Consider the following 57,268-nt stretch of genomic DNA (forward strand, 5'->3'; position numbering starts at 1 on the left):
GTCCAGGCCAGGCTCGGCAGCCGCGCCGAGGCCGCGCCGGGATCGCGGGCCAGTTGCGGGTCGTCGCCGGTGGGCGCCATGGCCGGGGTACGCGCGCGCACCACCGCCCGGTCGGCCGTCACCTCGCGCGCCCAGCCGGTCTCCACCAGCAACTGCGCCTCCGCGGTACGCGCGTAACCGCCGACCAGCGCGGCGGCCTCACCGAGCCGCGCCCGGGTGAGCAGCACGTCCCGGGCGTGCGGGTAGGGCGCGCGGGGCTCGGCGTGCAGGTCGTCGCCGTCGTCCCAGATCGCCACCAGGCCGAGCCGCCGCACCGGGGCGAACATCGCCGCCCGGGTGCCGATCACCACGTCGGCCTCGCCCGCGCGGGCGGCGAGGAAGGCCCGGTAGCGGCGGGCCGGGCCGTCGGCGGCGGTGAGGCGTACGTGCCGTCCCGCGCCGAGCACGGCGGTCAGGGCGGCGTCGAGGCGGTCCAGGTCGCGGGCGTCGGCCACCACGACCACCGCGCCCCGGCCGCCGGCCACAGTGGCCGCGACCGCGTCGGCGTACCGGTCGGCCCAGTCCTCCCCCGGCAACGCGGACCAGACCGCGCGGGCGGGCCGGCCGTCGGTGAGCGCGCGCAGCAGCGCCGTCCCGGCCGGGTAGTCCCGCCAGCCGCGCGGGTCCACCTCCGCCCGGGCGGACGCGGTGCTCTCGGCGGGCGCTTGACCGCCGTCGGGTGCGGGCCCGTCGGTGGACGGCGCGGCGGCGTCCGTGACTGCCTTCTCGGCGCGGGCGTGCCGGGGCGGCACCGCGAGCCGGAGCACGTCGGCCAGGCTGCCGGCGTACCTGTCGGCGACCGCGCGGGCCAGCCGGGCCACCTCCGGGGAGAGCACCGGCACCGGGGAGACGACCTTCTCCAGGTACGCGAGCTTCGGGTGCTCGGACGACTCGGCGCGCTCCAGCAGCCAGCCGTCGACGAGTTGCCCGGCGAACCGCACCTTCACCCGCACCCCGGCCCGGGCGTCGGCGTCGAGCGCCTCGGGCACCAGGTAGTCGAACGGGCGGTCGAGGTGCGGCAGCGGGACGTCCACGCAGACGCGCGCGACCGGCGACCCCGGTGCGGGTCGCCGGTCGCGGCGCGTGGTGGCGGTCAGGCTCCCGCGGCCGACTTGAGGTCGGCGGCCCGGTCGGTGCCCTCCCAGGTCAGCTCCGGCAGCTCCCGGCCGAAGTGGCCGTACGCGGCGGTCTGCTGGTAGATCGGGCGCAGCAGGTGCAGGTCCCGGATGATGGCGGCCGGACGCAGGTCGAACACCTCGGCCACGGCCTTCTCGATCGAGGCGACCGGCACGGTCTCGGTGCCGAACGTCTCGATGAACAGGCTCACCGGGTGCGCCTTGCCGATCGCGTACGCGACCTGCGCCTCGCACCGCTCGGCCAGCCCGGCGGCGACCACGTTCTTGGCCACCCAGCGCATCGCGTACGCGGCCGACCGGTCGACCTTCGACGGGTCCTTGCCGGAGAACGCGCCGCCGCCGTGCCGGGCGTATCCGCCGTACGTGTCCACGATGATCTTCCGGCCGGTCAGGCCGGCGTCGCCCATCGGGCCGCCGATCTCGAACCGCCCGGTCGGGTTCACCAGCAGCCGGTAGCCCTCGGTGTCCAGGCCGAGGCCCTCCAGCTCGGGGGCGATGACGTGGTCCCGGATGTCCGGGGTGAGCAGCGACTCCAGCGAGATGTCCGCCGCGTGCTGGCTGGACACGACCACGGTGTCGAGCCGGACCGGGCGCAGCCCGTCGTACTCGATCGTCACCTGGGTCTTGCCGTCCGGCCGCAGGTAGGGAACCGTGCCGTCCTTGCGCACCGCGGCGAGCCGGCGGGACAGCCGGTGCGCCAGCGCGATCGGCAGCGGCATCAGCTCGGGCGTCTCCGAGCAGGCGAAGCCGAACATCATGCCCTGGTCGCCGGCGCCCTGCGCGTCCAGCGCGCTCTCCGACCCGCCGGTACGCAGCTCGAAGGCGTTGTCGACGCCCTGGGCGATGTCCGGCGACTGGGCGCCGATGGACACGCTGACGCCGCAGGACGCGCCGTCGAAGCCCTTCTTCGACGAGTCGTAGCCGATGCCGAGGATGGTCTCGCGGACGATGGTCGGGATGTCGGCGTACGCCTTCGTGGTCACCTCGCCCGCCACGTGCACCTGGCCGGTGGTGATCAACGTCTCCACCGCGACCCGGCTGTGCGGGTCCTGGGCGAGCAGGGCGTCGAGAATGCCGTCACTGATCTGGTCGGCGATCTTGTCCGGGTGGCCCTCCGTGACCGATTCGGACGTGAAGAGACGTGTCACGGCACTCCTAAGCATGTGAAGACTTCTAAAGGTCGCTCGGCGGCAGTTTAACCGTCCTCGTTACGCCGTGACCCTCTTAAAACGTGCTGACCAACCGTCAGGAAGGCAACGGCAATCGCTGGCGGACGAGGTCCCAGACCGCGTCGGCGACGGCCTCCTTGGGCTGCTCGGCCAGCCGGTGCACGGCGCCGTCGGCGCCGATCACGGTAACCGCGTTGGTGTCGGCGCCGAAGACCTTGTCCACGCCGACCTCGTTGACGACGATCAGGTCGGCCCTCTTGCGGGCCAGCTTGGCCCGGCCGTTGGCCTCCGCGTCGTCGGTCTCGGCGGCGAAGATCACAAGCACCTGCCCGGGCCGGCGGACGCGCCCCAGCTCGGCGGCGATGTCGGGATTGGTGACCAGCTCGATGGTCGGCGCGACGCCGTCGTCTGACTTCTTGATCTTCCCGCTGGCATAGGTGGCGGGCCGGAAGTCCGCCGGCGCGGCGGCCATCACCACGGCGTCCGCGTCGGCGGCCGCCGCGATCGTGGCGGCGCGCAGCTCCTCGGTGGTGCCCACCCGCACCACGTCCGCCCCGGCCGGGTCGGGCAGCGCCACGTTGGCCGCGACGAGCGTGACCCGGGCGCCCCGGGCCACGGCCGCGCGGGCGAACGCGTACCCCTGCTTGCCGGACGACCGGTTGCCCAGGAACCGGACCGGGTCCAGCGGCTCGCGGGTGCCTCCGGCGGTGACCACGACGTGCCGGCCGGCCAGGTCGGCCTCGGCGCCGCGGGCCAGCGCCCGGCGGGCCACCGCGAAGATCTCCGCCGGGTCGGGCAGCCGGCCCTTGCCGGTGTCCCGCCCGGTGAGCCGGCCCACCGCGGGCTCGATCACGCGGACGCCGCGCGAGCGCAGCGTGGCCACGTTCGCCACGGTGGCCGGGTGCTCCCACATCTCGGTGTGCATGGCCGGGGCCAGCAGCACCGGGCAGCGCGCGGTCAGCAGCGTGTTGGTGAGCAGGTCGTCGGCGAGGCCGTGAGCGGCCTTGGCGATCAGGTCGGCGGTGGCAGGGGCGACCACGACCAGGTCGGCGTGCTGCCCGAGCCGCACGTGCGGCACCTCGTGCACGTCGGACCAGACGTCGTCGGCGACCGGCCGGCCGGACAGGGCCGCCCAGGTCGGCGCCCCGACGAAGCGGAGCGCCGAGGCGGTCGGCACCACCCGGACCCGGTGACCCGACTCGGTGAAGAGCCGGAGCAGCTCACACGCCTTGTAGGCGGCGATGCCGCCGCCGACCCCGAGGACGATCTCGGCGGGCATCGGCGCGGGCGTGGTTACGGCTGGTCGGTCGGCTCGGCGGTGAGCAGGCCCGCGTTGATCTCGCGCATGGCGATGGAGAGCGGCTTCTCCTGCGGGGTGGTCTCCACCAGCGGGCCGACGTACTCCAGCAGGCCCTCACCGAGCTGGCTGTAGTAGGCGTTCACCTGACGGGCACGCTTGGCGGCGAAGATGACGAGCGCGTACTTCGAGGTGGTCTTCTCGAGCAGCTCGTCGATCGGCGGGTTGGTGATGCCCTCGGGGTTGGTGGCGATGGATCCCACGAATTAAACCTCTGCGTCTCGTGCGCCGCCCGCGGGCGGTCGGGCCGGAGCCAGGAAGGACGAACCGAGCAATCCTACCAGCTCCGCCGCGGCGCGCTCGGTGTGGTCGTGTGAGACCTCGTGGGCGAGGAGGGCCGCGACGTCCGGGGCGGCCCGGTACGCCGGCGGCGCGAGCAGCACCAACCGGGCGCCGGGCGCCGCCGCCCGTACCGCCAGCGCGCCGGCCGGGTCGAGCGGCAGCAGCACCGGCCGCCCCTCGGCCAGCCGCGCGCGCACCTGGGCCCGGGGCACCCCCCGGCGGTACGGCCCGATCCGGCACCACTCCAGCAGCTCCCCGGCGGCGATCAGGCGGTCGAAGCCGGGCGCGTCGAGGAAGACGCGGTCCACGCCGTCGCGCTCGTCCGGGCGCGGTGGCCGGGTGGTGGCGACCACCGGGACCCAGACAGACGCAAGGCGCGCCCGGACGGCCTCGACGACACTGCTCCGGCCGGACCCGGAGGGACCGGTCAGGACAGTGAGCCGAGCCACCGAGCGCGCCTCGTCATCCGTGCTCACCGCTTGTTTCTACACGGCGGGCCGTTCAGTTCGCGGCGAACTCTCCGAGCAGAGCCTTGCGCTGCTGCTCGCCGAGGCCGCGCAGGCGACGGCTGTCCGCGATCTTGAGCTTCTCCATGATCTGGGTGGCCCGGATCTTGCCGATGCCCGGCATCGCCTGGAGCACGGCCGAAACCTTCAGCTTGCCCACGACGTCGTCGGACTCGGCCCGCTCGAGGACGGTGGCGAGGGTGGTCTTGCCCTGCTTGAGCTGCTCCTTCAGCTCAGCGCGGGCCTTGCGGATCTCCGCGGCCTTCTCCAGCGCGGCAGCGCGCTGCTCGGGGGTCAGTGACGGGAGCGGCACCAGTTCTCCTCAGGTCCCTAGTACGGCGGGCTGAGCGCCCCACCGCATCTGTGAAACGTGGTGTCGCTGGAAACCAAAGGGGTCCGTGGTTCCCAGCGCGGGGAAAACTAGCGGTCAACGGAGATTTCGGCAACGTGGACGCGCGATGATCAACACAAAGTGACCGAGCCGTCAGTCAGTCGGCGACGCCCAGGGCGGCCCGGCAGTCGGCAAGCACCCGCTCCGTCGCGGCCCGTAGGCGCTCCGGGTCGGGGCCCGCGCCGAGCACCTCCCGGGAGTACGAGGGAAGCACCGACGGCAGCGCGGCGCCGAACACGGTACGCAGCCCGGCCGGCGTCCCGCCCTGCGCGCCCATCCCCGGGGCGAGCAGCGGACCGTTGAACGATTCCAGATCGTGACCTGTCTCACCGACCGTCGCGCCGACCACCAGACCGAAGCTGCCGAGCGGCTCCGCATCCCGGTTGAGCTGGGAAATCTCGTCGATCACGGTCTGCGCCACGGTGCGCCCGTCGGCACCCACGGCGCGCTGCACGGAGGCCCCCTCCGGGTTGGAGGTGAGCGCCAGCACGAAGACCCCACCACCGTGCGCGGTGGCGGTGGAGAACATCGGGGCGAGCGAACCTACTCCCAGGTAGGGGCTAGCGGTGACCGCGTCGACATACAGAGGGCTGGATGGATCTAGGTACGCCGAGGCGTACGCGGCGACTGTCGAGCCGATGTCGCCGCGCTTGACGTCAAGCAGAGTTAACGTTCCCAAATCTCGCAACTGTCGGATAGTTGACTCAAGCACACCGACGCCACGCGCGCCGAAACGCTCGAAGAACGCCGACTGCGGCTTCACCACGGCGACCCGGTCACCGATCGCCTCCACCACGGTGCGGCAGAACCGCTCCAGGCCCGTCACGTCGTCGGACAGGCCCCAGGCGGTCAGCAACCCCGGGTGCGGGTCGATCCCCACGCAGAGCGGCCCTCGTTCCGCCACGGCCCGGTGCAGGCGGGCGCCGAACGTCTCCATCGTGTCTCTCCCTCTCCCGACGGCCCCGGGGCCGCCTGGCGTGTCCGGCGACGGCCTCCCGTCGCGCCCTGTCGAAATCGGCCGGACTCAGCCGGCCTTGACCGCGGCGGCCACTCCGGCCGCGATCCGCGCCACGTCCGCGTCGTCGCAGACGTACGGCGGCATCGTGTAGACGAGATCCCGGAACGGGCGCAGCCACACCCCCTCGGCGACCGCCGCGGCGGTCGCCCGGGGCAGGTCCACCTCGTGGTCGAGCTGCACCACGCCGATCGCGCCGAGCACGCGTACGTCGGCCACGCCGGGCGCGTCCCGCAACGGTTCCAGGCCGGCCCGCAGGCCGGCTTCGACGCCCGCCACCCGTCCCGCCCAGTCCCCGCCCCGCAGCAGGTCCAGGGAGGCGTTCGCGACCGCGCAGGCGAGCGGATTGCCCATGAACGTCGGCCCGTGCGCCAGCACCCCGTCGGCGGAGATCGCCCGCGCCACCTCCGGCGTGCACAGCGCCGCGGCCAGCGTCAGGTACCCGCCGGTGAGCGCCTTGCCGACACAGAGCACGTCCGGGGCGACTCCGGCGTGCTCGGCGGCGAACATCCGGCCGGTCCGGCCGAAGCCGGTGGCGATCTCGTCGAAGACCAGCAGGATGCCGTGCCCGCGGGTCACCTCGCGCAGCACGCGCAGGTAGTGCGGATGGTGGAACCGCATGCCCCCGGCGCCCTGGACCACCGGCTCGACGATCACCGCGGCCAGCTCGTCGGCGTGCCGCTCGACCGCCTCCACCAGCGCCGCCTCGTACGCCGGATCCGGTGGCGCGTCGAAGCCGGGCGGGGGCACCGGCGCGAACACCTGCCGGGGCAGCACGTCGCCCCAGAGGTGGTGCATGCCGCCCTCCGGGTCGCACACGCTCATCGGGTGGAACGTGTCACCGTGGTAGCCGCCGCGCCAGGTGCCCAGCCGGCGGCGTTGCGGGCGGCCCAGCGCCCGCTGGTACTGCAGGCACATCTTCACCGCGACCTCGACGCTCACCGAGCCGGAGTCGGCCAGGAAGACGTGTTCCAGGCCGTCCGGGGTCAGCTCGACGAGCGTGCGCGCCAGGCGTACGGCGGGCTCGTGGGTGAGCCCGCCGAACATGACGTGGCTCATCCGCCCGAGCTGGTCGGTCACCGCGGCATCCAGCACCGGGTGCCGGTAGCCGTGGATCGCCGCCCACCACGACGACATCCCGTCGACCAGCTCCCGCCCGTCGGCGAGCCGCAGCCGCACCCCTTCGGCGCTGTCCACCACGTACGGCGCGTTAACGCCGGGCATCGCCGCGTACGGGTGCCACACGTGCCGCCGGTCCGCCTCCAGGATCTCCTCAGGCGTCATGACTCCTCCTCGTTCCCCCTCCCGCCCCCGCCCTCTCCCTCCCCCGCGATCTTGCGGTTGCTGCCCCGGCCGCGCCCGGAATGAGGCGGTGTGCCGGGGCCGGAAGTGCAAGATCGCGAGGGTCGGGGGGCGGGGCGGGGGGGTCAGGGGGTGGCTCGGGTTATGGCTCGGGTGAGGGCGGGGCCGCGGTAGATGAAGCCGGTGTAGAGCTGGAGCAGGGCGGCGCCGGCGTCGAACATGCGGGTGGCGTCGTCGGGATGCAGGATGCCGCCGACGCCGATCACCGGCAGCCGGCCGCCGGTCTCCCGGTGCACGAACGCGACCATGTCGCGGGCCCGGGCGGTGAGCGGCCGGCCGGACAGCCCGCCGGCCTCGGCGGCGCGCTCCCGGTCGGCCGGGGCGAGCCCGTCGCGGGCGAGCGTGGTGTTCGTGGCGATGACCCCGGCCGCGCCCCGGTCGAGGCACACCTCCAGCAGTTCGGCCACGGCCGGCTCGGTGAGGTCCGGGGCGATCTTCACCAGCACCGGCTTCTCCCCCACCAGCGCGGCGAGCAACGCGTCCAGATGTGATCGGTCCTGAAGCGACCGCAGGCCGGGAGTGTTCGGTGAGGACACGTTTACGGCGAAGTAGTCGCCGTGGTCCTTGAGCGCCCGGTAGGACGCGAGGTAGTCCTCGACCGCCTCGTCCAGCGGGGTCACCTTGGACTTGCCGAGCGAGATGCCCAGCGGCACGCCGAGCGGGCGCGGCAACGCGGCCAGCCGGTCCGCGAGCGCCGCGGCGCCGGCGTTGTTGAAGCCCATCCGGTTGATCACGGCTTCGCTGTCGCGCAGCCGGAACAGCCGGGGCCGGGGGTTGCCCGGCTGGGCGTGCGCGGTCACGGTGCCGACCTCGACGAAGCCGAAGCCGAGCGCCGGCCACGCCGGCAACGCGAGTCCGTTCTTGTCCATGCCGGCGGCCAGCCCGACCGGGTTGGGGAAGCGCACCCCGAACACGGTGCGCGGCGCCGGCCGGAAGTACGCCGCGCGCAGCGCCGCGAGAACGGCCGGCCGCCGCGACACCGCAGCCAGCCGCTCCAGCGTCCACTCGTGCGCGCCTTCGGCGTCCCCGCCCGCGAGCGAGAACAGCCGGGGCCGCACCACCTTCTCGAAGATCACGCCCCGGCCCCCCGCCCGGTCTCCCCGTCGATCATGAGGTTGGCGGCGGATTTGGAGATCCACATCGCCGCCAACCTCATGATCGGCGCGTGAAGGCGCGCTGTCACTCGCCCGCCCGCAGGGCGGCGTGCAGGTCCTGCAGCGGGCGGACCTTCAGGTCACCCCGGATGCGGGCCTCGATGCCCATGACGGCGGCGGCGGCGCCGGGCACCGTGGTGACGCACGGGATGTCCACGCTCACCGCCGCGCTGCGGATCTCGTACCCGTCGGAACGGGCGCTCGCGCCGGAGCCCTGCGGCGTGTTCACCACCAGCGCCACGTCGCCGCCGAGGATCAGCGAGACCGCGTCCGCGCCCTCACCCGACTCGTAGTGCTTGCGGATCTGCTCGCAGGCGATGCCGTGCCGGCGCAGCACCTCGGCCGTGCCGGTGGTGGCCACGATCTCGAAGCCCAGGTCGGCCAGGCGCTTGATCGGGAAGATCATGCCGCGCTTGTCCCGGTTGGCGACCGAGACGAAGATCTTCCCGGCGGTCGGCAGCGACCCGTACGCGGCGGCCTGCGACTTGGCGAACGCCTGCCCGAAGCCGGTGTCGATGCCCATCACCTCGCCGGTGGACTTCATCTCCGGGCCGAGCAGCACGTCGATGCCCTTGCCGGACGGGGTGCGGAACCGCTTGAACGGCAGCACCGCCTCCTTGACCGCGATCGGCGCGTCGGCCGGCATGGTGCCGCCGTCGCCGGCCGGCGGCAGCATCCCCTCGGCGCGCAGCTGCGCGATGGTGGCGCCGAGCGCGATCCGGGCCGCCGCCTTCGCCAGCGGCACCGCGGTGGCCTTCGAGACGAACGGTACGGTCCGGGAGGCGCGCGGGTTGGCCTCCAGCACGTAGAGCATGTCGCCCTGCAACGCGTACTGGACGTTGAGCAGGCCGCGCACCCCGACGCCGCGGGCGATCTGCTCGGTGTAGTGCCGCACCTGGGCCAGGTGCGAACCGGCCAGGGTGATCGGCGGCAGCGCGCAGGACGAGTCGCCGGAGTGGATGCCGGCCTCCTCGATGTGCTCCATCACGCCGCCCAGGTAGACGTCGCCGTCGGCGTCCACGAGCGCGTCCACGTCGATCTCGATGGCGTCGTCCAGGAACCGGTCCACCAGCACCGGGCGGTCCGGCGAGATCGCTGTGGCCCGGCCGATGTAGTCACGCAGCGTGGCGTCGTCGTACACGATCTCCATGCCGCGCCCGCCGAGCACGTACGAGGGGCGGACCAGCACCGGGTACCCGATCTCGTCGGCGATCGCCTTCGCCTCGTCGTACGAGGTGGCCATGCCGTGCGCGGGCGCGCGCAGGCCGGCCCGGGCCAGCACCGCGCCGAACGCGCCGCGCTCCTCGGCCAGGTGGATCGACTCCGGCGAGGTGCCGACGATCGGCACCCCGGCGTTCTTGAGCCGCTGGGCCAGGCCGAGCGGGGTCTGACCGCCGAGCTGCACGATCACCCCGATGACGCCGGGCCCGCCCGCCTCCTTGCCGGAGGAGTCCTCGGCGTGCCAGACCTCCAGCACGTCCTCGAACGTCAGCGGCTCGAAGTAGAGCCGGTCGGCGGTGTCGTAGTCGGTGGAGACGGTCTCCGGGTTGCAGTTGACCATGACGGTCTCGTAGTCCACGTCCCGGAGCGCTTGTACCGCGTGCACGCACGAGTAGTCGAACTCGATGCCCTGCCCGATCCGGTTCGGCCCGGAGCCCAGGATGAGCACCTTGGGCCGGGCCGAGGGCGCCACCTCGGTCTCCGAGTCGTACGTCGAGTAGTGGTACGGCGTGGTCGCCTCGAACTCGGCCGCGCAGGTGTCCACCGTCTTGTAGACCGGCCGGACGCCGAGCCGGTGCCGCAGCGTGCGGACGCCGTCCTCGGCGGCCAGCTCCGGACGCAGCGCGGCGAGCTGCCGGTCGGACAGCCCGGCCCGCTTGGCCCGGCGCAGCAGCGCGGCGTCGAGCACCGGCGCGTCCACGATCTCGGCGCGCAGCTCGACCAGCGAGGCGATCTGGTCCAGGAACCACGGGTCCATGCCGCCGGACGCCTCGGACACCTCGGCGATCGACGCGCCGAGACGCAGCGCCCGCTCGACCGTGTAGAGCCGGCCGTCGTGCGGCACGCGCAGCGCGGCGAGGGTGTTCTCCTTCGTCGCGCCCTCCGGATCCGGAGTGGTCCAGAAACCGGACGCCTTGGTTTCCATCGAGCGCATCGCCTTGTTCAGCGCCTCGGTGAAGTTGCGGCCCAGGCTCATCGCCTCGCCCACCGACTTCATCGTGGTGGTCAGCTCCGGGTCCGCGCCGGGGAACTTCTCGAACGCGAACCGGGGGATCTTCACCACCACGTAGTCGAGCGTCGGCTCGAACGCGGCGGGCGTCTTGAGCGTGATGTCGTTGGGGATCTCGTCCAGCGTGTAGCCGATGGCGAGCTTCGCGGCGATCTTCGCGATCGGGAAGCCGGTGGCCTTCGACGCCAGCGCCGAGGAGCGCGACACGCGCGGGTTCATCTCGATCACGACGATCCGGCCGTCGGCCGGGTTCACCGCGAACTGGATGTTGCAGCCGCCGGTGTCCACACCGACCTCGCGCAGCACCGCGATGCCGAGGTCACGCAGCCGCTGGTACTCCCGGTCGGTGAGCGTCATCGACGGCGCGACGGTGACGCTGTCACCGGTGTGCACACCCATCGGGTCGACGTTCTCGATCGAGCAGACCACCACCACGTTGTCGTGGCGGTCGCGCATCAGTTCGAGCTCGTACTCCTTCCAGCCGAGCACGCTCTCCTCGATGAGCACCTCGTGCACCGGGCTGGCCGCCAGGCCGGAACCGGCGATGCGCTCCAGGTCCTCGTCGGTGTGCGCCATGCCGGAACCGAGGCCGCCCATGGTGAACGACGGCCGGATGACCACCGGCAGGCCCAGGTCGGCGACCGTCTCGCGGACCTCGTCCATCGAGTGGCAGACCCGCGAACGCGGCACCAGCGCCGACGGGTCCTCCAGGCCCAGCCGTACGCCGGCCTTCGCGACGATCTCCTTGAACAGCTGCCGGTCCTCGCCCCGGTTGATCGCCTCGATGTTCGCGCCGATCAGCTCGACGCCGTACTTCTCCAGCACGCCCGCCTCGTGCAGGGCGACGGCGGTGTTCAGCGCGGTCTGCCCGCCCAGCGTCGGCAGCAGCGCGTCGGGGCGCTCCTTGGCGATGACCAGCTCGACGAACTCACGCGTGATCGGCTCGACGTACGTGGCGTCGGCGAACTCCGGGTCGGTCATGATCGTCGCCGGGTTCGAGTTGACCAGGCTGACCCGGATCCCCTCGCTGCGCAGCACCCGGCAGGCCTGGGTGCCGGAGTAGTCGAACTCGCAGGCCTGTCCGATCACGATCGGCCCGGAGCCGATCACCAGGACGTGCTTGAGGTCGGTCCGCTTAGGCATTCTTGCCGCCTTCACTGTGGTTCCGGTCGAAGCCACGGCCTTCGATCAACTCGGCGAAACGGTCGAAGAGGTAGTCCGCGTCGTGCGGGCCGGCCGCCGCCTCCGGGTGGTACTGGACGGTGAAGGCGGGCACGTCCACGGCCCGCAGCCCCTCGACCACGTTGTCATTGAGGCAGACGTGTGACACCTGGACACCGCCGAACTCGGTCTGGATCACCTGATCCGGCACCACGGCGCCGTCCCCGGCACCCGGCACCTGCACCGCGAAGCCGTGGTTGTGGCTCGTCACCTCGACCTTGCCGGTGGCCCGGTCGAGCACCGGCTGGTTGATGCCACGGTGGCCGTACCCCAGCTTGTAGGTGCCGAAGCCGAGCGCCCGGCCGAGGATCTGGCTGCCGAAGCAGATGCCGAACAGCGGGATCCGCCGGGCCAGCACCTCCCGGGCCAGCGCCACCGGGCCGTCGGCGGTCGCCGGGTCGCCCGGGCCGGGCGAGAAGAAGACCGCGTCCGCGCCGGTGGCGAGCAGGTCCTCGATCGTCGACCCGGCGGGCAGCACGTGGGTGGTGACGCCGCGGGCGGCGAGCCGGCGGGGCACGTTGCGCTTGATGCCCAGGTCGACGGCGGCCACCGTGAACCGGTGCTCGCCCTGCGCCTGCACCACGTACGGCTTGGCGGTGGTCACCTCGTCGGACAGGTTCGCGCCGACCATCTGCGGCGAACGGCGTACCCGCTCCAGCAGGGCGGCCGGGTCGTCCTCGACGCTGGAGATGCCGACCCGCATCGCGCCGCGCTCACGCAGGTGCCGGGTCAGCGCCCGGGTGTCCACCCCGCTGATGCCGACCACGCCCTCGGCGGCGAGCCGGTCCTCCAGGCCGCCGGTGGCCCGCCAGTTCGAGCTGATCCGGGCCGGGTCGCGCACCACGTACCCGGCCACCCAGATCCGGTCGGACTCGTCGTCGGAGCCGTTGACGCCGGTGTTGCCGATGTGCGGCGCGGTCTGCACCACCACCTGCCGGTGGTAGGAGGGGTCGGTGAGCGTCTCCTGGTAACCGGTCATGCCGGTGTTGAAGACCGCCTCGCCGAAGGTCTCCCCGACGCTGCCGTACGCCTCGCCGTGGAACGTGCGCCCGTCCTCCAGGACGAGGATCGCAGGACGTCTCTTCACTTAACAGCCTTTCCGTCCAGGACCGTCGCCTCGCCGCGCAGGAAGGTCGCCACGATGCGACCCGGCAGCGTCATGCGGGCGTACGGGGTGTTGCGACTGCGACTGGCCAGCTCCGCCGGTTCGATGACGCGCCGGGCGGCCGGGTCGACGAGGGTCAGGTTGGCCGGTACGCCGGGCGCCGGGTCGAGGCCGTGCCCGGTCAGCCCGGCGATCCGGGCCGGTGTGCGGGACATCCGCTCGGCGATCAGGTCCCAGCGGGGACCGAACACGTCGAGCGCGATGGACAGCGCCGTCTCCAGGCCGACCATGCCCGGCCGGGCGTACGCCCACTCGCACTCCTTGTCCTCCACGGCGTGCGGCGCGTGGTCGGTGGCGATGATGTCGATCACGCCCTCGGCCAGCGCGTCGCGCAGCGCGGCGATGTCGGCGGCGGTACGCAGCGGCGGGTTGACCTTGAAGACCGGGTCGTAGCTCTCCGCCTTGGCGTCCGTGAGCAGCAGGTGGTGCGGCGTCACCTCGGCGGTGACGCGTACCCCGCGCGCCTTGGCCTGGCGCAGCACCTCGACGCTGCCGGCGGTGGAGACGTGGCAGACGTGCAGGCGGCTGCCGACGTGCTCGGCCAGCAGCACGTCCCGGGCGATGATCGCCTCCTCGGCGACGGCCGGCCAGCCGGTCAGGCCGAGGCGGGTGGACACCTCGCCCTCGTGCATCTGCGCGCCCTCGGTCAGCCGGGGCTCCTCGGCGTGCTGGGCGATCACGCCGTCGAACGCCTTGACGTACTCCAACGCGCGGCGCATCAGCCGCGGGTCGGACACGCAGTGCCCGTCGTCGGAGAAGATCCGCACCCCGGCGGCGGAGTCGGCCATCGCGCCCAGCTCGGCCAGGCGCTCGCCGGCCAGCCCGACGGTGACCGCGCCGATCGGCTGCACGTCGACCAGGCCGGCCTCCCGGCCGAGCCGCCAGACCTGCTCCACCACGCCCGCGGTGTCGGCGACCGGCGAGGTGTTCGCCATCGCGCACACCGCCGTGTAGCCGCCGAGCGCCGCCGCCCGGGAGCCGGACTCGACAGTCTCGGCGTCCTCCCGGCCGGGCTCGCGCAGGTGGGTGTGCAGGTCGACCAGGCCGGGCAGCGCGACCAGGCCGGTCGCGTCGATGACCGTGGCGTCGTCGGTGGTGGGTGCGTCGCCGACGGCGGCCACCACGCCGTCGCGGATGAGCAGGTCGGTCGGCTCGCCGCCGACGATGCTGACGCCTGTGATGAGGTACGCGGTCACCGGTTGTTCCCTCCGAGCAGCAGGTAGAGCACGGCCATCCGCACGGAGACCCCGTTGGCGACCTGTTCGACGATGGTGGAGCGGGGCGAGTCGGCCACCTCGGGCGTGATCTCCATGCCCCGGTTCATCGGGCCGGGGTGCATGACGATCGCGTGCCCGGGCAGCCGGCGCATGCGCGGCCCGTCGAGCCCGTAGCGGCGGGCGTACTCGCGGGCCGACGGGAAGTAGGAGTCACCCATCCGCTCACGCTGCACCCGCAGCATCATCACCACGTCCACATCTGGGAGAACGGCGTCGAGGTCGTAACAGACGTCGGTACCGGGGGCCAGGGCGGCGGCGATGTCGACCGGGATGAGCGTGGGCGGGCCGACCAGGGTGACCTTCGCGCCGAGCGTGGACAGCAGCAGCACGTTGGAGCGGGCCACCCGGGAGTGCAGCACGTCGCCGACGATCGCCACGTGCAGGCCGTCGAGCCTGCCCAGCCGGGACCGCATCGTGTACGCGTCGAGCAGCGCCTGCGTGGGGTGCTCGTGGGTGCCGTCACCGGCGTTTACCACCGAGCCGTCGACCCACTCGGCGAGCCGGTGCGGGGCGCCGGAGGCGGGGTGCCGGACGACCACCGCGTCCGCGCCCATCGCCTGGAGCGTGAGCGCGGTGTCCTTCAGGCTCTCCCCCTTGGCCACGCTGGAGCCCTTGGCGGAGAAGTTGATCACGTCGGCGCTGAGCCGCTTGGCCGCCGCCTCGAACGAGATCCGGGTCCGGGTGGAGTCCTCGTAGAAGAGGTTGACCACGGTGCGCCCGCGCAGCGCGGGCAGCTTCTTGACCTCACGCCCGGCCACCGTCGCCATCTCCGCGGCGGTGTCCAGGACCAGAGTGGCGGTGCCGGCGTCCAGGTCGGCGCCGGAGAGCAGGTGCCGGATCATGCGCAGAGCCGCCTTTCGTTCGCGACTGCGGGGCTCCGCTTCGCTGCACTCCTCGCGCTCACAGTGACCCCCCGTACAACTTGACCTCGTCCGTGCCGTCGGTCTCGGCGAGGGTGACCTTGACGTTCTCGGCCAGCGCGGTGGGGATGTTCTTGCCGACGTAGTCGGCGCGGATCGGCAGCTGGCGGTGGCCGCGGTCGACCAGGACCGCGAGCTGCACTGACGCCGGGCGGCCCACGTCGCTGAGCGCGTCCAGCGCGGCCCGCACGGTGCGGCCGGAGAACAGCACGTCGTCGACGAGGATCACCCGCTTGCCGTCGATCCCGCCGGGCGGCAGGTCGGTCGGGCCGACCGCGCGGGTGGCGTGCCGGCGCAGGTCGTCGCGGTAGAGCGTGATGTCGAGCACGCCGACCGGGACTGTGACGTCCTCGAAGGTGCTGATCCGGGCCGCGAGGCGGTGGGCCAGCGGCACGCCCCGGGTGGGGATGCCGAGCAGCACGGTGTCGGCGGCGCCCTGGGTCTTCTCCAGGATCTGGTGGGCGATGCGGTCGACCACCCGCGAAACGTCCGCTGCGGCGAGGATCACCTTCACCGAGGGTTGTCGCGGCGGCGACGAGTGGGCAGCCGGTGGGTAGGCCACGGCGGACCTCCTTCCCCGCCTCACGGGACGGGTCGTTAAAGGACGTCTGGTCGGCTCCGGCCGGCCCGCGCGGGCCCGGACCGGGGCTTCACGCCACGTTACCAGCGGTCACCGGGCTGCCCGCCGCCGGTACTGACCTGCTGGTCAGCCCGGAGAAATGGGGACAAGCCACACAGGGGTGCGGGACCCGGTGGACGGCAACACTTGACCACTTGTCGCAATCCCCGTACCGTCACGCTCCGTAGCGATAGCTCGGAGAACCCGAACAGCACTGGGAGTGTCCGAATGCCCTCTGAATACGCCAAGTCGCTGGGCGCCCGCCTGCGCTCCATCCGCCAGCAGCAGGGTCTGTCCCTGCAGGGGGTGGAGGAGAAGTCGAACGGGCGGTGGAAGGCCGTGGTGGTCGGCTCGTACGAGCGCGGCGACCGCGCCGTCACCGTGTCCCGCCTGGCGGAGCTGGCCGACTTCTACCGCGTTCCCGTCTCGGAGCTGCTGCCCGACGGCAGCGGGGTGCGTCACGAGCCCACCAGCAAGATCGTGCTGGACCTGGAGCGGCTCTACGACGAGGCCTCCGAGGACCTCGCGTACGTGGCCCGGTACGCGCGTGCCATCCAGCAGCAGCGCGGTGACTACAACGGCCGCGTGCTCTCGATCCGCGCCGACGACCTGCGCGCCCTCGCGATCGTCTACGACGCCTCGCCGTCGGGCCTGATCGAGCGGCTGACCGAGCACGGCGTGCTGGTCGCCGACCCCCGGGCGTTCTTCGCCTCCTGACACCCCCGTACGACGAGAAGGGCCCGTGCCGCCTGGCACGGGCCCTTCGTCGATCCGGCACGCGTCAGCGCGTGGCGTACTCGGCGATCCGGCCGAGGATGCCGTTGAGAAAGCGGGGCGAGTCGTCTGTCGACATCTGCCGGGCCAGCTCCACGGCCTCGCTGATCGCCACCGCGTCGTCGATCTCGTCGACGTAGAGCAGCTCGTACACGGCGATCCGGGCCAGGTTGCGGTCGACCACCGGCATGCGCTCCAGCGTCCACCCCTCGGCGTAGCTGGCGATCGTCTCGTCGATCCGGTCGAGGTGCGCCGCCACGCCCTCGACCAGCCCGATCGCGTAGCCGAGGTGGTCAGGGCGCGGCTGCTCGATCCGTTGCAGGTAACCGGCGAGCACCTCGACCGGCGGGCGGTCCCGCAGGTCGGCCTCGAAGAGCACGTCCAGCGCCCGCTTGCGCGCCTTACGGCGCGCCGGCATCTGCTGCTTGGGACCCTCGGCCATCAGGATCGGCCGAGGTAACGGCCGTCGCGGGTGTCGACCTTGATCTTCTCACCGGTGGTGATGAACAGCGGCACCTGCACCGTCGCGCCGGTCTCGACGGTGGCCGGCTTGTTGCCGCCGGTCGACCGGTCGCCCTGCAGGCCCGGCTCGGTGTAGGTGACCTCCAGCACGACCGAGGTCGGCAGCTCGATGTACAGCGGCACACCCTCGTGGGTGGCGACCGTCGCCTCGGCCTCGGGGAGGAGGTAGTTGGCGGCCTCGCCGACGACGCCGCCCATGACGGTGATCTGGTCGAACGTCTCCAGATCCATGAAGACGTAGTCCTCGCCGTCGGCGTACAGGTACTGCATGGTGCGCTTGTCCACGGTCGCGGTCTCGACCTTGGTGCCCGCGTTGAAGGTCTTGTCGACCACCTTGCCGGACAGCACGTTCTTCAGCGTGGTGCGCACGAAGGCACCACCCTTACCGGGCTTGACGTGCTGGAACTCGACGACGGCCCACAGCTCGCCGTCCAGGTTGAGTACCAGGCCGTTCTTCAGGTCGTTGGTGGTGGCCATTTCCTGCCTTGATCATCAATTGGCGGACAGACCGTCCAAGTCTACTCGCTCTGTCGAATCGGACTCGCGCCACGGAACTGAGGGGCTCAGGCACCCGCGGCGAGCCGGGCGGCCAGGTGGTGCAGTGCCAGCCGGTAGCCGTCCACGCCCAGGCCGCAGATCACGCCGGTGGCCACGGCGGAGACCACCGAGTGGTGCCGGAACTCCTCCCGGGCGTGGATGTTGGAGATGTGCACCTCGACCAGCGGGCCGCGCAGCATGGCGCAGGCGTCCCGCACCGCGATCGAGTAGTGCGACCAGGCGGCCGGGTTGAGCACCACCGCCGCCGCCTCGTCGGCCGCCTCGTGCAGCCAGGCCAGCATCTCGTGCTCGGCGTCGGTCTGCCGGACCACCACGTCCAGGCCCAGCTCCCGGCCATGCCGCTCGCAGTCGGCCACGAGCTGGGCGTAGCTGGTCACCCCGTACACGTCGACCTGGCGGGTGCCGAGCCGGCCCAGGTTCGGCCCGTTGAGCACGTACACCCTCACGAGCTGATCTCCGCGTACGCGGCGGCGAGCAGGTCGTCCGGCGGTGCCTCCAGGATCGCCGGGCGGGCGAGCCCGTCGAGCACCACGAACCGCAGCCGGCTCCCCCGGGCCTTCTTGTCCACCCGCATCGCCGCCAGCAGCTCCGGCCAGGCGTCGGCCCGGTAGCCGGTGGGCAGGCCGAGCGCGGTCAGCACCCGGCGGTGCCGCTCGGCGTCGGCCGCGTCGAGGCGGCCTGCGAGCCGGGCCAGCGTGGCGGCGTACACCAGGCCGACCGCCACGGCGTGACCGTGCCGCCAGCGGTACCCCTCCACCTTCTCGATCGCGTGCGCCAGCGTGTGCCCGTAGTTGAGCACCTCGCGTACCCCGGATTCGCGCAGGTCCCCGCCGACCACGCCGGCCTTCACGCGGACCGCGCGCTCGACCAGTTCCCGCAGCACCGGCCCGGCCGGGTCCAGCGCGGCGGCCGGATCCCGCTCGACCAGGTCGAGGATGACCGGGTCGGCGATGAAGCCGCACTTGACCACCTCGGCCATCCCGGCCGCCAGGTCGGCCGGGGGCAGGCTGTCCAGCGTCGCCAGGTCGGCCAGCACGCCGGCCGGCGGGTGGAACGCGCCGACCAGGTTCTTGCCGGCGGCGGTGTTGATGCCGGTCTTGCCGCCCACGGCGGCGTCGACCATGCCGAGCAGCGACGTGGCGACCGGCACCCAGCGCACCCCGCGCAGCCAGGTGGCCGCGACGAAACCGGCCAGGTCGGTGACCGCGCCGCCGCCCACCCCGACCACCGCGTCGGTACGGGTGAACCCGGCCTCGCCGAGCCGATCCCAGCAGGCCGCCGCCACGTCGACGTGCTTGCCCGCCTCCGCGTCCGGCACCTCGATGAGCAGCGGAGTCACGCCGGCCTCGCGGACGCCGGCGGCGAGCCGGTCGGCCAGCGCCTTGAGCGGCGGCGAGTGCAGGAAGGCCACCCGCTCGGCGCCGGGTAGCAGCGCCGGCGGCGGGTCCAGCAGGTCACGTCCCACGAGCACGTCGTACGGCCGCTCGCCGCCGACCGGGATCCGGGTCACCTCGTCCATCGCGGGCAGCCTAGTCCAGCGCGCCGCCCTCGCGGGGCGACTGTCCACTGGCTGGGTGTTTGCCCGGCCGCACGCCGGGTAGGGCGGCCGGAATGAGCGAGACGACGGCACCCGCGACCCGACCGGAGTCCGCGACGAGCATCCGGCTGCCCGCCACCATCCTCGGCGTCGGGCTGGGCGGCTTCGTCGACGGCATCGTCCTGCACCAGGTCCTCCAGTGGCACCACATGCTCAGCAGCACCGGCAGCGACCGGGCCGGCATCCGCGAGTACCCGGTCGACACCGTGGCCGGGTTGCAGATGAACACGCTCTGGGACGGGCTGTTCCACGTGGTCACCTGGGTCGCGGTGCTGACCGGCCTGGCCCTGCTCTACGCCCGGGTCACCACCTCGCGGGGCCGGCTGTGGCGCTCGCCCATGCTGTGGGGCTGGGCGCTGATCGGCTGGGGCCTGTTCAACCTGGTCGAGGGCGTCGTCGACCACCACCTGCTCGGCATCCACCACGTCCGCGGCGGTCCGAACCAGCTCTGGTGGGACCTCGGGTTCCTCGCCCTCGGCGTGGTGCTGATCGCGGCGGGCTGGGCGATCCAGCGCCGGGCCCGCGACGTGGACCTCTGCGCGCCGGAGCGGCGGTGATCCCGGCCCACGCCGGGCACGCCGACGGCGGCTTCCCGGCCGTCGCGCTGCTGCCGCTGGTGCTGTTCTGGGCGTACCTGGCCGCCGCGTTGCGCCTGCGCGCCCCGGGCGGACCGGGCTGGCCGCACGCCCGCACGGCGAGCTTCGGGCTGGGCACGTTGCTGCTGGTGGCGGGGCTGCTCTGGCCGGCCGGTGACTTCGTCGGGCACATGTGGCAGCACCTGCTGATCGGCATGCTCGCGCCGCTGGCGCTGGTGCTCGCCGCCCCCGTCACGCTGCTGCTGCGCACGCTGGACCGGCGTACCGGCCGGGCCCTGGTCCACCTGCTGCGGCACCCGGTCGCGCGGGTGCTCGGCCACCCGGTGACCTGGCTCCTGCTCACCGCGGGCGGGCTCTGGCTGCTCTACCTCACCCCGCTGTACCGGGCCACGCTGGACAACCCGGCCCTGCACACGCTGGTGAACCTGCACTTCCTGCTCAGCGGCTGCCTGTTCGCCTGGTCGATCGCCGGGCCGGACCCGGGACCGCACCGTCCCCGCGTACCGGTGCGGCTTGTGGTGATCGGGTTCGGGGTCGCGGCGCACGCCACCATCGCCCAGTTGCTCTACGCCGGGCTGTTCGTGGACGTGCCCGCCACCGCCGCCGAGCTGCGGGCCGGGGCCACGCTCATGTACTACCTCGGCGACCTGGCCGAGATCGCGCTGGCGCTGGCGCTGCTCGCCACCTGGCGGCCCGAACCGGCCCGGCGCCGCCGCGCCGCGCGGTCCGCGCCGGTCGCGGCCGTGCGGGTCAGGGCTTGAGCAGCGCGGCGATCTCCGCCGCCAGCTCCTGCGGGGTACGCCCGTCGGTGACCACAGTCGCGGTCGCCACCTCGGCGTAGAGCGGGCGGCGCTGGTCCATCAGGTGCTTGAGCGTGGCGCGCGGGTTCAGCGCGAGCAGCGGCCGGCCGGCGCCCAGACCGACCCGCTTGAGCGCGTCCGGCAGCTCCACCGACAGGTGCACCACCGTGTGGCCGATCAGCGCGGCCCGGTTCTCCTCGGCCAGGACCGCGCCGCCGCCGAGCGCGAGCACGCCCGCGTGCGACGCGAGCGCCGCCGCCACGGCGGCCCGTTCGAGGGTACGGAAGTGCTCCTCCCCCTCGTCCACGAAGATCTCCGGGATGGGCTTGCCGGCGAGGTTCTCGATGTCGGCGTCGGTGTCCCGGAAGCCGACGCCGAGCGCCTCGGCGAGCGCCGTGCCGACTGTGGTCTTGCCGGAGCCGGGCGCACCGACCAGCACGCAGACCGGCCGGGTGCTCACCGTTGCCACCTTTCGTTCGCGACTGCGGGACTCCGCTGCGCTGCGTTCCTCGCGCTCACCGAATCACCAGGCTGTCGAGGTAACCGGCCAGGTTGCGGCGCATCTCGGCGACCGAGTCGCCGCCGAACTTCTCCACCGCCGCCTCGGCCAGCACCAGCGCGACCATCGCCTCGGCCACCACCGCGGCGGCCGGCACCGCGCACACGTCGGAACGCTGGTTGATCGCGGTGGCCGGCTCGCCGGTGGTCACGTCGATCGTGGCGAGGGCCCGGTTCAGCGACGAGATCGGCTTCATGGCCGCCTTCACCCGCAGCGGCTCACCGGTGGTGATGCCGCCCTCCAGGCCGCCGGCCCGGTCGGTGATCCGCCGTACCCCGGTGGCGGTGGGCACGATCTCGTCGTGCGCCTCGGAGCCGCGCGAGCGCGCCTGCTGCCACCCGTCACCGATCTCCACGCCCTTGATCGCCTGGATAGACATGAGCGCGGTGGCCAGGCGGGCGTCGAGCTTGCGGTCCCACTGCACGTGGCTGCCCAGACCCGGCGGCACCCCGTACGCGAGCACCTCGACCACGCCGCCGAGTGTGTCGGCGGCCTTCTTCGCGGCGTCGACCTCGGCGACCATCCGGGCGCTGGCCTCGGCGTCGAGGCAGCGCAGCGGGTCGGCGTCGATGCGCGCGGCGTCCTCCGGCGTGGGGCGCAGCCCTGGCTTGACCGCCACCGGGCCCAGCTCGACCACGTGCGAGACGATCTCCACGCCGAGCGCCTGCCGCACCAGCGCCTTGGCGACGGTGCCCACCGCGACCCGGGCGGCCGTCTCCCGGGCGCTGGCGCGCTCCAGGATCGGCCGGGCGTCGGTGTGCCCGTACTTCTGCATGCCGGCCAGGTCGGCGTGACCGGGGCGAGGGCGGGTCAGCGGCGCGTTGCGGGCCTGGCTCGCCAGCTCCTCCGGGTCGACCGGGTCGGCGGCCATCACGGTGCGCCACTTCGGCCACTCGGAGTTGCCGACCCGGATCGCCACCGGGCTGCCCAGCGTGACGCCGTGCCGGAGCCCGCCGATGATCTCGACCTCGTCCTGCTCGAACGACATCCGGGCGCCCCGGCCGTACCCGAGCCGGCGCCGGGCCAGCTCGCCGGAGATCTCCCCGGTGGTCACCTCGATGCCGGCGGGTACGCCCTCCAGCATCGCGACGAGGGCGGGTCCGTGCGATTCACCTGCAGTCAGCCAGCGCAACACGACGGTCAGTGTGTCACGTCCGGTGGTCGCCGGCGTACGCCGCCCGCCGCGTCCCGCCCTGCGGACAGGCCACCTCCGCGCGCTGGTCTCCCACCGGGCGGCGTGAGGTGTTAACAGGGGACCCTTCCTCTACCGGAGGCGTTAAAAAGGGGCCCTTCCTTACACCGCAAGCGCGGCGCGCATCGCGGCGCGCGGTGCCGGAACGCCGGTGAACTGCTCGAACTGACCGAACGCCTGGGCCAGCAGCAGGTCCAGCCCGGAGACCACCCGGCAGCCGGCGGCGAGCGCCGCCGCGGCGAGCGGCGTCGGCCACGGGTCGTAGACCACGTCGAAGAAGACGGACTCCGGCCGCCAGTCGAAGTTGTCGGCCAGGGGGTCGGCGACGCCCTTCGGCACCGTGGAGATCACCACGTCGGCGCGGGCGTGCGCCGGCGCCCCGTCCCACTCCGCGCCCGCCAGCGGCACACCGGCCGCCGCCGCGACCGGGCGCAGCTCGTCGACCGCCTCCGGGCGGCGGGCCACCACTGTCACCTCGGCCGCCCCGATCCGGGCCGCCGCCGCGATCGCGGCCCGGGCCGTGCCACCCGCGCCGAGCACGGTGACGACCGCCCCGGCCACGCAGCCGGCGCCGGTGAGCACCTCGACCATGCCGGTGACGTCGGTGTTGTCCGCGTACCAGGTGCCGTCGGGCCGGCGTACCAGCGTGTTGGCGGCGCCGACGGCGGCGGCGACCGGCGAGACCTCGTCGGCGAGCGCGAGCGCCGCCTCCTTGCCCGGCATGGTCACCGACAGGCCGGCCCACTCCGGGCCGAGGCCCGCGACCAGGCCGGGCAGCTCGTCGGCGCCGGCTTCGATCCGGGTGTACGACCAGCCGGTCAGCCCGGCCGCCGCGTACCCGGCGGTGTGGATCACCGGGGACAGCGAGTGGGCGATCGGCCTGCCGACCACAGCGGCACGACGGGGAGCCGAAATGTGCACTGCCTCTGTCTCCCGGGTGACGTCGTGCCTAGAGAACGCCGTTCTCCTTGGCCTTCTCGATGTTGCGCTCATGCTCGGCGTTTGTCGTCGCGAAGGCCGAGTGTCCCTGCCTGTCGATGGCGACGAAGAAGAGCCACTTGCCGTCCGGCGGGCTCAGCGCCCCCTCCAGGGCCTGCTTCCCCGGGTTGTTGATGGGGGTCGGGGGCAGACCCGGGCGGGCGTGGGTGCTGTACGGGTTCTTCTCGTCGTACAGTTCCTCTCTGCGCATGTCCTTCGACGCCTTCGTCGGCTTGCCGGTCAGCTCCCAGTAGTAGTTGACCGAAACGTCGAACTGCAGACAGTTGCAGGGGAAGTTGCCGCTGTAGGCCCGGTTGTAGGCGACGCGGGCGATCTTGCCGAGGTCGTCCTTGTTGCCCGCCTCGGCTTGGGCGAGCGACGCCACGGTCAGTACCTCGTACGGGCTGATGCCGCCGCGGTTCGCCTGCACGTTCTCGGCGAACTTCAGGTTCCCGGTGACGGTGAGGAAGTTGTCCACCATCAGCTTGAGCACCGTCTCGGCGGTGGCCTTCGGCGGGATCTCGTAGGTGTCGGGGAACAGGAAGCCCTCGACCGACGGCTTGGCCTTCTTGCCGTCGGAGCGCTTGAACCACCAGTCCGGTACGCCGAGCGCCTCCGGGTCCTTCGCGGCGGCCTCGAAGTCCTTGACCGGGATGTCGGTCTTCTCGGACAGCCGCTTGTAGACCGTCTTCGCGGTGAGCCCCTCGGGGATGGTGATCCCGTTGACGATCTTGTTCTTGAGGTCCAGCAGCGCCACGACCGCCGCGTCACCGCTCATCTGCTTGCGCAGCTTGTAGGTGCCGGGCTGGATGTTCTTGCTGCGCGAGTTCTCCTCGGCGGCCTCGATGAACGCCTTGGTGCTCTTCACCACGTCGGCCGCGACGAGCGCGTCGGCCATGTCGGCGATCAGCGCGCCCTGCTTGATCTCGACCGTCACCTCGCCGGTGCCGGAGCCGTCGTAGTCGGGCGTGACGAAGTAGTTCTGGACCCGGTCGAAGCCGTAGAACGCGCCGCCGCCGATGCCACCCAGCAGGACCAGAGCGAGCGCGAGGGCGAGAAGGGTCTTGCCCCGGCCGCCGCCGGACTTGCCCTGACGCCGGCGCACCGCGCCGCGCCGGTGCCGGCCCTTCTCCCCCCTGTCCGGCTCGTCGAACCCCAGATCAAGATCGTCGATCATTGCGTCCGCCTCCGCTGTGCGTCCAGCCAGCTCTGCAGAATCTCCACCGCGGCAGCCTGGTCGACCACCGCCCGTTGGCGCTTTCCCCGGACGCCCCGTTCGGCAAGCCTACGACTCGCGACGACGGTAGACATCCTCTCGTCCGTCAGCGTCACCGGAATCGGCCGCATCACATCAGCCAAACGGCTGGCATATGCCGATACGTTCGCCGCCGCGGGTCCGTGCTTCCCGGCGAGATTGACCGGCAGCCCGACCACGATCCCCACCGCCTCGTGCTCGGCGGCGAGCCGGACCAGCTCGGCCATGTCGCCGGGCACCGCGTCCGGTTCCGCCGTCAGATCACGGGCCAGCGTGACCAGGGGCGTGGCGAGGATGCCGTGCGGATCACAGCGGGCCACCCCCACCCGCACCTGGCCGACGTCGACACCCAGCCGGACACCTCGGGACAGCTCGGTCACTGACGGACACCTCCCCGCCGATACGGGCCAGGGCGGACCGGGTGGTCCGCCCTGGCGTACATCCGTGCGCTCATGCCGTGCCGGCTGGGCATGCCCTCACGGCCCTCGCTCCGCTCGGTGCGTTCGCTCATGCCGTGCCGAATGGGCATGCCCTCACGGCCCTCGCTCCGCTCGGTGCGTTCGCTCATGCCGCGTCGGCGACCGCCCGCTCGACGGTGACCAGCAGGTTCGGCGCCTCCGCCGCGGGCAGGCCGCCGCCCTGGGCCAGGTCGTCGCTGCCGCCGCCCCGGCCGGAGAACGCCGCCTTGACCAGGTCCTTCGCGCTCAGGTTCCGCCCCCGGGCGGCCTGGTTGACGGCCACCACCAGCGACGCCTTGCCGTTGGCCCGGGCCGCCACCGCGACCACCGCCGGGCGGGCCGCGTCGATCCGGCCCCGGATCTCCTGGGCGAGGGTCCGCACGTCGTTCGCGGCCGCGCCCTCCGGCGCCTCGGTCCCGACGTACGCGACCCCGCGCACGTCCTTCGCCTGCGCCGCGAGCGCGCCGGCGCCGCCGAGCACGAGCTGGGCGCGCAGCTTCTCCAGTTCCTTCTCCGCGTCGCGCAACTGGGTGACCGTCTGCTCCACCCGGTCGGCCACCTGCTCCCCCGGCACCCGGAACAGCTCCGCCAGCCGGGACACCAGCAGGTGCTCACGGGCCAGGAAGCCGAACGCGTCCATGCCGACGAGCGCCTCGATCCGGCGGACCCCGGAACCCACAGACGCCTCGGAGAGGATCTTCACCAGGCCGAGCTGGGCGGAGCGGGCCACGTGCGTGCCGCCGCACAGCTCACGGGCGTAGTCGCCGACCTCGACGACCCGGACCCGCTCGCCGTACTTCTCACCGAACAGGGCCATCGCCCCGATCCGGCGGGCCTCCTCCTGGCTGGTGACGAACGCGTGCACCTCCAGGTCGGCCAGCAGCACCTCGTTGACCTGCTGCTCGACGTCGTGCAGCACGCTCGGCGCCACACCCGTCGGGGTGTTGAAGTCGAACCGCAGCCGGCCCGGCGCGTTGAGCGAACCCGCCTGGGTCGCCGACTCGCCGAGGAAGTTACGCATCGTCTGGTGCACCAGGTGCGTCGCCGTGTGCGAACGGGAGATCGCCCGGCGGCGGGACGCGTCGATCTCGGCGTACCCGGTCTCCCCGGCCCGCACCTCGCCGCGCACCACCTTCGCCCGGTGCACGATCAGGCCGGGCACCGGCTGCTGCACGTCGAAGACCTCGACCTGGCCGCCGCCGACGGTGATGAGGCCCTGGTCGGGCTGCTGCCCGCCGCCCTCGGCGTAGAACGGGGTGGTGTCGAGCACCAGCTCGATCGTGTCGCCCTCGGCAGCCGCCGCCACCGTGGCACCGCCGGACAGCAGCGCGCGCACCCGCGACTCCCGGCTCAGCTCGGTGTAGCCGGTGAACTCCACCGGCCCGCCGCCGTCGAGCACCGACCGGTACGCCGACACGTCCGTGTGCCCGGTCTTGCGCGCCTGCGCGTCGGCCTTGGCCCGGCTGCGCTGGTCGGCCATCAGCCGGCGGAAGCCCTCCGCGTCGACCTGCAAGCCCTGCTCGGCCGCGATCTCCAGGGTCAGGTCGATCGGGAAGCCGTACGTGTCGTGCAGCTGGAACGCCTTGTCACCGGAGAGCGCCGCCTTGCCGGCCGACTTGGTCTCGGCGATGGCGGTGTCCAGGATCGTGGTGCCGGCGCGCAGCGTGGCCAGGAACGCGTCCTCCTCGGCGTACGCGTACTGGGAGATCCGGCCGAAGTCCTCGGCCAGCTCCGGGTACGACGGCGCCATGCAGTCACGGGCCACCGGCAGCAGCTCGGGCAGAGCCCGGTCGGCGTAGCCCAGCAGCCGCACCGCCCGGATCGCCCGGCGCATGATCCGCCGCAGCACGTAACCACGGCCCTCGTTCGACGGGGTCACCCCGTCGCCGATGAGCATCAGCGAGGTGCGCACGTGGTCGGCGATCACCCGCAGCCGCACGTCGTCCGGGTGCGACTGGTTGGCCGCCTGGCCGGAGTGCGCGCCGTAGCGCTTGCCGGTCAGCTCGGCGGCCCTGTCCAGGATCGGCCGGACCTCGTCGATCTCGTAGAGGTTGTCCACGCCCTGCAGCAGCGAGGCCATCCGCTCCAGGCCCATGCCGGTGTCGATGTTCTTCGCCGGCAGGTCACCGAGGATCGGGAAGTCCTCCTTGCCGGTGCCCGGACCCCGCTCGAACTGCATGAAGACGAGGTTCCAGAACTCCAGGTAGCGGTCCTCGTCGACCTCCGGCCCGCCCTCGCGGCCGTAGGCCGGGCCGCGGTCGTAGTACAGCTCGGAGCACGGGCCGCACGGGCCGGGGATGCCCATCGACCAGAAGTTGTCGGCCTTGCCCCGGCGCACGATCCGCTCGGCCGGCACGCCGGTGGCCCGCCAGATGTCGTACGCCTCGTCGTCGTCCAGGTAGACGGTCGCCCAGATCCGCTCCGGGTCCAGCCCGAAGCCGCCCGCCTCGACCGGCTTGGTGGCCAGGTCCCAGGCGAGCGGGATCGCCCCGGACTTGAAGTAGTCACCGAAGGAGAAGTTGCCGTTCATCTGGAAGAACGTGCCGTGCCGGCTGGTCTTGCCGACCTCGTCGATGTCCGGCGTACGGATGCACTTCTGCACGCTCGTCGCCCGCGCGTACGGCGGGGTCTGCTGGCCCAGGAAGTAGGGCACGAACTGCACCATGCCCGCGTTGATGAACAGCAGGTTCGGGTCGCTGATGGCGGGCAGCGGAGCGGACGGCACCACGGTGTGCCCGTTCGCCTCGAAGTGGGCGAGGAACCGCCGCTTGATCTCCGCCGTCTTCATCGCTGGTGGTCCTCCGGGAAAATCTCTCGATCACCGATGCGCGGGTCCTCCCGCAGCTCGGCGAACTGGTCGTCGTACACCTCGCCGCGGGCGAAGGCCTCGTGGATCTCCTGCTCACGCTCGGCCATGCCGACCCGGACGTCGTCCATGAACGCCCGGACCGACTCGACCAGACCGCCGGCGGACTCGGACAGCCCGCTGGCGATGCCGGCCGGGGTGTACGCCTGCGCCGTCCGGGTGGCCTTACGCACCACCAGGACGCCCACGGCCAGCCCGATGCCCAGCCAGAACAACCGCCTCATGTTCTCATCCTTCCCGCGTACGCCGGTCGGGGTCAGCGGTTGCCGCGCTTGGCGGCGCGACGCTGCTGCTTGATCGTGTCGCGCACCTCGCGCTCGGTCTCGGCGTGCCGGCGGGCGGAGGCGGCCCGGCGCACGCCGTACCCGAACGCGGCCACCTTGACCAGCGGGTTCGCGGCGGCGGCGGAGACCACCGTGGCCAGGTTCGCCACGTTCGCGGTGACGTTCTGCGCGTGGCTGGTCATGGTGTCCACCTTGGCGAGCTGGAGGTTCACCCCGTCCAGCGAGGTCTGCACCTGCTCCAGCGCCACGTTGACGTTCTTCACCGTGGTGTTCACGTCACCGAGCAGCGGCGTGGTGCGCTCGTTCACGTCGGTGATCATGCGGGTCGTCGCGTCCACGGTGTGCCGCAGCCGCAGGATCGGCACCGCCAGCACGAGCACCAGCATCAGGAACGCGCCGGCCGCGATCAGCGCAGCGATCTCTCCACCACTCACGCGTAAGTCCTCCTCAAGCAGTGTCCCGGAACCCGACGCCCCGGAACGCGCGACCGTACCTACCCACTTCGCGCCACGCCGACCCGGTCACCGGGCGCGGACGGGCGTGCCAGCCCCAGACCCTACCGTCCGTGATGAAAGTCGGCTCACGACGGTGAGGGGGTCGCCTCGCCCAGCGGGTCGTCGGTCAGGGTCGGATACGGATCCTCGCCGGTGAGTGACGGGTCGGTGGTCGGCGTCGGCCCGGTGCGCTCGTCGTCGATCGCGTTACGCACCTTCACCGACACCAACGAGCCGGTGCAGTCCGCCGCTGCGGGCTCGGCCGGCGCGGACGGCGCGGGCGCACCGTCGACCGGCGGGGGCGTGCAGGTGCGGTCGCGTACCCACAGGTCGAGCGTGAGCTCGTCCCGACGCCAGCAGGTGTAGCTACCCGGGACCTTCTCGTCCGGGCAACGGTCGACCTTCCAGCGCCGCCACCCGTCGCCGGCCAGCGCCTTTTCGTAGACCGCCACCGTCTCCTTCCACCCCTGTTCCGATTCGACGGAGCGTTCCCGCAGGCGGCAGTCCTGCAGGCACCAGCGGCTGCCGCTGACGTTGTCCACCGTGTTGCTCTGCGCCCAGCCGGGCACCTTGAGCTCGTCGAGGGTGTCGAAGACCGGATCGTGGCTGAGCGTGCGAATGCCGAAGTAGAGCGGCACCGCCCCCAGTAGCACGAGGCTGACCAGGGCGAGGATGCCCAGCCGAAGTCGGCTGCGCTCGCGCATCTGCCGGCGCAGCTCGGACCGGGCGCCGCGCAGGCCCCCGGCCTCCGCACCGCTGTCGTCCGCGCCGGGACCGCCGGGCCGCGGTGCGCCGACCGCGCCGGGCCGTGGTCCCGCCGGCTCCCCCGGGGGTACGGCCACAGCCGCCCGGGCCGCCACCGCGTTGCCCGGTCCGGGCCGGTCCGGGTCCGCTCCCGGTGGTGTCGCCCGGGCGGCGGTCCGCTCGTCCGGCGCCACCGGACGGGCCACACCCGCCGCCGCGCGGGCGGTCACCGGCGCACCGGGCGGCACCGGGCCGTCGCCCGACGGTCCCCGCGCGCCGGGGGCCACCGGCGGACGAGGCGCGGCACCGGGCCGGAGGGTGTCGTCGGGGCGGGCCACCCCACGCCCGTCGCCACCGGCCGGAGCACCACCGGGTCGCCCGCCACCGATCGGGATACCGCCGGTGCGCTCGCCGTCGCCGCGCGGGCCGGGGGCGACCGGAGCGCCACCGGGAGGTCCACCGCCCACCGGAATGCCGCCGGTGCGCTCACGGTCGCCGCGCGGACCCGGCCCGGCCGGACCGCCACCGGCAACGGGCGGGACACCGGGGCGGGCCGCGCCTCGGGCCGGGGCGGGCCGGGCCGGTCCCGGATCGGACGGCTGGGGGCGGGCCGACGGCACGACCGGACCGGACTGGTCGGGGCGGCGCGCCGGGCCGGCCGGTTCGGCATGCTCCGGCGCACCGGGACCGGACTGCCCGGGTCGCCGGGAGCCCGGCTCGGGACGCACCGGCGGGACGGCGACGCCGGCCCGGCCGCCGGGCGCCTCCGGCACGGCGCCCCGGCTGCGGGACACGTCGGGTGCGGCATCCCGGCCACGGGACACGTCGGGTGCGGCATTCCGGCCGGTGGGTGCCTCGGGTGCGGCATTCCGGCCGCCTGGTGCCTCGGGTGCGGCGCTCCGGCCGCCTGGTGCCTCGGGTGCGGCGCTCCGGCCGCCGGGCGTGCCACGACGGGCGGCCGGCGGGGTCGGGCCGGTCGTCGGACCGCCGGACACCGGCGCGCCCGGCAGGTCCGGCGCGTTTCCGCTGCGCGGCACGACCGGGGCTCGGTCCTGGGCGGCCCGCCGGCCGGCACCCGGCGCGGGTGCGGGAACGTGGTGACCGGCCGTGGGCTCCTCGCGCCGCGCGCGTCGCCCGCCACCAGAGACGGGAGCGGCGTCCGGAACGGCGCGACCGGCCGGCCCGCCGGGCACGCCGCCTTCCGGCGCGGCGCGACGGCCCGCGCCGGAGACCGGCCGGGTGCCTGGTGGAACATCGTCGGAACGGGTCCGGCGGCCCGCCCCCGAGACCGGCCGGGTGCCGGGGGCCACGTCGTCGGGCCGCGCCGGGCGCGCTCCACCGGGGACCGCCTGGACGGCTCCGGTGTCCTCGGCGCGGGCCCGGCGGGCCCCACCGGAGACCGGCTGGATGCCGGCGGTGTCGTCCGGCCGGGCTCGTCGTCCGACCGGGGCCGGCGGCATCGCCGGGTCGCCTCCGGCCGGATGCGGGCCCTCCGGCCCGGCGCCGTGCCGACCGCGAGGGGTCGGTGGTACGCGGGTGTCGCCGTCGACGGGCGGCCGGCCCAGGTCGGCGGGTACCCGGCCGGACGGCGGCGGCGGGCCGGGTGGGACGCGGGTGCCGGCGACCGGCGGCTGCTGGCCGGTCGGTCCGTCCGCGCGGCGGCGGTACGGCGCATCGGGCGGCCGGGGCGCCTCGGGCACGCCGGGCCAGGGACCGTCGGCGGGCCGGCGCGGGGCGGCGGTTTCGGGGCCGCCGGGCCAGGGACCGTCGGCGGCCCGGCGCGGGGCGCCGGTCTCGGGGCCGGTGGGTCGCACCGGCGGCGCGGCCGGAGCAGGCCCGCCGGGGCGGCGCATGACCGGGGGACGTGGACCGGGCCGGCCGTCGCCGGGCGTCTCCGGACCGGGCCGGCCACCGCCGGAGGGCGCGTCCACCACAGGTGGGCGGACCCCCGACGACGGGCCCCCGGCCGGGGGCGGGTCCATGCCGGGCCGGCCGGCCGGCGGTGACGGGTCCATGCCGGGCCGGCCGGCCGGCGGTGACGGGTCCATGCCGGCCCGACCCGGGAACGCGGGCGGGTCCACGCCCGGCCGTCCGGGGGTCGGAGGCACTGCGGCGCCGGGGCGGCCCGGGGCCGGGGGCGCTGCCGGGCCGGAACGGCCGGTCGCGGGGGGCATCGCCGGGTCGGTTCGGTCGCCCGGGACGGGACCGCCTGGCCGGGAACGACCCGCGGTCTGTGGCGCGACGGGCGACGGCGGTACGGACCGGCCCGGAGCCTGGGGTGGCGCCGCCGGGGGCGGTACGGGCCGGCCGGGACCCTGGGGTGGCGCCGCCGGGGGCGGTACGGGCCGGCCGGGACCCGGGGGCACGGCGGCCGACGGCGCACCGGGCGGGGCTGCCGACGGAGGCGGCACCGGCTGACCGGTCGAGGGCTGCGGCGCGCCCCGAGCCGGGGGCCGCGGGGCCGTGTGGCCGGCGGCCGGCGGCATGCCGGGGCCCGGGGCGGCCGGCCGGGCCGGGCCGGGACGCGACGGGTCGGTGCCGGGATGCGACGCCGGGAGATCCCCGTCCGGCCCGAGTTCACCGCCCTGCTGCTTGGCGGTACGCAGGTCGTCGATCCAGCCGAGCTCCTCGCCGACGACTGTCGGGTCCAGCTCGGGCTCGGCCCGGCCGCGTCCCCACCGGCGGCCCTTGCCCCGCGGGTCGCGCCGCTCGTCGGGGCCGTCCGCCGGCCGCTCCGGACCACGCGCCATCACTACTGACCCCCCTCGGCGGCGTCGCTGCCGCCCTCACTCGCCCCGCTGGACTGCTCGCCGCCCCCCACCCGGGCCCCGTTCGCGGCGGCCGGGGCGCCGGCCTCCGCGCGGGTCGCCGGAGCCGGCAGCCCGCGGACGATCCGGCGCAGCAGCGGCAGCCGGGTGGCCACCGCCCGCTCCGCGCCGTGCCCGCTGGGCTGGTAGTAGTCGGTTCCGACGAGGTCGTCCGGAGCGTACTGCTGGGTGACCACCCCCCGGTGGTCGTCGTGCGGGTAGCGGTAGCCGGCGCCGTGACCGAGGCCCCGCGCGCCGGAGTAGTGGGCGTCGCGCAGGCCGCGCGGCACCGGGCCACCACGACCGGCGCGTACGTCGGTGACGGCGGCGCCGATAGCTGTGGTGGCTGAGTTGGACTTCGGCGCGGTGGCCAGGTGGATGACCGCCTGGGCCAGGTTGAGCTGTGCCTCCGGCAGGCCCACGTACTCGACCGCGTGGGCGGCGGCGGTGGCCACCGTCAGGGCGGTGGGATCGGCCATGCCGACGTCCTCACTCGCGAAGATCACCAGCCGGCGGGCGATGAACCGGGCGTCCTCCCCGGCCACCAGCATCCGGGCCAGCCAGTGCAGTGCCGCGTCCACGTCCGAGCCGCGCATGCTCTTGATGAATGCGCTCGTCACGTCGTAGTGGGCGTCGCCGTCCCGGTCGTATCGCACGGCCGCCACGTCGACCGCCTGTTCGGCCACGGCCAGGTCGATCCGGCCGGTGTCGAGCGCTGTGGCGGTGGCCGCCGCCGCCTCCAGTGCGGTGAGCGCCTTGCGCACGTCGCCCCCGGCGAGCCGGACCAGGTGGTCCTCCGCCTCCTCGGCCAGCACCAGCGCGCCGCCGAGCCCGCGCTCGTCGGCCACCGCACGGCGCAGCAGCCCGCGTACGTCGTCGTCGTCGAGCGCCTGGAGGGTGAGCAGCACGCAGCGTGACAGCAACGGCGAGATGACCGAGAAGTACGGGTTCTCCGTGGTCGCCGCGAGCAGCGTGACGGTACGGTCCTCGACGGCGGCGAGAAGCGAGTCCTGCTGGGTCTTGCTGAACCGGTGCACCTCGTCGATGAACAGCACCGTGGGCGGGCCGCCGGACCGGCGTTGGCGACGGGCGGTGTCGATCACGGCACGGACGTCCTTCACGCCTGCGGTCAGCGCGGACATCGCCACGAACCGCCGGTCGGTGGCCCGGGCCACGAGGTGGGCGATGGTGGTCTTGCCGCTGCCCGGCGGCCCCCAGAGGATCACCGACAACGGCGCCGCGCCCTCGACCAGCTGACGCAGCGGCGCCCCCGGCGCGAGCAGGTGTTCCTGCCCGACCAGCTCGTCGATGCCCGCCGGCCGCATCCGCACAGGCAGGGGCGAATCCGCCCGGGTGTCGGTGAAGCCGTCGGTGCCGCCCGCGCCCGCGGGTGCGCCGGCCGGCTCGCCGAGGGTGAAGAGGGCGTCCGATTCCATCACGAGAACAGTACCGGGCCGGGCCGACGACGCCGGAATCGCGCCGCCGACCCGACCCGGGTGGTCTTTTCCGGTCAGCCGCGACCCGGCCGCCGGCCCCGGTACCACCGGCCGCCACCGCCGCCGCGCGGGCCGGAGCCGACGCCGGCCAGGTAGAGCGAGAGCAGCAGGAAGCCGATGAGCATGAGGGTCGAGGTGCTGAACAGATCGGGCGCGCCGAGGTCGGTGTTCATGAAGTCGAGCAGCAGCGCGAAGCCGAACACGATGGCCGCGAGAATGGCGAGCATGTCGTTCCTCCGGTGGGGGTTCCCAGCAGGTCGGCGACGGATGTACCCAATCGGTCTGTTCGTCAATCTCCACCGTGGAACGGACGGTGGCTCGACCTCCGGCACCGGCCCTGATGCTCGTACGCTGACGGAATGATCACGGTCGACGAGGTGCTGACCGGGCGGGCCGCGCTGCTCGCCTGCGGCGCGGATCGCAGCCGAGGGCTGGGCGCGGCGCTGACCGCCGGGATGACGCGTGCCCTGTTCGGCAGGTACGACGTCGTGGCGCTGGGCGTCCACCCGGACAACGTGGGCGCGATCCGGCTGTACCGGCGGCTCGGCTTCACCGCCGCCTAACGCCGCACCTCCGTCGCGCTCGCCTGACCCGCAGCGCCCGCCCGGGCCCGCTTCCGCGTGAGTGGCTCGCAACGGGGGCCCGGGCCGGGTGCGGGGGCCGGGCTCAGGCGCGGCCGGCGGGGGCCGCTGCGGCGGTCGCGTCGTGGGACGGGCCGGGCTCGGCGACCAGGCCGGCGTGGCCGGGGCCGCCGCCGGTCACCTCCGGTTCCACAGTGGTGTCCGGCGGGGTACGGCGACCGGCGCGCCAGGCCGGCAGGTAGAGCGGCGCGGCTACTGCCAGCACCACACCGCCGACGACCATGGCGACGCCGACGCTCGTGGCGTCGGCCAGCGCGGTGAGCGTGACCGCGCCGAGCGCGCCGGCCGGCTGGGCGGCCATCGAGTTGAGCGACAGCACACTCGTCCGGTACGGCCCGTCGACCTGCCGGTGCAGCAGTCCCATGTGCAGCGGGTTCGACGCGCCGTGCACGGTGTAGCAGGCCAGGTACGCGATGAGGATGCCGACCGGGCCGGCCAGCAGGCCCATGCCGACCACCGTCACGCCCTGCAGGATCCGCATCAGCGCGGCGGCCGGGGCGGCGCCGAGACGGCGCAGCAGGAACGGGGTGAGCGCGGCGCCGGCGGCGTTGGCGAGCCAGGCCGCCGTGCTGGCCGGGCCGAGCAGCGCCGCAGCGCGGTCCGGGTCGCCGAGCACCTCGGCGAGGCGCACCGGCAGCAGCGACTCGAAGGTGACCATGCCGAAGCCCCAGAACAGTTCGACGGCGACCAGGGCCGCGAGCACCCGGTTGCGGCGCAGCAACCCGACTGCCTGCCCGACCATCCGGGGCGCGTCGACCACGGAGGCGCGCAGCGCGGCCGGGCCGGACGCGGGCCGCCGCTCGGCCATCAGCGCCAGCAGCGCCACGACGGAGACGGCCTGGAGGACGGCGGCGACGATCACCGGCAGCGCGAGGGCACTGACCGGGCCGACCGGGCCGAGCGCGACCAGGCCGCCGCTGAGCAGGGCGCCCGCGCCGATGGCGACACCGATCACGGTGCCGGCCCAGCCGAGGCCGCGCTCGTACTCGGCCTTCGGGTCGACGGCGAGCGTGGCGTCGACGTACCAGGATTCCATCGGGCCGCTGTCGAGCGCCCGGTAGACGCCCTGCAATGCCCAGACCAGGAAGAACATCCAGAACGAGTCGGCCACCGCCATCAGCGCCAGCGAGCCCAGGCCGAGCACCCAGGCGACGACAAGCACCGGTTTGCGCCCGAGCGCGTCGGCGAAGCCGCCGGTGGGCAGCTCCAGCGCCAGCACGACGAGGCCCTGCGCGGTGGCGACGAGGCCGATCTGGGACAGCGTGAGCCCGCGCTCCTGCATCAGCAGGATCATCACCGGCATGAGCAGGCCGCTGGGCAGCCAGCGCAGGCCGTACAGCGTGAGGTAGCGGGTCCGGATCTGGCGTACGGACAGCGTGGTCACGGCTTCTCCTCGGCGGGCGGCGGGGTGGACCGTGGGTAGGCCGCGTCCATCGGCAGGGCGGCGAGGTAGAACTGCACCGTCTCGGCGTCGGGGTCGTCGGGGTCGGTGGCGTCGCGGTGCCGCTCGAAGACCGCGAAGACCTCGTCCTGGATCACCTTGAGGCGGTCGGCCGGAATCCGCATGAAGAAGTCACCCATACCGAAGCCGTCGCGCCAGGCCGGCGACCACCGGTGCCGCTGGGCGAACCAGCGTTCGGCGTGCTGGGCGAAGAAGCGGACGTAGTCCGCCTCGATCCACTCGATGGCCGCCCGCGCGTCGGGGTCGTCGTCGAAGTCGCTTGATTCCCAGTTCGTGACGTCGTGCGCGGCCCGCCAGTAGCGCTGGCGGCCGGTGCCGAGGCTCGGGTCCTCCACCACGAGTCCGACCTCGGCGAGTTGGCGCAGGTGGTAGCTGGTCGCGCCGCTGTTGGTGCCGAGCGCCTCGGCGAGGGCGGTGGCGGTGGCCGGGCCGCCCACGCGCAGCGCCCCGACCAGCCGCATGCGCAGCGGCTGCGCCAGGGCACGGACCTGGCGGTGGTCGATGCGTACGGTGCGCTCCTTCTTCTCCTCCATGAGATGCACAATATCTGTGCACACTTTCCATGCACAAGATGCTTGCAAAGAATCTGTGCAACTAGACGTACAGCTCGAAGATCCCCCGCAGGCGGGTCCGCAGCAGCCCGGTGGCGCGGGTGGAGTCGAGCACCACCTCACCGGCCGCTGGCACGCACCACGAGCAGTCTCATCACTCCCCCTGAAGATCGAAGAGGCCCGCGTCATCATGACGCGGGCCTCTCCGGCAGGTGACGATCAGGTGGGGTCGGCCACCGGGGCGGCCGGGCCGGCGGTGCCGGCGTGCGGACCGGCCGGCGCCTTCGGCTTGGCGTCGATGCCGGCCTCGGCGCGCTGCTGCCCGGTGATCGGGGTGGGCGCGCCGGTCAGCGGGTCGAAGCCGCCCCGGGTCTTCGGGAACGCGATCACCTCGCGGATCGAGTCCGCGCCGGCCAGCAGCATGCAGACCCGGTCCCAGCCGAACGCGATGCCGCCGTGCGGCGGGGCGCCGTACTTGAACGCCTCCAGCAGGAAGCCGAACTTGTCCTGCGCCTCGTCGGCGGTGATGCCGAGCAGGTCGAACACCCGCTGCTGCACGTCGCCGCGGTGGATACGGATCGAGCCGCCGCCGATCTCGTTGCCGTTGCAGACGATGTCGTACGCGTACGCCAGCGCCCGGTCCGGCGCGGACTCGAACCGGTCCACCCACTCGGCGTTCGGCGAGGTGAACGGGTGGTGCACGGCGGTCCAGCCACCCGCTCCGCCGTTCTCCTGGTCGGAGGTCGGCTCGAACATGGGCGCGTCGACCACCCAGCAGAACGCCCAGGCGCTCTCGTCGACCAGGTTCGCCCGCTTGGCGATCTCGATCCGGGCGGCGCCGAGCAGCTCCTGCGCCTCGCGGGTGTTGGTGCTCGCGGCGAAGAAGATGGCGTCGCCGGGCTTCGCGCCGACCGCGTCGGCCAGGCCGGCCAGGTGCGCCTCGGACAGGTTCTTCGCCACCGGGCCGCGCGGCTCGCCGGTCTCGGCGTCCAGCACCACGTACGCCAGGCCGCGCGCGCCGCGCGCCTTGGCCCAGTCCTGCCAGCCGTCCAGTTCCTTGCGGGTCTGCGCCGCGCCGCCGGGCATGACCACCGCGCCGACGTAGCCGCCCGCGTCGATCGCGCCCGCGAACACCCGGAACGCGGTGCCGCGCAGGTAGTCGGTCAGCTCGGTCAGCTCCACGCCGTAGCGCAGGTCCGGCTTGTCCGAGCCGTACCGGGACATGGCGTCGTGCCAGGTGATGCGCGGGATCGGCCGCGAGATCTCGTAGCCGGCGAGGTCCTTCCACAGCGCCGAGACGATCGCCTCGCCGAGGTCGATCACGTCGTCCTCGGTGACGAACGACATCTCGATGTCGAGCTGGGTGAACTCCGGCTGCCGGTCGGCGCGGAAGTCCTCGTCGCGGTAGCAGCGGGCGATCTGGTAGTACCGCTCCATGCCGCCGACCATCAGCAGCTGCTTGAACAGCTGCGGCGACTGCGGCAACGCGTACCAGCTGCCCGGCTGGAGCCGCACCGGCACCAGGAAGTCGCGGGCGCCCTCCGGGGTGGAGCGGGTCAGCGTCGGCGTCTCGATCTCCAGGAAGTCGCGCTCGTGCAGCACGCCCCGGGCGATCTGGTTGGCCCGCGAGCGCAGCCGCATGGCCTTGGCCGGGCCGCCCCGCCGCAGGTCCAGGTAGCGGTACTTGAGCCGGATGTCGTCACCGGCCTCGATCTGGTCGTCCACCGGCAGCGGCAGCGGCGCGGCCTCGGAGAGCACCTCCAGCGCGGACGCGGTCACCTCGACCTCGCCGGTGGGCAGGTCCGGGTTCTCGTTGCCCTCCGGACGGCGGGTCACCTCGCCGGTGACCTTGACGCAGAACTCGTTGCGCAGCGCGTGCGCGTCCTCCTCGCGGAAGACCACCTGCACGACGCCGGAGGCGTCGCGCAGGTCGACGAAGATGACGCCGCCGTGGTCGCGCCGGCGGGCCACCCACCCGGCGAGGGTCACCGTCGAGCCGGCGTCCGCGGCGCGCAGGCTTCCGGCATTGTGGGTACGGATCACGGCTGGCGTCTCCTCAATCTGGTCCACTCACTGCTCCCCGCATTCTGTCAGGGCGGGCGGGCCCGCTCCCGGGCACCCGTCGAGCCCGGCCCCTCCCGGGAGGCGACAAAGCCCGGTGGCGCGCGTCGCCGGCGGTTACCGTGGCCGGGTGCGTGCCGTACCGAGCTGGGCCGTGGCCACCGCGGCCGCCGCGCCCGCGCTGCTGGTGGCGGGCTGGACGGTGGCCGGCGCCCGCCAGCCGGCGGGATACGACCCGGTCCGCGACACGATCAGCGAGCTGGCCGGCGAGGGCGCTACCGATCCGTGGCTGATGGGCGGCGCGTTGGTGCTGCTCGGCTGCTGCTACTGCGCCACCGCCGCCGCGCTGCACGCCGCCGGGCTGCCCAGCCGTTTCCTGCTGGCGATCGGCGGGGTGGCCACCGTCGCGCTCATCGCGTTCCCCCGCCCGCAGGTGGGCGGCTCCCCGGCGCACGGCGTGGTGGCCACGGTGGCGGTGCTCGCGCTGGCGCTCTGGCCGGCCGGAACGGCGCTGCGCCTGCCCCTGCGGGTGCCGCGCGAGGTGGCCGCCTCCCCGGCGGGCCGGCCGCCGTGGGCGTTCCGCCGGCCGGTGGCGCTGGCCGCGACGGCGGTGCTGCTGGCGCTGTTCGGCTGGTCGGTGGTCGAGGTGACGGGCGGCTCCCGGACCGGGCTGGCCGAACGGGTGGCGGCGCTCGCGGTGACGCTCTGGCCGCTGGCCGCCGTGCTGTCCGCGCGGCTGGCGCACCGGCACTGGGCGGCCCGGCCGGCCGAGCCTCCGCGCCCGGGCGGGCCGCCGGTCAGTCCCGGCCGCCGGGGCGCGGGCGCCTGATCGGGTACGCGGAACGGGCCGCCGGTCGCCCGGCGGCCCGTTCGTGGGAGTGCGTGGATCAGAAGACGCTCACGCCGTAGACGCTGAGCGGCTCGGTGACCGGCTGGAAGTAGGTCGTGCCACCGGAGGAGCAGTTGCCGCTGCCGCCGGAGGTGAGGCCCAGGGCGGTGGTGCCGGCGAACAGCGAGCCGCCACTGTCGCCCGGCTCGGCGCAGACGGTGGTGCGGATCAGGCCGGAGACGCTGCCCTCGGCGTAGTTGACGGTCGCGTTCAGCGCGGTGACGCTGCCGCTGCGCACGCCGGTGGTGCTGCCGGAACGGCGGACGGACTGGCCGACGTACGCGTTGCCGGCCGAGGTGATGTCCTGGGTGCTGCCGTTGTAGAGCGAGACGTTGCCGGCCGCGTTGGCCGAGTTGCTGTGCCGGACGATGCCGTAGTCGTTGCCCGGGAAGCTGGTGCCGGTCCGGGTGCCGAGCACCGTGGTGCGGCTGGAGTTCGAGTACCAGGTCGAGCCGATGTTGGTGCAGTGCCCGGCGGTGAGGAAGTAGTACGTCGAGCCGCTACGCACGTTGAAGCCGAGCGAGCAGCGCCCGCCGCCGGCGTAGATCGCCTGGCCGCCGGAGATCCGGGTGCTCAGCACGCCGGCCTCGGCCTCGATGCGGATCGCACCGTTGTGCCGGGCGGCGGCGGCCTTGACCCGCTCCAGCTTGGCGCCGGTGACGGTGCTGTCGATGGAGACGACGACCTGGTTCGTGGCCGGGTCGGTCCACCAGGCGGTGCCGGGGATCTTCGCGGAGCGCTCCAGCTCACCGGTGGCGGCGTTGAGCTTGTCCGCGCCGCGCGCCACGATCTTCGGGATGGCGCCGGCGTCACGCACCTGGCGGGCTGTCGCGGTGTCGGTCACCGTGACGATCATCTTCCCGCTGGCGTCGGCGTACGTGCCGGCCGCGCGGGCACCGAGCTTCTCGACGAGGGTGGCGGCGGCGTCCGGCGAGAGGGCCGTGGGGGCGGCCTGCGCGGGTGCGCCGAGGAGCGAGCCGGTGACCAGGGTGCCGGCGACGGCGACTGCGGCGGCGCGGCGGAGCGTGGACCTCGTGGGTCGCATGTAACAACCTCCGAATGGGGGTGAACGGGCGCTGTCATGGGGCGCGCCCGAGGACAACCCGGGTGACCTGGGGAAACCTCCCGGATGCCCAAAGTATTCACACATTTAAGATCATAAGCAAGACATGCCTTTGCCCGGATTCGCACCCACGCGCGATGTAACGCCGAAGCAACAACATCGACACCATCTGTCAGAGCCTGTTCAGGTGTCGCGACGGCCGTCCTCGGCGATCTTGCAGTTACGGCCCCCGCTGCGCCGGTTTCGCGGCATTAGCGGGGGCCGTAAGTGCAAGATCGCGTGGGAGGGGAGCGAACGGGGGTGGGGGTCAGGAGGCGGTGGCGGATGCGCGGGCGGCTCGGGCGGCCTTACGCTCCTCGAAGCGGGACGCCTGGGTCTCCAGGGTGTCGAGGTGCTCGGCGATCTGGTCGCGGGCGGCCTCGCCGTCGGCGTTCAGGCCGGTCACGTCGAACAGGTTCCACTGGCGCAGCACCGGCATCACCACGTCGTCGCGGTGCTGGCGCAGGTCGTAGATGCCGGCCAGCGCGATCGCCACCGACTTGCGGGCGAAGCCGTCGATGCCCACGCCCGGCATCTGGAAGTCGGCCAGCACGTCGGCGACCGCGCGCATGGCCTGCGACGGGGCCAGCTCGAACGCGGCACCGAGCAGGTTGCGGTAGAAGACCATGTGCAGGTTCTCGTCCGCGGCCACCCGGGCCAGCAGCGCCTCGCACGTCGGGTCGCCGGTGGCCCGGCCGGTGTTGCGGTGCGAGATGCGCGTCGCCAGCTCCTGGAACGACACGTACGCCAGCGAGTGCAGCATCTCCTGGTCGTGCGCGTTCTGGTAGCCCGCCGACATGTGCACCATGCGGGCCCGCTCCAGCCCCACCGGGTCCACCGCCCGGGTCACCGTGAGGTAGTCGCGGATCGCGGTGCCGTGCCGGCCCTCCTCGGCGGTCCACCGGTGCACCCAGGTGCCCCACGCGCCGTCGCGCCCGAACAGCGTGGCGATCTCGTGGTGGTACGAGGGCAGGTTGTCCTCGGTGAGCAGGTTGACGATCAGCGCGGTCCGCGCCACCTCGGGCAGCGTCGAGTCCTCCGGCGACCACGCCTCGCCACCCAGCGGGCCGTCGAAGGTGCGGCCCTCGCTCCACGGCACGTACTCGTGCGGGAACCACTCCTTGGCCAGCGACAGGTGGCGGTCGAGGTTCTTCTCGACCACCGGCTCGAGTTCGGTGAGCAGAGCGGTCTGGCTGAGCACGGTCACGACGTTCTCCCTACGGTGGCGTAACTTACGCCACCGTAGGTCGAAACGTCTTCAGACGCCAGTGCCGGCCGGGCCGACCAGCGGCTTCAGGTCCGCCCGGGGCGGCGTCCACTCCCCCGCCGAGGCCGGCACCTGCTCGCCGGAACGGATGTCCTTGACCTCGTCACCGTCCGCGCCGGGAAACCAGACGTACGGGATGCCGCGCCGCTCGGCGTACCGGATCTGCTTGCCGAACTTGGCCGCCGACGGGGACACCTCGGTGGGCACACCGCGCGAGCGCAGCGCCGCCGCGACCGCGTCACTGGCCGCCCGGTCCTCCTCGGCGGTGACCGCCACCAGCACGCAGGTCGGCACCGAACGGGACACCGACAGCGCCTCGGCGCCGAACAGCAGGCCCAGCAGCCGGGTCACCCCGATCGAGATGCCCACCCCGGGGAACCGGACGTTGCCCGAGCTGGCCAGGTTGTCGTACCGGCCGCCGGAGCAGATCGAGCCGAACCGCTCGTAGCCGATCATCTGCGTCTCGTAGACCGTACCCGTGTAGTAGTCCAGGCCCCGCGCGATGCGCAGGTCGGCCACGCAGAGGCCGGGCGCGTGCGCGGCCGCGGTCTCCACCACCGCGGTCAGCTCAGCGACGCCCTCGTCAAGCAGCGGGTCGCTCACCCCGAGGCCGCGCACCGCGTCGGCGAAGGAGGCGTCCGGCGCGGAGATCTCGGCCAGCGACAGCACGGCCTTGGCCTGTGCCTCGCTCGCCCCGGCGGTGCTCGCCAGCAGCTCCGTCACCCCGGCCGGACCGATCTTGTCGAGCTTGTCCACGGCACGTAGCGCCGCCTCCGTGTCGGTCAGCCCGATGCCCCGGTAGAACCCCTCGCAGATCTTGCGGTTGTTGACCTGGATGCGCACCGGCGGGATCGGCAGCGACCGCAGCGCGTCGCCGATGACCAGCGGCATCTCGGCCTCGTAGTGCGCCGGCAGCGTGTCCCGGTCGACGATGTCGATGTCGGCCTGGAGAAACTCGCGGTACCGGCCCTCCTGCGGGCGCTCGCCCCGCCAGACCTTCTGGATCTGGTAGCGGCGGAACGGGAACTGCAGCTTGCCGGCGTTCTCCAGCACGTACCGCGCGAACGGCACGGTCAGGTCGAAGTGCAGGCCGAGCGCGTCGTCACCGGCCGGGCCGTCGGCGTCGGCCTGCAACCGGCGCAGCAGGTAGACCTCCTTTGCGGTATCCCCCTTCCGCAGCAACTGATCCAGCGGCTCGACCGAGCGGGTCTCCAGCGGCGCGAAGCCGTACAGCTCGAACGTGGCGCGGATGCGATCGAGAACGAACTGCTCAATCATCCGCTGGGCGGTGGTCCACTCCGGGAAGCCGGAAATGGGCGTGGGCTTGCTCATCACGAACTCCTTGAGAACCCGCGCGGGCGCGGGCGAGGGTCTAGAGGCCTCGGGTGGGCGCGGCCGGGCGCGCGCCGCCGGTGCCCGCCACCTCGACGAGGAACGGGTTTGTCGCGCGCTCGCGGCCGATCGTGGTCGCGGGGCCGTGGCCGGGCAGGACGACCGTGTCGTCGGCCAGCGGGAGCACCTTGTCCCGCAGGCTGGACAGCATCCGGGGCATGCTGCCGCCCGGCAGGTCGGTACGGCCGATCGAGCCGGCGAACAGCACGTCACCGGAGAGGCAGATCTGCTCCGCCTCCCAGGGCGAGCCGGCGCCGGGCAACCGGAACAGCACCGACCCGCCGGTATGGCCGGGAGCGTGGTCGACGGTGATCTCCAACCCGGCGAGCGACAGCGTCGCGCCGTCGGTCAGCTCGGCCACGTCGTCCGGCTCGGCGTACGGCAGCCGGCCGCCGAACAACTGGGTCAGGTCCATCGACAGCGCCTTGCTCGGGTCGGCCAGCAGTTCCCGGTCGTCCGGGTGGACGTAGGCGGGGATGCCCCGCGCGCCACAGACCGGGGCGACGGAGAACGTGTGGTCCAGGTGGCCGTGGGTGAGCAGCACGGCGGCTGGGTGCAGGCGGTGCTCGGCGAGCACGGCGTCGAGCTGGTCGAGCACCCCGATGCCGGGGTCGACCACCACGCACTGCTCCCCCGGCCCGGTCGCCACCACATAGCAGTTGGTGCCGAAGGCGTCTGCGGGAAAGCCGGCCACGAGCACGTCGCTCCCCTTTCCGTCCGGTCGTCGTCCCCTGCAGCCTAGTCGCAGCGGCGAGCGGGTTTCGCCCGCCACCGGCCCCGCCTGCCCCGGCCGGGCTGAGACGGCGGGACCTCGTACACCACATTCACAGTCGCTACCCGTACACTCTGGCGGGCGTGTGGCGTGGCGCACCCCGATCGGAACGGCGGACGGCGCCCGGCGCCGGCGGCGATCAGGCAGAGGAAGGGGAGCACACGTGGCTTCCAGCAGGGACCGGCAGCGCAAACTGGCGCGCGCCAAACTCGATCGGCAGCTCGCCCGGCGGGCGGCGGCCGCGAAGCGCCGCCGGCAGATCCGGGCCGGCGTCGGTGCCGCGGTGGTGCTCGTGCTGATCGTGGCCGGCTCCGCCTGGGCGCTCGGCGCGTTCGACTCCGAGCCGGAGAAGAAGGCCGCCGAGGACGTCTGCCTCTGGACCGCCGAGGACGGCGCCGTCAACACCAACCTCAAGGACGTCGGCCAGCCGCCCACCACTGGCCTGCCCACCTCGGGCACCCGCCCGATGACGATCACCACCAACCAGGGTGGGCCGATCACGGTGGAGCTGGACCAGACCGACGCGCCGTGCGGCGCGGCGAGCCTGAGCTACCTGGCCGGCCGGTCGTTCTTCGACAACACCACCTGCCACGAGATCACCGCCGAGGGCGCGCTGCGCTGCGGCGACCCCACGGGCACCGGGCTCGGCGGCCCGACCTACTCGTTCTACGACGAGAACGTCCCGACCGCGCCGGAGCCCGACCCGTCGGCCTCGCCGGCGCCCGGGCAGGCGCCGACGTACCCGAAGGGCACGGTCGCCATGATCGGCAACCCGCCGGGCAGCAACGGCAGCCAGTTCCTGATCTTCTTCAAGGACGCCAGCCCGGCCAAGCCGGCCTACTCCGTGGTCGGCAAGGTCACCGGCGGCCTCGACGTGGTGGAGAAGATCGGCGCCCTGCCGACGGTGGACAATGGCAATGGCGCCAAGGTCAAGCCGAAGACGCAGGTGCTGGTCCAGAGCGTGACCGTCGGCGAGCCCGGCGCGGCACCGGCCGGCAGCCCCGCGCCGTCGCCCAGCGCCAGCGCGGGCTGACCCGACAAGCCGATCCGGCGGCCGCCGGCGGTGTCAGACATGATCCGGCGCGCGCGCCGACCCATACGCAGCAGGTGAGGAGTGACCGTGACGTCCACCAGAGACCGCCAGCGCGCGGCGGCGCGAGCCAAGCTCGAACGGGAGATGGCGGAGCGGGCCGGCCGGGCCCGTAAGCGCCGGCAGACCCAGGCGATCGTCGGAGCCGCCGCGGTGCTTGTGCTCGTCGTGGCCGGCACGGTCTGGCTGGCCACCTCGCTCGGCGGTGACGACGACGAGCAGCAGGCGGGCGGCGCCACCGGCGCGGGCTCCGTGCAGTGCGCGTACACGGAGGTGCCCAAGGAGGGCCGGCCGCCGCAGATCAAGGACGTCGGCCTGCCGCCGGCCCAGCAGGCGGGCAAGGGCACCCAGACGCTGACCATCGACACCAACCTGGGCCAGATCACCGCCAAGATCGACCGCGCCAAGGTGCCCTGCACCGCCGGTAGCTTCACGCATCTGACGGAGAAGGGCTTCTACAACAACACCAAGTGCCACCGGCTGGTTACCGAGGGCATCAAGGTGCTCCAGTGCGGCGACCCGAGCGCCACCGGGAAGGGCTGGCGGGACACCGACGGCATCGGCGGGCCGTCGTACAACCTGGCCGAGGAGAACCTGCCCACCGACAAGCGCCCGCCGTACCCGGAGGGCGTCATCGCGATGGCGAAGTCCAACCAGCCGGGCAGCACCGGCAGCCAGTTCTTCATCGTGTACGGCGACTCGCCGCTCGACCCGAACTACACGGTGCTGGGCACCATCACCGACGGCATGGACGTGGTGAAGCAGGTCGCCGCGGCCGGTGACGACGGCGCGTTCGCCAAGCAGGCCGGCGGCGGCCACCCGAAGAAGGAGATCACCATGACCAAGGTGACCATGAGCCCGATCCAGGGCGGCTGACCGCACCCACGACGACGAAGCGCCCGCCGGCTGCGGATCCAGCCGGCGGGCGCTTTCGCGTGCGTCGTGGGTGGCTCAGGCCCCCGAGGTGACCCGGTACGCGTCGAACACGCCGTCGACCTTGCGGACGGCGGCCAGCAGGTGCCCCAGGTGCTTCGGGTCGGCCATCTCGAAGCTGAACCGGCTCACCGCCACCCGGTCCCGGGTGGTGGTGACTGTCGCCGACAGGATGTTCACCCGCTCCTCGGACAGCACCCGGGTCACGTCGGCGAGCAGCTTGTGCCGGTCCAGCGCCTCGACCTGGATGGCGACCAGGAACGTCGAGGCCGACGTGAGCTTCCAGCTCACCTCGACCACCCGCTCCGGCTGGGCACGCAGGTCCTCGGCGTTGGCGCAGTCGTCCCGGTGCACGCTCACCCCGCCGGAGCGGGTGACGAACCCGAAGACCGAGTCCGGCGGCACCGGCGTGCAGCAGCGGGCCAGCTTGATCCAGACGTCGCTGACGCCGCGGACCACCACGCCCGGGTCGGCGCTGCTCTGCCGGCTGCGCGGCGGCCGGGTGGCGACGGCGGTCTCGGCGATGTCCTCCGCCGCGCCCTCCTCGCCGCCGTAGGAGGCCATCAGCTTCTGCACCACCGACTGCGCGGAGACCTGGCTGTCGCCGACCGCGGCGTAGAGCGAGGCCACGTCGGCCAGGTGCAGGTCCCGGGCGATCGCCATCAGCGCGTCCGACGTGAGCATCCGCTGCAACGGCATGCCCTGCTTGCGCATCGCCTTGACGATCGCGTCCTTGCCGGCCTCGATCGCCTCCTCGCGCCGCTCCTTGTTGAAGTACTGGCGGATCTTCGTACGCGCGCGCGGGCTCTTGACGAAGCCGAGCCAGTCCTGCGTCGGGCCGGCGGTGTCGGACTTCGACGTGAAGATCTCGATCACGTCGCCGTTTGAGAGCGTCGACTCCAGCGGCACCAGCTTGCCGTTGACCCGCGCGCCGATGCACTTGTGCCCGACCTCGGTGTGCACCGCGTACGCGAAGTCCACCGGCGTCGACCCGGTCGGCAGCGGGATGACGTCGCCCTTGGGGGTGAAGACGTACACCTCCTGGCTGGACAGGTCGAACCGCAGCGCGTCCAGGAACTCGCTCGGGTCGGCCGCCTCGCGCTGCCAGTCCAGCAGCTGCCGCAGCCAGGTCATCTCGTCGATGTGCGCCGGCGGGCCCACCACCGGGGTGCCCTTGTGCTCCTTGTACTTCCAGTGCGCGGCGATGCCGAACTCGGCCGTGCGGTGCATCGCGTACGTGCGGATCTGCATCTCCACCGGCTTGCCGGTGGGCCCGATGACAGTCGTGTGCAACGACTGGTACATGTTGAACTTGGGCATCGCGATGTAGTCCTTGAACCGGCCCGGCACCGGCTGCCAGTTGGCGTGGATGACCCCAAGCGCCGCGTAGCAGTCCCGCACCGTGTCGACCAGGATCCGCACACCCACCAGGTCGTAGATGTCGTTGAAGTCGCGTCCCCGCACGATCATCTTCTGGTAGATCGAGTAGAGGTGCTTCGGCCGGCCGGTCGTCTCCGCCTTGATCTTGGCGGCCTTCAGGTCGGTGGACACCTTCTGGGTCACCTGGCGCAGCAACGCCTCGCGCTGCGGCTGATGCTCCCCGATCAGCCGGTTGATCTCCTCGAACCGCTTCGGGAACAGCGTGCCGAAGGCGAGATCCTCCAGCTCCCACTTGATCGTGTTCATACCGAGGCGGTGCGCCAGCGGGGCCAGGATCTCCAGCGTCTCCTTGGCCTTCTGCTCCTGCTTCGGGCGGGGCAGGAAGGTGAGCGTCCGCATGTTGTGCAGCCGGTCGGCCAGCTTGATCACCAGGACGCGGGGGTCCTTCGCCATCGCCACGACCATCTTGCGGATGGTCTCGGCCTTGGCCGCGTCGCCGAGCTTGACCTTGTCGAGCTTGGTGACGCCGTCGACGAGCAGCGCGACCTCACCACCGAAGTCGGCGCGCATCTGGTCGAGCGTGTATTCCGTGTCCTCGATGGTGTCGTGCAGCAGCGCCGCCACCAGCGTGGTGGTGTCCATGCCCAGGTTCGCCAGGATGGTCGCCACCGCGAGCGGGTGCGTGATGTAGGGGTCGCCGGACTTGCGGTACTGCCCCGAGTGCCACCGCGCGGCCGTGTCGAACGCGCGCTGGAGCAGCCGCGCGTCGGCCTTGGGGTGGTTCTCCCGGTGCGTCGCGATCAGCGGCTCCAGCACCTCGCTGACCTGCGAGGTCTGCCAGGGCGCGTTGAACCGGGCCAGCCGGGCGCGTACCCGTCGGCCGGTGGGCGCGTTGGAGAGGGCGAAACCGCCGCCGGCCGGGGATTCGGTGGAGCCCTCGGTCGGGAACGGCACCACGACCGCCCCGCCGTCGGCGGTCGCGTCGGACGCGCCGGTGGCACCGATCGCCCGCGCCGGCGGGTTGCCGCTGCGCTCGGTCACCGAGCCGTCCGCGTCGCCTGTCGGGTGCACCGTGCCCTCCACCGGAGGGACGACATCGTGGGACACCGGCCTCCTCACCGCTCGCCGGAATGCGCCGGCCGTCCGGCCGACGTCTGGTTCAACCGGCCCGGGGGCCGGTGTTGTTCCACGCGGTCGCCGGGGGCCGGGCCCCGGCGCCTTCGCCGCCCCGGACAGCTCGGCCGGGGCGGGCAAAGGGCAATGCTACCCGCACGCAGGGTACGCCACCGCTCCCCCGGGCGGTCGGTGCCGACCGCCCGGACGGGCCGGCCTGGTCAAACGGTCAACAGGGCATGGACCGGGCGCGGTGCCAGCCGCTCACGGCCGGCCAGGAAGCCCAGCTCCAGCAGCACGGTGAACCCGGAGACCGTCCCGCCGGCGCGTTCCACCAGGTCGAGCGTCGCCTCGGCGGTGCCGCCGGTGGCGAGCACGTCGTCGAGCACCAGCACCCGGTGACCGGCGGTGAAGGCGTCCTGGTGCACCTCCAGCGTCGCCTCGCCGTACTCGAGCGCGTAGGAGGCCGAAAGGGTGGCCCGGGGCAGCTTGCCGGCCTTGCGCACCGGCACCACGCCGACCCCGGTGGCGTACGCGACCGCCGCGGCCAGCACGAACCCGCGCGCCTCGATGCCGGCGACGGTGTCGAACGAGTCCGGCCCGTGGTGGGCGATGATGCCGTCGATCACCGCCCGGAACGCCTCACCGTCGGCGAACAGCGGCATCAGGTCCTTGAACACGACACCCGGCTTGGGGAAGTCCGGCACGTCCAGCAGCCGGCTGGCGACGAGCTGGGCGACCTCCGGGCCGATGTCTCCGCGTATCCCTGCGGTGTGGGTCTCCGTCACGGTATGTCCCATGTCCTCTCGAAACGACGACGGCGTCCGTCATGCCGTGACATCAGCATGGCGGACGCCGTCGAACCAATTCCGTCCGGTCCTACGGTCAGCGGCGCTTGCCGCCGGGCCGGTTGCCGCCACCACCGGCGGGACGACCGCCGCGGGCTCCGCTGGGGCGCTTGCCGGTCGGGCGGGCGCCCACCTTGGGCGCGGCGCCGGCCAGCGCGGCCGCCTCCGGGTCGATCGGCGCGTCGGCGACCGGCGCGGCGGCCGGCCGGCCCTTCGGCGTGATCTCGCCGCGGGCGAGCGCGGCCCGGCGGGCCTGCACCCGCTTGTTGTGCGCGCTGATCCGGGGGTCCATGTTCTTCAGCAGCACCAGCAGCGGCGTGGCCAGCAGGATCGAGGTCAGGAACGCCACCGCCATACCGACGAACAGCACCAGGCCGAGGTCCTTCAGCGTGCCCGCCCCGAGCAGGCCGGCACCGATGAAGAGCAGACCGCCGACCGGCAGCAGCGCCACCACCGAGGTGTTCAGTGACCGCATGAGGCTCTGGTTGAGCGCCAGGTTGGACGCCTCGCCGTAGGTGACGTTGTTGTTCGCGGTGATGCCGCGCGTGTTCTCCTGCACCTTGTCGAAGACCACCACCACGTCGTAGAGCGCGAAGCCCAGGATCGTGAGGAAGCCGATGATCGTCGACGGGGTGACCTCGAAGCCGACGAGCGAGTAGATGCCGGCGGTGAGGACCAGGTTGGTCAGCAGCGAGATGATGGCGGCGACCGCCATCCGCCACTCGAAGCGCAGCACCAGGTAGATCGACACGACCGCGATGAAGATCAGCAGACCGAGGAAGGCACGCGAGGTGACCTGGCTGCCCCATGCCTCGGAGACCTGGCTGCCGCTGATCTGGTCGGCCTGGATGCCGAACTCCTGAGCGATCGCGGCCTTGGCCTCGTTCGCCTGCTCGGCGGAGAGCTGCCCGGTGCGCATCTCGTAGAACTCGCCGCTGGTGCCGCCGACCTTCTGCGCGCTCACCACCTCGACGCCGGGCGCCTCGTCGGCCAGCGCCTCGTCGACCACCTGCTCGGCCCGGTCCAGCGTCCCGACGCTGGCCGGCACCTGGAACGAGTTGCCGCCGGCGAACTCGATGCCGAGCTTGAACCCGCTGATCGCGAAGCTGAGCACGGCGACGAGCACGAGCAGGCCCGCCACGCCGAACCACACGTTGCGGCGCCCGACGATGTTGAGATCCGCCTCGCCCCGGTAGAGCCGGGCGGCAAGACCGCTCTTAGCCATCTCAGGCCTCCTTCACACGCGGGTTGCGGGCGGTGCCCGGCTCGGCCGACCGGGCCGGGAGCGCCCGGCCCAGACCGCTGACCCGCGGCGACAGGAACGCCTTGGTACGGGCGAACATCGTCATGATCGGGTGGCGGAAGAGGAACACGACGACCAGGTCCAGCACGGTCGCCAGGCCGAGCGCGAAGGCGAAGCCCTTCACCGCGCCGACCGACACGATGTAGAGCACCACCGCCGACATCAGCGTGATGGCGTTGGCCGAGATGATCGTCCGTCGGGCCCGGATCCAGGCGCGCGGCACCGCGCTGCGTGGACTGCGGCCCTCCCGGATCTCGTCTTTCAGTCGTTCGAAGTAGATGACGAACGAGTCCGCGGCGACGCCCAGCGACACGATCATGCCGGCGATGCCGGCGAGCGTGAGCGTGAAGCCGATCGACCGGCCGAGCACCACGAGCGCGCCGAACACCAGGAGCGCGGAGAGCACCAGGCTCAGGAAGATGACCGAGCCGAGCAGACGGTAGTAGAAGAACGAGTAGATGATGACCAGCAGCATGCCGATGCCGGCGGCCAGCAGACCCGCCTTGAGGTGGCTGTCGCCGAGCGTGGCGGTGACGTTCTGCTGCTCCTGCGGCTCGAAGGTGACCGGCAGCGCGCCGTAGCGCAGCTGGCTGGCCAGCGCGTTGGCGGCCTTGCTGTCGAAGCTGCCGGTGATCTGCGAGTCACCGGTCAGCACGCCCTGGATCTCCGGGGACGAGACGATCTCGTTGTCCAGCACCACGGCGACGCGGCACTTGCCGTCCTGGCCGAGCGCGGTCTGGTCGCAGGCCTGGCCCTCGTTGTTGAACGCCTCGCGGGTCAGCGCGGTCCACTTCTCCTGGCCCTTGCCGGTGAAGTTCAGGCTGACCACCCAGGAGCTGGTCTGGTCGAGCTGGGCGGAGGCGTCCTTGACATCGGTGCCGAGCACCTTCGCCACGTCCAGCAGGTATTTCGCGCCGGACTCGCAGGCGACCGCCTTCTGCTTCTCGTCCTTGATCGAGGCGGCGGGCCGCGTGTCGAGCTGGGCGCAGGTGATGGTCGGGACGTTGAACTGCATCTCCACCGGCAGGACCGCGACCTCCTGCGGGGAGAGCGTGCCGAACGGCTTGAGCTTGTCGGCCAGCGACGGGTCGGTGGTCAGGTCCGCCGGGGCCTGCAGGCCGGAGGCGGCGGCCCAGGCGGGCGCGCCGACCTTCTGCTCGACGGCCTTGCGCTGCTGCTCGATGCTCTGCGGCACCGGCTCGGCGCTGGCGCTCGGGCTCGGGCTGGCGGCGCTCGGGCTCGCGCTCGGCGCGGCGGCGCTCGGCGTCGCCGACGGGGAGGCCGGGGCCATGCCGCCCTGGCCGCCGGCGCTCGGCGACCCGCTCACCTTGGGGCTCGCGCTCGCCTTCGGCGACGCGCTGCCCGACGGCGCCGGGCTGGCGGACCCGGACGGGGTGGCGCTGGGCACCGGCGCGGGCGCGGCTGCGGCGCCACTGCCGTCGGTGGCCTTGAGCACCTTGCGGAAGCGCAGCTCGGCGGCCTCACCGACGTCGGTCAGGTCGCGGTTCTGGCCGGGCAGGGAGATGACGATGTTGCGGTTGCCCTCGGTCACCACCTCGGCCTCGGCCACGCCGTAGGCGTTGACCCGGCTCTCGATGATCTGCCGGGCCTCCTCGAGGTTGTCGGCGGTCGGGGGCTTGCCGTCCACGGTGTTCGTGGCCTCGAGCGTCAGCCGGGTGCCGCCGACGAGGTCCAGGCCGAGCCGGGGCTCCAGCCGGTCCTTCCAGCCGCCGCTGGCGCCGCCCGAGAAGAACACCAAAAGATAGAGGACGACGAAGATGAAGCCGAGTACGGCGAGCTGCCGTCCGGGCCGCATCTGTCCCTGAGGTGGTGCCACGGCTGTCCTGTCTCCCTGTACGGTCGCGCCGCTTCCGCGGCGGCGACAACTGTCGGGCCGGGGGTGTCCGCCCGACTGCTCCGGCGGGTCGGCACCGGAGCACGGCACGCCGGCTGGTGCGCGGCGTGGGGGCGCCGCACGGCCCGGCCGGATGCCGACGCCGGGCGCCGACCCCAACTATCCACTTGTACGGATGAATCCGCTGCCCCGTCCGGGGCGGGTGGTCACTCCTTGACCGGCTCGGCGTCCTCGGTGATCGTCTCCTCAGCCGGAGCCTCGGCGCGCTTGATCACCCGCGCGACGGCGGGGCGGGCGTACCGGGTCTGCACGCCGGGCGCGACCTCCAGCAGGACCGTCTCGTCCTCGACCGCGGTGACCGTGCCGTGCAGGCCGCCGATGGTGACCACCTCGTCGCCCGGGGCGAGGGCGGACTGCATCTGCTCAGCCTCGCGGCGGCGCTTCTGCTGCGGACGGATCATCATGAAGTACATGACGACGAAGAGCAGAGCGATCATGAGGATCGGCGTCAGACCGCCGGCTCCTCCGCCACTCGCTGCTGCGTAAAGCACGGTGTAGACCTTCCGGTTGGCGTCCGCCCCGGCGCCGGAGGGCGCCGCAGCGGAAGCGAATTCTCACGTCCTGTACAAACGCGGCGAAGTCTAGTCCCTGCTCCTGAGAAGACCGAATGCGGCACAGATCACGAACGGATCACGGCTGGTCGGTCTGCACCGAGAACAGATCGGGCCCCGGAGGGGCATCCATCCCAAATGTACCATTCGGGGGCGTGCGGCCCAGATGGCGCCAGGCGGCCTCCGTCGCCACCCGCCCGCGCGGGGTACGGGCCAGCAGCCCGGCCCGGACCAGGAACGGCTCGCAGACCTCCTCGACCGTGTCCGGCTGCTCGCCCACCGCCACGGCGAGCGTGGACAGGCCCACCGGGCCGCCCCGGAACGAGTCGACGAGCGCGGTCAGCACCGCCCGGTCCAGCCGGTCCAGGCCGAGCGCGTCCACGTCGTAGACGGTCAGCGCGGCCCGCGCCGTCTCCAGCGTGACCACGCCGTCGGCGCGTACCTCGGCGTAGTCCCGCACCCGGCGCAGCAGCCGGTTGGCGATGCGCGGGGTGCCCCGGGACCGGCCGGCGATCTCCGCCGCCCCCTCGGCCCGGATCGGCACGCCGAGGATCCGGGCCGACCGGTGCAGCAGCGTCTCCAGGTCGGCCGGCGCGTAGAAGTCCAGGTGCGCGACGAAGCCGAACCGGTCGCGCATCGGGCCGGTCAGCAGGCCGGAGCGGGTGGTGGCGCCGACCAGCGTGAACGGCTCCACGTCCAGCGGAATAGCGGTCGCACCCGGACCCTTGCCCACCACCACGTCGACCCGGAAGTCCTCCATGGCGCTGTAGAGCAGTTCCTCGGCCGGCTTGGCGATCCGGTGGATCTCGTCGATGAACAGCACGTCGCCCTCGGCGAGGCCGGTCAGGATCGCGGCCAGGTCACCGGAACGCTCGATGGCCGGGCCGCTGGTCACCCGGATCCCGGTGCCCAGCTCGGCGGCGACGATGTTGGCCAACGTTGTGTTGTGCACCACGAAGTCGTTAACCGTGAAGGTGTGGTCGCCGTCGACGGTCAGGCACCGGCACTCCTGCAGGCCGACCGCCTCGACGGAGGCCACCCGGTCGGCGGCGAGCCGTTCGTCGAATCGATCTCGACGCGGCATCCACTCGGCGAGCCGCCGACCTCGCTCACCGATCACCGTCACACGCTGCGCGAACCGCGCCACATCGTCCTGGCTGGTGACGCTCAACCGCCAGGACTCGTGCGGCCGACCCTGGTAACGCCCGCGCTTGAGCTTGAGCCGTGACTGAACACCGAGCCGCAGCAGCAGGTGTTGTACGTCCTCCAGCAGCCCCCGTGAGACGCTGTAGAACTCGACGACCACGTCGTACCGGTCACGTCCCCGGCGGCTCACCGTACCGTCGCAGGCGAAGTAGGCGCCGAGAAACGCCGACACCTGCCAGGCGTCACCTTCGAAGACGAAGTCGGGCACTCGCTTCTGCCAGGCGTTCTTGCCGAGCAGGCCATGTTCGGCCAGCCAGGGCTGAAGACCCGAGATACGGATCATCGAACTGCGGGCACTGTTGGGCCTGGTCACGTGACTGTGCCCGATCCGGTCACAAACAGACCGGAAGTCGGCCAGCACGTCCTCGTCACCCCCCGTGAAGGTGACCTGATTCGTCGTGCATCCGTCGCCGATGAGATAGCCGGCGAGCTTGTACTCGGCGACATCCTGAACGGTGTCCGCGACCAGTTCCGGGCACAGGACATTGGCGACGAAGTCGCGGTCGGTGAGATCTCCCGCCTTCGTCCAGCCCTCGGTGGTCCAGAAGGGGTGGTCGGGTGCCGCGACGACATCCCGCCCGCTCGTGGTCCGGATCCTGACCGACTCCAGTTCACCCTGCTCGTGCACCGCCAGCACGGTGGCGCCCGCCCCGGTTCGGGTGATGACCCGGTCACCCACCTCGATGTCACCGAGCCGGCGCCGTGATCCGTTCTCCAACAGGACCAGAGCCTCCACGGACACCGGCTTCCCGAGACCCGGCGGGCCCGACAGGAGGATGTGGTCGGGCGGGGAGCCGCGCCGCATCGCGCCCTGCAACAGCAGGTCGAGCTGGTCGCGGACGCGGTGCTGGGCGATGAACTCGTCGAGCCGCTTCGGGCGGACGCTGGCCTCCGCGTCCCGCTCGGCGTCGTGCACGTACGCCGAGACCAGGTTCTCCCCGGTCATCGGGTCCGGCCCAGAAGGCGGATGGCCTGCTTGAGCAGCACCGGCACCGGCGGGGTCTCGCCGTCGACCGTCTCCGCCACCGCGGCCACGGCCTGCTCGGCCTGGCCCGCCGTCCAGCCGAGCCCGACCAGCGCCTGGCGCACCTGCTCCGGCCAGGCGCCCCCGGTCACCCCGGCCGCGCCGTCGGCGCCCACCGGCACCGGACCGACCCGGTCGCGCAGCTCCAGCACCAGCCGCTCGGCGCCCTTCTTGCCGATGCCCGGCACCCGGGTCAGCGCCGCGGTGTCGGCGTTGGCGATGGCCTTGCGGACCGCGTCCGGCGTGTGCACGGCGAGCACCGCCTGGGCCAGCCGGGGACCGACCCCGCTGGCGGTCTGGAGCAGCTCGAACAACTGCTTGGCGTCGTCGTCGGCGAAGCCGTAGAGGGTGAGCGAGTCCTCCCGGACCACAAGACTGGTGGCCAGCCGGGCGGGCTGGCCCACGCGCAGGTCGGCGAGCGTGCCCGGGGCGCACTGCACGGCCAGGCCGATGCCGCCCACCTCCACCACCGCGTGATCCGGGCCGGTGGCGGTCACCGTGCCGCGTACGCTCGCGATCATCGCGTCCCTCCTCGTCGAGCCTGTTGCGCGGCGGCGGCCAGCTTGGACCGGGTGCCCCCGCGCCACACGTGACAGATGGCCAGCGCCAGCGCGTCGGCGGCGTCGGCCGGCTTCGGCGGCTCGGGCAGCCGCAACAGCCGGGTCACCATGGCGGTCATCTGCTTCTTGTCCGCCTGCCCCGAGCCGGTCACCGCGGCCTTGACCTCGCTCGGCGTGTACGTCGTCACCGGCAGCCCGGCCCGCGCCCCGGCGAGCACGGCCACGCCGCTGGCCTGCGCGGTGCCCATCACGGTGCGGACGTTGTGCTGGCTGAACACCCGCTCCACGGCTACCGCGTCCGGCCGGTGCTCGGCGACCAGGTCGGTGAGCGAGCGGTCCAGGTGCAGCAGGCGCAGCGCGAGGTCGTCGGCCGGGTCGGTGTAGACCACGTAGTAGGCCACGAGCGTGCAGGGGCGGCCCGGCACGCCCTCGACCACGCCGACCCCGCACCGGGTCAGCCCCGGGTCGACGCCCAGCACGCGCACGCCGCCTCCTCCCGAGCCGCCAGCAGTACGTGTGTTCGACACACCCTACTGGTGGCCGCCGACGGCGGGTCGGCCGGACACGCCGGGCACGGGTGGTGACGCGGCGCACCACACAGGCGGGCGGTGGAGTATGTGTCGCCGCCCCATGTGCCGGGGGGCACCCGGCTCGTACGTTCATGCGCCATGACGGCAGAACCAGTGGCGGCCCCCCACGTCGTACACGTCGACCTGACCGGTCGCATCGCGCTGGTCACAGGTGGTGGCGGCGGCATCGGCCGGGCCTGTGCCCTGCGCCTGGCCGCGGCCGGCGCGACGGTCGTGGTGCTGGACCGCGACGTGGCGGCGGCCGAGGCGGTGGCCGCCGAGGCGGGCGGCCGGGCGGTCGGGATCGACCTGGCCGACCCGGTGGCGGTGGACCGGCTCGACGTCGACGCCGACATCGTGGTCAACAACGCCGGCCTGCAGCACGTCGCGCCGGTGCAGGACTTCCCGGTCGAGCGCTTCGAGTACATCCAGCGGGTGATGGTCGAGGCGCCGTTCCTGCTGATCCGCCGCGCGCTGCCCCGGATGTACGCGAACGGCTGGGGCCGGATCGTGAACATCTCCTCGGTGCACGGGCTGCGCGCCTCGCCGTTCAAGGCCGCGTACGTCTCGGCCAAGCACGCGCTGGAGGGCCTGTCCAAGGTGGTCGCGCTGGAGGGCGCCGCGCACGGCGTCACCGCCAACTGCATCAACCCGGCGTACGTGCGCACCGCGCTGGTGGAGAGCCAGATCGCCGACCAGGCGGCCACCCACGGCATCGGCGAGGACGAGGTGGTCGAGAAGATCATGCTGGCCCGGGCGGCGATCAAGCGGCTGATCGAGCCGGCCGAGGTGGCCGAACTGGTGGCCTACCTGTGC

52 protein-coding genes and 2 pseudogenes (2 of these 54 only partly in view) are annotated in these 57,268 nt (G+C 73.0%); 8 read left to right on the plus strand and 46 right to left on the minus strand.

The annotated features are described in order from the left end of the window. The 14 genes from AB0D28_RS16360 to pyrR all read right to left on the minus strand — a co-directional run. Positions 1–1,073: the 5' portion of a primosomal protein N' gene (locus tag AB0D28_RS16360; protein WP_357386473.1), read on the minus strand. It extends 886 nt beyond the left edge of the window; 1,073 of the gene's 1,959 nt are visible here — the first part of the coding sequence; its start codon is at positions 1,071–1,073; the stop codon falls past the left edge of the window. A gap of 59 nt (positions 1,074–1,132) precedes the next feature. Beyond that, positions 1,133–2,323, minus strand: coding sequence for a methionine adenosyltransferase (metK, locus tag AB0D28_RS16365; protein ID WP_357386475.1), 1,191 nt, complete (start codon positions 2,321–2,323; stop codon positions 1,133–1,135). 97 nt (positions 2,324–2,420) lie between these two features. Continuing rightward, complete coding sequence (gene coaBC / locus AB0D28_RS16370; RefSeq protein WP_357386477.1) at positions 2,421–3,623, minus strand: bifunctional phosphopantothenoylcysteine decarboxylase/phosphopantothenate--cysteine ligase CoaBC; 1,203 nt, start codon at positions 3,621–3,623, stop codon at positions 2,421–2,423. A 14-nt stretch (positions 3,624–3,637) separates the two neighbouring features. Next, complete coding sequence (gene rpoZ / locus AB0D28_RS16375; protein ID WP_013285517.1) at positions 3,638–3,904, minus strand: DNA-directed RNA polymerase subunit omega; 267 nt, start codon at positions 3,902–3,904, stop codon at positions 3,638–3,640. Between the two features lie 3 nt (positions 3,905–3,907). Further along, positions 3,908–4,459 carry a guanylate kinase gene (locus tag AB0D28_RS16380; RefSeq protein ID WP_357386479.1) on the minus strand — a complete coding sequence of 184 codons (552 nt, stop codon included), beginning with the start codon at positions 4,457–4,459 and terminating at the stop codon, positions 3,908–3,910. A 25-nt stretch (positions 4,460–4,484) separates the two neighbouring features. Continuing rightward, positions 4,485–4,802, minus strand: coding sequence for an integration host factor, actinobacterial type (gene mihF / locus AB0D28_RS16385; RefSeq protein ID WP_013285515.1), 318 nt, complete (start codon positions 4,800–4,802; stop codon positions 4,485–4,487). Between the two features lie 175 nt (positions 4,803–4,977). Then, positions 4,978–5,817 carry an orotidine-5'-phosphate decarboxylase gene (pyrF, locus tag AB0D28_RS16390; protein ID WP_357386481.1) on the minus strand — a complete coding sequence of 280 codons (840 nt, stop codon included), beginning with the start codon at positions 5,815–5,817 and terminating at the stop codon, positions 4,978–4,980. A gap of 87 nt (positions 5,818–5,904) precedes the next feature. Beyond that, the gene (locus tag AB0D28_RS16395) at positions 5,905–7,179 is read right to left on the minus strand and encodes an adenosylmethionine--8-amino-7-oxononanoate transaminase (RefSeq protein WP_357386483.1); all 1,275 of its coding nucleotides are present in this window, start codon (positions 7,177–7,179) and stop codon (positions 5,905–5,907) included. A gap of 143 nt (positions 7,180–7,322) precedes the next feature. Next, the gene (locus AB0D28_RS16400) at positions 7,323–8,333 is read right to left on the minus strand and encodes a quinone-dependent dihydroorotate dehydrogenase (protein WP_357386485.1); all 1,011 of its coding nucleotides are present in this window, start codon (positions 8,331–8,333) and stop codon (positions 7,323–7,325) included. Positions 8,334–8,436: 103 nt separating this feature from the next. After that, the gene (carB, locus tag AB0D28_RS16405) at positions 8,437–11,784 is read right to left on the minus strand and encodes a carbamoyl-phosphate synthase large subunit (protein ID WP_357386487.1); all 3,348 of its coding nucleotides are present in this window, start codon (positions 11,782–11,784) and stop codon (positions 8,437–8,439) included. After that, a complete protein-coding gene (carA, locus tag AB0D28_RS16410; protein ID WP_357386489.1) occupies positions 11,777–12,949 on the minus strand; it encodes a glutamine-hydrolyzing carbamoyl-phosphate synthase small subunit in 1,173 nt (390 codons plus the stop codon). The genes carB and carA overlap by 8 nt, the downstream gene beginning before the upstream one ends. Continuing rightward, a complete protein-coding gene (locus AB0D28_RS16415) occupies positions 12,946–14,223 on the minus strand; it encodes a dihydroorotase (protein ID WP_357386491.1) in 1,278 nt (425 codons plus the stop codon). The genes carA and AB0D28_RS16415 overlap by 4 nt, the downstream gene beginning before the upstream one ends. Continuing rightward, entirely contained in the window at positions 14,220–15,146 is a 927-nt protein-coding gene (locus AB0D28_RS16420) for an aspartate carbamoyltransferase catalytic subunit (RefSeq protein WP_091424316.1), read from the minus strand. The genes AB0D28_RS16415 and AB0D28_RS16420 overlap by 4 nt, the downstream gene beginning before the upstream one ends. A gap of 58 nt (positions 15,147–15,204) precedes the next feature. Further along, positions 15,205–15,786 carry a bifunctional pyr operon transcriptional regulator/uracil phosphoribosyltransferase PyrR gene (gene pyrR / locus AB0D28_RS16425; protein WP_357386493.1) on the minus strand — a complete coding sequence of 194 codons (582 nt, stop codon included), beginning with the start codon at positions 15,784–15,786 and terminating at the stop codon, positions 15,205–15,207. A 285-nt stretch (positions 15,787–16,071) separates the two neighbouring features. Between pyrR and AB0D28_RS16430 the strand changes: the two genes are divergently transcribed. After that, positions 16,072–16,560 (plus strand): helix-turn-helix domain-containing protein, encoded by a 489-nt coding sequence (locus AB0D28_RS16430; RefSeq protein ID WP_013285505.1) that lies wholly within the window; start codon positions 16,072–16,074, stop codon positions 16,558–16,560. A gap of 64 nt (positions 16,561–16,624) precedes the next feature. Here AB0D28_RS16430 and nusB read toward each other — a convergent pair whose 3' ends face one another. The 4 genes from nusB to aroB all read right to left on the minus strand — a co-directional run bounded on the left by nusB (position 16,625) and on the right by aroB (position 19,216). Beyond that, positions 16,625–17,035 carry a transcription antitermination factor NusB gene (nusB, locus tag AB0D28_RS16435; protein ID WP_357386586.1) on the minus strand — a complete coding sequence of 137 codons (411 nt, stop codon included), beginning with the start codon at positions 17,033–17,035 and terminating at the stop codon, positions 16,625–16,627. 23 nt (positions 17,036–17,058) lie between these two features. Further along, positions 17,059–17,616, minus strand: coding sequence for an elongation factor P (efp, locus tag AB0D28_RS16440; RefSeq protein ID WP_357386495.1), 558 nt, complete (start codon positions 17,614–17,616; stop codon positions 17,059–17,061). A gap of 86 nt (positions 17,617–17,702) precedes the next feature. Next, positions 17,703–18,143, minus strand: coding sequence for a type II 3-dehydroquinate dehydratase (gene aroQ, locus AB0D28_RS16445; protein ID WP_013285502.1), 441 nt, complete (start codon positions 18,141–18,143; stop codon positions 17,703–17,705). Continuing rightward, the gene (gene aroB / locus AB0D28_RS16450) at positions 18,140–19,216 is read right to left on the minus strand and encodes a 3-dehydroquinate synthase (RefSeq protein WP_357386498.1); all 1,077 of its coding nucleotides are present in this window, start codon (positions 19,214–19,216) and stop codon (positions 18,140–18,142) included. Before aroB ends, aroQ begins: the two co-directional genes overlap by 4 nt. 92 nt (positions 19,217–19,308) lie before the next feature. Here aroB and AB0D28_RS16455 point away from each other — a divergent pair, with 92 nt between their 5' ends. Together AB0D28_RS16455 and AB0D28_RS16460 are read left to right on the plus strand one after the other, a co-directional pair. Then, a complete protein-coding gene (locus AB0D28_RS16455) occupies positions 19,309–19,851 on the plus strand; it encodes a DUF2243 domain-containing protein (protein WP_357386499.1) in 543 nt (180 codons plus the stop codon). Beyond that, positions 19,848–20,651, plus strand: coding sequence for a cytochrome c oxidase assembly protein (locus AB0D28_RS16460; protein ID WP_357386501.1), 804 nt, complete (start codon positions 19,848–19,850; stop codon positions 20,649–20,651). The genes AB0D28_RS16455 and AB0D28_RS16460 overlap by 4 nt, the downstream gene beginning before the upstream one ends. On the opposite strand, the gene AB0D28_RS16465 is transcribed toward AB0D28_RS16460, so the two are convergent. The 11 genes from AB0D28_RS16465 to AB0D28_RS16515 all read right to left on the minus strand — a co-directional run bounded on the left by AB0D28_RS16465 (position 20,641) and on the right by AB0D28_RS16515 (position 34,050). Beyond that, on the minus strand, positions 20,641–21,150 hold the full coding sequence (locus tag AB0D28_RS16465) for a shikimate kinase (RefSeq protein ID WP_091424298.1): 510 nt from the start codon (positions 21,148–21,150) through the stop codon (positions 20,641–20,643). The genes AB0D28_RS16460 and AB0D28_RS16465 overlap by 11 nt on opposite strands. Before the next feature lie 55 nt (positions 21,151–21,205). Further along, on the minus strand, positions 21,206–22,384 hold the full coding sequence (gene aroC, locus AB0D28_RS16470) for a chorismate synthase (protein ID WP_357386503.1): 1,179 nt from the start codon (positions 22,382–22,384) through the stop codon (positions 21,206–21,208). Positions 22,385–22,543: 159 nt separating this feature from the next. Then, positions 22,544–23,356: a shikimate dehydrogenase gene (locus AB0D28_RS16475; RefSeq protein ID WP_357386588.1), complete on the minus strand. Its 813-nt coding sequence runs from the start codon at positions 23,354–23,356 to the stop codon at positions 22,544–22,546. 34 nt (positions 23,357–23,390) lie between these two features. After that, a complete protein-coding gene (gene mltG, locus AB0D28_RS16480) occupies positions 23,391–24,596 on the minus strand; it encodes an endolytic transglycosylase MltG (protein ID WP_357386505.1) in 1,206 nt (401 codons plus the stop codon). After that, entirely contained in the window at positions 24,593–25,054 is a 462-nt protein-coding gene (ruvX, locus tag AB0D28_RS16485) for a Holliday junction resolvase RuvX (protein WP_194802882.1), read from the minus strand. Before ruvX ends, mltG begins: the two co-directional genes overlap by 4 nt. Positions 25,055–25,238: 184 nt before the next feature. Then, complete coding sequence (gene alaS / locus AB0D28_RS16490) at positions 25,239–27,920, minus strand: alanine--tRNA ligase (RefSeq protein ID WP_357386508.1); 2,682 nt, start codon at positions 27,918–27,920, stop codon at positions 25,239–25,241. Further along, entirely contained in the window at positions 27,917–28,222 is a 306-nt protein-coding gene (locus AB0D28_RS16495; protein ID WP_354866963.1) for a DUF6167 family protein, read from the minus strand. Before AB0D28_RS16495 ends, alaS begins: the two co-directional genes overlap by 4 nt. A 32-nt stretch (positions 28,223–28,254) precedes the next feature. Continuing rightward, the gene (locus AB0D28_RS16500; protein WP_357386511.1) at positions 28,255–28,716 is read right to left on the minus strand and encodes a DUF948 domain-containing protein; all 462 of its coding nucleotides are present in this window, start codon (positions 28,714–28,716) and stop codon (positions 28,255–28,257) included. A 146-nt stretch (positions 28,717–28,862) separates the two neighbouring features. Continuing rightward, positions 28,863–29,480: a hypothetical protein gene (locus AB0D28_RS16505; protein ID WP_357386590.1), complete on the minus strand. Its 618-nt coding sequence runs from the start codon at positions 29,478–29,480 to the stop codon at positions 28,863–28,865. A gap of 2,792 nt (positions 29,481–32,272) precedes the next feature. Then, positions 32,273–33,763 (minus strand): replication-associated recombination protein A, encoded by a 1,491-nt coding sequence (locus AB0D28_RS16510; RefSeq protein WP_357386513.1) that lies wholly within the window; start codon positions 33,761–33,763, stop codon positions 32,273–32,275. 74 nt (positions 33,764–33,837) lie between these two features. After that, positions 33,838–34,050, minus strand: coding sequence for a hypothetical protein (locus tag AB0D28_RS16515; RefSeq protein WP_018785054.1), 213 nt, complete (start codon positions 34,048–34,050; stop codon positions 33,838–33,840). Positions 34,051–34,182: 132 nt separating this feature from the next. Here AB0D28_RS16515 and AB0D28_RS16520 point away from each other — a divergent pair, with 132 nt between their 5' ends. Then, complete coding sequence (locus tag AB0D28_RS16520; protein WP_357386515.1) at positions 34,183–34,386, plus strand: GNAT family N-acetyltransferase; 204 nt, start codon at positions 34,183–34,185, stop codon at positions 34,384–34,386. 103 nt (positions 34,387–34,489) lie between these two features. Here AB0D28_RS16520 and AB0D28_RS16525 read toward each other — a convergent pair whose 3' ends face one another. The 3 genes from AB0D28_RS16525 to aspS form a co-directional block, all read right to left on the minus strand. Then, entirely contained in the window at positions 34,490–35,848 is a 1,359-nt protein-coding gene (locus AB0D28_RS16525) for an MFS transporter (RefSeq protein ID WP_357386517.1), read from the minus strand. Beyond that, positions 35,845–36,459, minus strand: a complete 615-nt coding sequence (locus AB0D28_RS16530) for a helix-turn-helix domain-containing protein (protein ID WP_357386519.1) — start codon at positions 36,457–36,459, stop codon at positions 35,845–35,847. Before AB0D28_RS16530 ends, AB0D28_RS16525 begins: the two co-directional genes overlap by 4 nt. 237 nt (positions 36,460–36,696) lie before the next feature. Further along, positions 36,697–38,520: an aspartate--tRNA ligase gene (gene aspS / locus AB0D28_RS16535; RefSeq protein ID WP_357386592.1), complete on the minus strand. Its 1,824-nt coding sequence runs from the start codon at positions 38,518–38,520 to the stop codon at positions 36,697–36,699. A 148-nt stretch (positions 38,521–38,668) separates the two neighbouring features. On the opposite strand from aspS, the gene AB0D28_RS16540 reads away from it, so the two are divergent. After that, positions 38,669–39,367 carry a DUF998 domain-containing protein gene (locus tag AB0D28_RS16540; protein WP_357386521.1) on the plus strand — a complete coding sequence of 233 codons (699 nt, stop codon included), beginning with the start codon at positions 38,669–38,671 and terminating at the stop codon, positions 39,365–39,367. 58 nt (positions 39,368–39,425) lie between these two features. Here AB0D28_RS16540 and AB0D28_RS16545 read toward each other — a convergent pair whose 3' ends face one another. From AB0D28_RS16545 to AB0D28_RS16560, 4 genes are all read right to left on the minus strand, one after another. Then, complete coding sequence (locus AB0D28_RS16545) at positions 39,426–40,472, minus strand: alpha-lytic protease prodomain-containing protein (protein WP_357386523.1); 1,047 nt, start codon at positions 40,470–40,472, stop codon at positions 39,426–39,428. A 325-nt stretch (positions 40,473–40,797) separates the two neighbouring features. Next, complete coding sequence (locus AB0D28_RS16550; protein ID WP_357386525.1) at positions 40,798–41,736, minus strand: acyl-ACP desaturase; 939 nt, start codon at positions 41,734–41,736, stop codon at positions 40,798–40,800. A gap of 51 nt (positions 41,737–41,787) precedes the next feature. Next, positions 41,788–43,128, minus strand: coding sequence for a histidine--tRNA ligase (hisS, locus tag AB0D28_RS16555; protein WP_357386527.1), 1,341 nt, complete (start codon positions 43,126–43,128; stop codon positions 41,788–41,790). 40 nt (positions 43,129–43,168) lie between these two features. After that, positions 43,169–43,888, minus strand: coding sequence for an MBL fold metallo-hydrolase (locus tag AB0D28_RS16560; RefSeq protein ID WP_357386529.1), 720 nt, complete (start codon positions 43,886–43,888; stop codon positions 43,169–43,171). Between the two features lie 235 nt (positions 43,889–44,123). On the opposite strand from AB0D28_RS16560, the gene AB0D28_RS16565 reads away from it, so the two are divergent. Both AB0D28_RS16565 and AB0D28_RS16570 read left to right on the plus strand, forming a co-directional pair. Then, positions 44,124–44,993, plus strand: coding sequence for a peptidylprolyl isomerase (locus AB0D28_RS16565; RefSeq protein ID WP_357386531.1), 870 nt, complete (start codon positions 44,124–44,126; stop codon positions 44,991–44,993). A gap of 87 nt (positions 44,994–45,080) precedes the next feature. After that, entirely contained in the window at positions 45,081–45,926 is an 846-nt protein-coding gene (locus AB0D28_RS16570) for a peptidylprolyl isomerase (RefSeq protein WP_357386533.1), read from the plus strand. 75 nt (positions 45,927–46,001) lie between these two features. On the opposite strand, the gene AB0D28_RS16575 is transcribed toward AB0D28_RS16570, so the two are convergent. The 10 genes and pseudogenes from AB0D28_RS16575 to ruvC form a co-directional block, all read right to left on the minus strand. Then, positions 46,002–48,446: a bifunctional (p)ppGpp synthetase/guanosine-3',5'-bis(diphosphate) 3'-pyrophosphohydrolase gene (locus tag AB0D28_RS16575; protein ID WP_357386594.1), complete on the minus strand. Its 2,445-nt coding sequence runs from the start codon at positions 48,444–48,446 to the stop codon at positions 46,002–46,004. 251 nt (positions 48,447–48,697) lie between these two features. Further along, positions 48,698–49,264 (minus strand): adenine phosphoribosyltransferase, encoded by a 567-nt coding sequence (locus AB0D28_RS16580; RefSeq protein ID WP_357386535.1) that lies wholly within the window; start codon positions 49,262–49,264, stop codon positions 48,698–48,700. Positions 49,265–49,361: 97 nt separating this feature from the next. Then, the gene (gene secF, locus AB0D28_RS16585; RefSeq protein WP_357386537.1) at positions 49,362–50,549 is read right to left on the minus strand and encodes a protein translocase subunit SecF; all 1,188 of its coding nucleotides are present in this window, start codon (positions 50,547–50,549) and stop codon (positions 49,362–49,364) included. Position 50,550: 1 nt separating this feature from the next. After that, positions 50,551–52,464: a protein translocase subunit SecD gene (gene secD / locus AB0D28_RS16590; RefSeq protein WP_357386539.1), complete on the minus strand. Its 1,914-nt coding sequence runs from the start codon at positions 52,462–52,464 to the stop codon at positions 50,551–50,553. 224 nt (positions 52,465–52,688) lie between these two features. Continuing rightward, on the minus strand, positions 52,689–53,033 hold the full coding sequence (gene yajC, locus AB0D28_RS16595) for a preprotein translocase subunit YajC (protein ID WP_357386541.1): 345 nt from the start codon (positions 53,031–53,033) through the stop codon (positions 52,689–52,691). Between the two features lie 139 nt (positions 53,034–53,172). Continuing rightward, positions 53,173–54,177: a Holliday junction branch migration DNA helicase RuvB gene (gene ruvB / locus AB0D28_RS16600; RefSeq protein WP_357386596.1), complete on the minus strand. Its 1,005-nt coding sequence runs from the start codon at positions 54,175–54,177 to the stop codon at positions 53,173–53,175. 51 nt (positions 54,178–54,228) lie between these two features. Further along, a pseudogene (locus AB0D28_RS16605) lies at positions 54,229–54,582 on the minus strand (LAGLIDADG family homing endonuclease); the annotation flags it as partial. Between the two features lie 462 nt (positions 54,583–55,044). Continuing rightward, positions 55,045–55,245 (minus strand): annotated as a pseudogene (locus AB0D28_RS16610) (Holliday junction branch migration DNA helicase RuvB); the annotation flags it as partial. Continuing rightward, positions 55,242–55,844 carry a Holliday junction branch migration protein RuvA gene (gene ruvA, locus AB0D28_RS16615; RefSeq protein ID WP_030271013.1) on the minus strand — a complete coding sequence of 201 codons (603 nt, stop codon included), beginning with the start codon at positions 55,842–55,844 and terminating at the stop codon, positions 55,242–55,244. The pseudogene AB0D28_RS16610 and the gene ruvA, both read right to left, overlap by 4 nt. Further along, positions 55,841–56,368 (minus strand): crossover junction endodeoxyribonuclease RuvC, encoded by a 528-nt coding sequence (gene ruvC / locus AB0D28_RS16620; RefSeq protein ID WP_357386543.1) that lies wholly within the window; start codon positions 56,366–56,368, stop codon positions 55,841–55,843. Before ruvC ends, ruvA begins: the two co-directional genes overlap by 4 nt. Before the next feature lie 183 nt (positions 56,369–56,551). Here ruvC and AB0D28_RS16625 point away from each other — a divergent pair, with 183 nt between their 5' ends. Beyond that, on the plus strand, positions 56,552–57,268 hold the 5' portion of the coding sequence (locus tag AB0D28_RS16625) for a 3-hydroxybutyrate dehydrogenase (RefSeq protein WP_357386545.1). The gene runs 66 nt beyond the window's last position; the window shows 717 of its 783 coding nt (coding positions 1–717); it begins with the start codon at positions 56,552–56,554; its stop codon lies beyond the right edge, outside the window.

Origin of the sequence: Micromonospora sp. NPDC048169, assembly GCF_040652815.1 — a bacterium.
GTDB lineage: Bacteria > Actinomycetota > Actinomycetes > Mycobacteriales > Micromonosporaceae > Micromonospora.

Excerpts from the sequence above, each read along its gene's own strand:
- coaBC (WP_357386477.1), bottom strand. The coding sequence starts at position 3,623 with ATGCCCGCCGAGATCGTCCTCGGGGTCGGCGGCGGCATCGCCGCCTAC.
- pyrF (WP_357386481.1), bottom strand. The coding sequence starts at position 5,817 with ATGGAGACGTTCGGCGCCCGCCTGCACCGGGCCGTGGCGGAACGAGGG.
- AB0D28_RS16395 (WP_357386483.1), bottom strand. The coding sequence starts at position 7,179 with ATGACGCCTGAGGAGATCCTGGAGGCGGACCGGCGGCACGTGTGGCAC.
- carB (WP_357386487.1), bottom strand. The coding sequence starts at position 11,784 with ATGCCTAAGCGGACCGACCTCAAGCACGTCCTGGTGATCGGCTCCGGG.
- AB0D28_RS16420 (WP_091424316.1), bottom strand. The coding sequence starts at position 15,146 with ATGATCCGGCACCTGCTCTCCGGCGCCGACCTGGACGCCGGCACCGCC.
- AB0D28_RS16430 (WP_013285505.1), top strand. The coding sequence starts at position 16,072 with ATGCCCTCTGAATACGCCAAGTCGCTGGGCGCCCGCCTGCGCTCCATC.
- nusB (WP_357386586.1), bottom strand. The coding sequence starts at position 17,035 with ATGCCGGCGCGCCGTAAGGCGCGCAAGCGGGCGCTGGACGTGCTCTTC.
- efp (WP_357386495.1), bottom strand. The coding sequence starts at position 17,616 with ATGGCCACCACCAACGACCTGAAGAACGGCCTGGTACTCAACCTGGAC.
- aroB (WP_357386498.1), bottom strand. The coding sequence starts at position 19,216 with ATGGACGAGGTGACCCGGATCCCGGTCGGCGGCGAGCGGCCGTACGAC.
- AB0D28_RS16455 (WP_357386499.1), top strand. The coding sequence starts at position 19,309 with ATGAGCGAGACGACGGCACCCGCGACCCGACCGGAGTCCGCGACGAGC.
- mltG (WP_357386505.1), bottom strand. The coding sequence starts at position 24,596 with ATGATCGACGATCTTGATCTGGGGTTCGACGAGCCGGACAGGGGGGAG.
- alaS (WP_357386508.1), bottom strand. The coding sequence starts at position 27,920 with ATGAAGACGGCGGAGATCAAGCGGCGGTTCCTCGCCCACTTCGAGGCG.
- AB0D28_RS16495 (WP_354866963.1), bottom strand. The coding sequence starts at position 28,222 with ATGAGGCGGTTGTTCTGGCTGGGCATCGGGCTGGCCGTGGGCGTCCTG.
- AB0D28_RS16505 (WP_357386590.1), bottom strand. The coding sequence starts at position 29,480 with ATGCGCGAGCGCAGCCGACTTCGGCTGGGCATCCTCGCCCTGGTCAGC.
- AB0D28_RS16510 (WP_357386513.1), bottom strand. The coding sequence starts at position 33,763 with ATGGAATCGGACGCCCTCTTCACCCTCGGCGAGCCGGCCGGCGCACCC.
- AB0D28_RS16515 (WP_018785054.1), bottom strand. The coding sequence starts at position 34,050 with ATGCTCGCCATTCTCGCGGCCATCGTGTTCGGCTTCGCGCTGCTGCTC.
- AB0D28_RS16520 (WP_357386515.1), top strand. The coding sequence starts at position 34,183 with ATGATCACGGTCGACGAGGTGCTGACCGGGCGGGCCGCGCTGCTCGCC.
- AB0D28_RS16530 (WP_357386519.1), bottom strand. The coding sequence starts at position 36,459 with ATGGAGGAGAAGAAGGAGCGCACCGTACGCATCGACCACCGCCAGGTC.
- AB0D28_RS16545 (WP_357386523.1), bottom strand. The coding sequence starts at position 40,472 with ATGCGACCCACGAGGTCCACGCTCCGCCGCGCCGCCGCAGTCGCCGTC.
- hisS (WP_357386527.1), bottom strand. The coding sequence starts at position 43,128 with ATGAGCAAGCCCACGCCCATTTCCGGCTTCCCGGAGTGGACCACCGCC.
- secF (WP_357386537.1), bottom strand. The coding sequence starts at position 50,549 with ATGGCTAAGAGCGGTCTTGCCGCCCGGCTCTACCGGGGCGAGGCGGAT.
- ruvB (WP_357386596.1), bottom strand. The coding sequence starts at position 54,177 with ATGCCGCGTCGAGATCGATTCGACGAACGGCTCGCCGCCGACCGGGTG.
- ruvA (WP_030271013.1), bottom strand. The coding sequence starts at position 55,844 with ATGATCGCGAGCGTACGCGGCACGGTGACCGCCACCGGCCCGGATCAC.